The following is a 47,979-nucleotide window of genomic DNA, read 5'->3' on the forward strand; positions in this document are numbered from 1 at the left end:
AAACCAGCCTAGAGGTTCGTGGTTGGCTTGCCAACTGCAGGGCTACCGAAAGCCCGCCCTGTACTGCGAAGCAGTCAGGGTCGGGTAGTTTACGAAGGAATCTGAGTAAAGGGGCAGCTAAGGTACGCTTAAGAAGACAAGAAGTTACCCCCGCCTGAGTCAAAACTCAGGGGAGAACATGGGCAGGCTTTTTCCCCTAATCCCCCAATTCGGGATCCGGTCGTACCCGCACCCCCATCTGGCGCAGCAGGCGTAAAGAGTTTTCTGGCCCATCGATCATCTGCTGCTCGTTGATCCAGTAGGTGGCAATGCCCAGGTCTTCTAGAAATCGCACATAGGGATCCGGCGGTGGCCCATCGAAAACGGCGGCCTTCTGAACGGAAAAGCCCTGCTCGATCCAGGGGCCAAGGGCAAAGCGCTCGTAGTAGAGCAACTGTCCCACCACTTCCTGCAAAGCCTCTGCCGCATCCTTGTGGTGCAGGAGCTTCACTTCGGCCAAAAGCAGGTGCCCGTCCGCCACGGCCAAAAAGTCAAAGGTATGCTGATCCTCCCGGACTTCCAATCCTGCCAGGCGGAACCAGCGGCGAAACTGGTGCAAGATCTCGTTGTGGCGCTCGCTGCGCTCCAACTGACGGCGACGGCGGCGTTCTGCCATCAGCGGGTCTGTCCCGGCGCTGTGAGGGATCCCACTGCTGCGGAACTGGGGCGGCTCATCGGGATCCAAAACCACCTTGCCCCCAGCAGGTTGATGCAGGAGGGGCGGCATCTGGGGCAAGAGTTCTGTGGATCCCCACTCCACCTCTGGCTGCTGAGCCCAGGTAAGCAGGTGTCGATTCAAGGGGTGCTCAGGGTGGGTGTCGAACAACAGGCGCAGTTGAGACTGGCTAAACTGAAAATCCAGACGAAATTGCTCGATGGAGAGGCTGCTCCGCCCCTTTTGCAAAGTTTCTTGGCCAAAGTAAAGCATCACCAAGAGCGGGTAAATCGGCAGCGGACGATGGGAGGGAATGAGCATCGCCCACATGTCATCCGTCCAGTGGGGGAGCAGGATCTCGGCCTGTTTGCCTTTGCCCACCACCTGCAACATTTTGGGGTGTCCCGGCTGCCAGCCACAGGGGTGATCGTCAAAGCCGCAAGTCTGTCGCCCTTGATCCACGCTCAAGGGGTAGCGCCCGTCATAAAGGCGGAAAGGACAGAGATCCCGGTCTTCGGCCAAAAAGCGCTCGTCTTGCCACAGGTGGGCCGCCAAGGCATGACAGCCGATCCCTTCCTGGCTGTTGCAGGCTTTGAGCCAGCGCCGTTCCGCCAGTTTCCCGCCCACTTTGCTCGGGGCCAGGGGCCGGATCAAACCGTTTTCCCCCTGGTTGAACAGAGGCCACACCAAAGGCTCGCCGGTTTCGGGTAGGGTCGGTAAAAGAGGGTGGGTTTTGCTGTAAAACGGGTCGCAAATGCGCTGGGCCACTTGCTGCAAGGGTAATCCGCGAGGGGATCCCACCCAAGGCAGCAGGGATCCCGATCCGGCCTGAGCGCGGTGATACTGGATGGCCAGGGCCACCTCCAGCCCTATGGGACGCAGTTCCGGCGTGAGCTGCCGGTAGCGCTGCAGCAGCCGGGAAGCCTGCACAAACAGGTCGTAGCGCCGAACGGGAACTGCGTCAGCCATAGTGTTGCAGGAAAAGCTCCCCACTGCCTTGGGCAAGAGCTGGCACAGACAAGCACCATGGCCTCAAGAAATGAGACCTTGGCAACTGTCTCTGCAGACCCTGACCTTGCCGAGGATATCGGGCCGACACCCCCTCCTCTTGGCACCAGGTCAGTTGTCAGTGTAGTAGAGAAACTCTAGGGCGAGAAGATGCTGCCCCTCGCTTGCAGGCTGTGGGAAAAATGCGCAGCAGGCCCTAACGCCACGGCCACCCAGGAAAGGGAAAGGGGCGCTCTGTCTCTGCATCACGGTCGTACTCCGTAGGTCGGCCTGTATCCCCCTGAATCACCAAGCTGCCCACATAGTCGGCCTCTCGATAGACGCGGGCAATTTGATGGTGGATTTGGGCCATGTCTTCAGCAGAGACCACGCCATTGTCGGTGGCTTTGTAGAACTGGACCGTGACCCGAATGGGAAAGCGGGGATCCCGCTCGATGTCGAGGTTGTTGACCTCGGTGAAGGGGCCTTCCACCGGCCCATGTCCAATGACAGCGGCTTCTACATTGCTGAGGCCGGCCAGGTCGGCTGCGGGTCCGAAAAACTTGACAGAGATATCCTCAACTTCCCTTCGCGGCGGCTGCCGCTGATGAAGAGGCACTTGGATCACCATCACCAGGTTCAGGGCTTCTTCTGCTACTTCCGCCGAATGGGGATCTCTGGGGGTTGGGTCGGCGGCTTGCTCAGCCCGAAAATCGCTGAGGCGCTGCCCGGTGAGGCTGGCCCGTTCACCATTTTGGTTGAAGAAAAGGCGCTGGCCCCAAATAGCCCCGCCCACCCTATCTTCGGTGCGGTTCTCGATCACCGTAATGCTGGTGCCCTCGCGGGTGGCCAAAATGGCCAGTACGGCTGGGTTACCGGGATGTGATTGGTAGTTGAACAGCACTGGGTTGAATTGAGCGGATCCCCCGGCAGGGATGGGCAAAAAGGCAGCTTGGGCGCTCACCAACACATGGCTATCCCGTGGGGCCAGCAGAGAGTTGCGGTTGCCGGCCCAGGAGCCAGGATCGTGCAAGTAGCGGCGCAGATTCCCCAGCAGCTCTCGCAACGACACGGGTTGCAGGGGTTTTCCTTTTTCGTTGCCCACCAGCACCTGCAGGCTGTCGAGGGGCAGGTCGGCAGACAGATCGGCAAAGTTGGGGTAGCGGATCACCGGCATCAGGCTCAGCTCGTAGCGGCCCGTTCTGGGGTTGAGCTGTTGTACCTGGATGGTCATGTCGCTGATGTTGGGGCCAAGGGCGGATCCCTTGTGGCGTCCGGTATCTTCCCAGGTGATGTTGACGATATCCAGCCCATACTGCTTTGCCAAGGCTCGCGCTTGCGGATCCCAGGTCATGGAGATCGTCTGGTCAATCACCTGCCTGTAGGCCAAGTACTCTGCCCACTCTGAAGGCGAGGGGGAAGAAAGGGACTGGTGGAGGGGAAAATCCATAGGGGTTGCCTGCGAGGTGGACACCATCAGTGTAGGGACGAGGGCTGCTCCGGCCAGGGAAATGCCCACCCAGCTCAGTGAACTCAGCAGCCAGGGGATGGGGGCGCGCATAGCAATATTCCTGAGGATTGGAAATTGGGGGACTATACCCTGACAATAGCTCCCAAAAGGGGAGAGGACGTGGCGGTTTCGCTTTTGGCAACCCCATGCTTTTGCCGGGATCCCAGGCTGCCTGGGCTACGATAAAAAGCTGTAGCACCCTTTCGAATCATTCCAGATCATGGCCAGTATTCGCCGGGATCCCGAGGTCAACGCTTCTGTAACTTCAACTTCTCCAGAGCCTCAGGCGCAGGTTCAGCCCTTGCCGCTGCATGTTATGTTCCGCCTGGGCCTGTTTCAGATGGGCTTGGGAATGATGTCGCTGCTCACTCTGGGAGTGCTGAACCGCGTCATGATCGACACGGATCTGCTGGCCATCCCGGCAACGGTGGTGGGGGGATCCCTGGCCATGCACCAGTTGGTCTCCCCGGCTCGGGTTTGGTTTGGGCAGCTCTCGGATGCCAAGCCCCTGTTTGGCCTGCATCGCACCGGCTATGTGCGTCTGGGATCGGTGCTGTTTGCGGTCTGCATCTTCCTGGGGGTGCAGGTGGTGTGGGGTTTGGGGGATAGCTTTGCGGCTACGGGCTGGTCTGGAGCCACCTATGGCTGGATAGGCTTGGCCTGTTTGATGTTTGCCCTTTATGGTCTCTGCCTCAGCGCCTGCTCCACGCCTTTTGCGGCTCTGCTGGTGGATGTGTCAGAGGAGGACAACCGCTCTAAGTTGGTGGGGATCGTCTGGTCTATGTTGATGGTGGGGATTGCCGGCGGGGCCATTGGCTCGGCAGTTCTGCTGCGGGGCTTGGATCCGGACAACCTGCAGAGCACCATTAATCGCCTCTTCATCATCATTCCAGCCGTGGTGATCCTGCTGGGGGTGGTTGCCACCTGGGGGGTGGAAAAGCGCTATTCCCGCTACGGATCCCGTTCCACCCTGGCCGGACGGGAAGACCAAATCACCCTTGGCACGGCCATCAAGGTGCTGACCGCCAGCCGCCAAACCCTGATCTTTTTCGGCTTCTTGGTGTTGATGACCATGGGCCTGTTTATCCAACAGCCGATCCTAGAACCCTACGGCGGCGAGGTGTTTGGCATGACGGTGGCCCAGAGCACCCAGCTCAATGCCTTTTGGAGCCTGGGTATTTTGGCAGGGATTGTGCTGACCGGATTTTTCATTGTGCCCAAGCTGGGCAAACAGACAACGGCCCGTCTGGGCTGTCTGCTGGTGGCCATCTCTTTTGGGCTGACCATTGCATCAGGGTTTACAGGCAATTCACGGCTGTTGCAACTGTGCATGATCCTGTTTGGTTTGGCTTCTGGGATCACCACCAATGGCGCCATTACCCTCATGTTGGATTTGACGGCAGCGGAGACGGCAGGCACCTTTATCGGGGCTTGGGGACTGGCCCAGGCCATGTCCCAGGCGGTTTCCACCTTGCTCGGCGGGGCTTTGCTCGATCTGGGGCGCATTCTCTTCCCCACTTCTTCAGTGCTTGCCTATGCCACCGTCTTTGGGGTGGAGGCAGCGGTGATGTTGCTGGCCGTGTATTTGCTGGGACGGGTGAGCGTGGCCGAGTTTCGCGAAAAGACCAACCGTGCGCTCACCCAGGTCATGGCTCTGGAGTTGGAGGGCTAGCAACGCAGAGCTGGCTCGTAGTGGGGGCAGCCCTGACAGGGCCCGCTGGGGTTGACGGCACAACGCAGCAAGGGCGAGTGAGCATTAAACCGACAGGAGGGATCCCCCAGGAACCTTCCCACTTCCTGAGGTGGGGTGACCGAACGCACCAGGGCGCGGATCCCACACAGGTGGTATTTGCCTTGCCGGAGCCGGTAGGAATGACGCTTTTCCAGAACCAGGTAGTGCTGCTCTGCCAGTTGGACGTAGGTGCCCGGATGGGGACTGCTCTCCCAAGGGCATTCTTCCACCACCTCTCCCGAATCCGCGTCGATCCACTGAATGGGCAAGGTCGGGTTGATGGAAGACATAAGGCGCAAACGGAGCCAGTTTAGGGCAGCAGACTACAAAATGATGGACTGGGCTTGACTTGTGATTAACAAATTGTGCAACTTTTTCCGGCAACACTGAGTATGGCTGGTACAAATGTTCTCTCTTGTGTGACCTGGAGCCTGCTAATCTACAGAACTTCTACAAAGTTAAGTTAGAAAAAGCTGTACTCAGTGTAATGGATTTTCTGCGGCGGGCGGAGAACGGGATAGGTTGGGCCTGCGGCGGCGAAAAGATGGATGCTTCGACTAGCTATTGGAATGGGCTTGGCGGGCCAGTTGGGTGAGAAAAGCCAGAGGATGACGGTTTTGGAGCTGCTGCCTAACCCGCTCTTGCAGGATTTCCTCTTGCCAGGGATCCCCGGAAGACAGCCACTCTAGGTAGCTGAGCCCCGCCACCCGCGTCAGGTAGGCCCCTGTCACCGCCTGCAGGGGGATCCCCATCACCATCAAGGGGCTGGCCTTGAGCAGAGAGCCCAAAGCCTGAGTGGCCAGCTCCAGCCCCCCCAGTTGCACCACCATTTGCGCCAAACTCTGGGCGATTTGCTGGGCCCGGCGTAAGGTAATGCGTCGGTCAAACACCTGGTGCAGTTCCCCAATCATGCGTGCCTGAATGGCCACTCCTGCCAGCACATCCAAAGCAGGAAGAGGGGTTGCCGCCAGGGCAGCAGCGGTGGCCCACTGCATCCGTTCCACGATCTGACGACCCTGCTGGCGACGTTCTTCTTGGAGGGCCTGCTGGACGGCTTCGCTGAGAGTTCGGGTTTGCAACAAGGCATTGGCCAAGCGCAGGTGGGATCCCTTCTGCTGCAGCAGGTGAGCCATTTGTTGAATGAGGGCCTCTGTCTCGGGGGGCTGCGGCTCCCAAGTTTCCCACACAGAGCCATCTTCGGAGTAGTAGCGAACCTTGAGGGGCTCCGGATCAGCGGCGATGGCCACCACCTGTTCGGCAGGGATAACACCGGCGGTGCGTCGGCGCAAATGGGCCAAGATGGTCTCTACATCCTCCGGCAGCATCTGATCGGTTTTGTTGAGGGCCAGGATGGCGGATTTGCCCAGCCGGGCCAACTCCAGCATTTCGGCATATTCCGAAGCCAGCAGGTCTCCGGCCACCACCAAGATCAGCAGATCCGCCTTCTGGGCCAGGGCGCGGGCTTCCGCTTCACCTGCTCCCCCAATCGTCAGCAGCCCAGGTGTGTCGGTAAGGGAAATGGGGCCGTTCCAGCCCTCCAATTGGTAGGTGTGGATGGATCCCTGCTGGGTGGTGCCCAGGGTGGGGGCTGTTTCGCCCACTGGTCGGCCCATCAAGGCATTGATCAACGAGGTCTTGCCGGCGGAACTGGTGCCGAACACCACCAGATGCAATTCCTCCTGGTTAAGCCGCTGATTGATCTCTTGCAGCTTGGCACGCAGGGCACGGCGACTGATGTCATTCTGCAGCTTCTGGATCAGGCGATCGGCATCTTCCAGATCGGCTTGCACCTGATTCCGCGTTAACTTAACCCGCCGCAGCGGTTGTGTCCGCTGACTTGGAGCACTTTGCCGTCGGCGAGCCTGCTGCCACCAATGGCGCGCTGCCAGACCTGCTGCTGCTGTCCCCCCAAGGATGGCGCCCACCACCAGATCCGCAAGAGGCTCGGAGTGGGGAGCCACGAAGCTGTAGATCCCGCCAACCCACTGCAGATATTGGCTCAGGGCCGCCAAACCCAGCCCTGCCCATAACCACACCCAAGTGGAGCGCGACAACACCATCCCAACCCACAGCCTGCCCAAATCTTCAAATCAAGCAACCCAAAATTGCTGAGCCATCCGAGTCGCTTCTCCAGCATAGGGCTTGCTGTAGCTGAGCATACAGTTTTGTCGAGAGCTTTTTTGTCGAGAGCTTTGCTGAGAAGTAGCTGAGCAAGAGACCAGAGAAGGGAGCGGGGAGTCAAAAACACCCTCAGCTCAACCGGCCAAATGAGCCAGGGATCCCCAACAAAAGCCTAAGTCCCTCTCCCAGAATCCCTGGCGGATCCAGTGGTGCCGGCAAAAATTGGCCGCCGCGATAGTCCAATAGCTGCACCAGCAGCAAGTAGCCCACCCCCAGAGTAATGGCCAGGATTCCTGTAACAATGGCTACCCACTTCGGCCTTTCCACGCCGGGCCTCCTCGGTCAACCGCCGAACTTGACTTTATCCTATGATGCCCGAAACCCCTAGCGAGGCGGGATCAAGACGGTGTCGATGACGTGGATGATGCCGTTGGAAGCTTGAATATCCGCGGCGATCACGTTGGCGTTGTTGATGCGAATCCGTCCGCCCTCAAGAAGCGTGACGGTGACGGGGGATCCCTGCAAAGTCGTTACCTGCTGGCCGGATCTGAGGGCACTGGAAGGAGCCAAGCCAGGAACCACGTGGTAAGTGAGAATGCGCACCAGCTCTGCCCGGTTCTCAGGTCGCAGCAAAGATTCCACCGTGCCAGGGGGCAAAGCGGCAAAAGCAGCATTGGTGGGAGCGAATACCGTGAAGGGACCTTCCCGCTGCAAAGTCCCCACCAAGCCCGCTGCCTGCAGGGCCGTCACCAAGGTACTGAAGTCGGGGTTGGCGGCGGCAACGGCGACGAGGTTGGGCAGCGGCGTAGGGCTGGGAGAGAGAGTTGGGGTAGGCGTCGGCGGGGCAATGGCCGTATCGCTGCTGGAACTGGCACAGCCTACCAAGGCTAAGCAAGCAGCCGCCGTCAGCCCAAGGGTGAGGGCTTTGTAGTTCATAACAAAAGTTAATACTCTAAAACATCTGTCATCATCTTAGGGGTAGCAGCCGCTCTCGCACGGTTAGCTGTAGAGCAGAGCAGGGATCGCCTTCGCGCAGAAGTGGCTGCGATAAAGTTCGGTATCCTGGGGGTGTGATTGCTGGAGAGGAGAAAGGCCATGAACGGGATCCCGTCGTGGTTGCGGCAACTCCGCCGCTGGCTGCCCTGGGTTGCTCTGCTTCTCGTTCTGGTCTTGATCGGCTACTGGGTGGGTCCTCGGCCCAGACCCTACCCCCAAGAGCCGGAGCTGCCCACCCTGGCCCCTCTGCCGCAGCACCCCCGTATCCGGGTGGTGTTCAACCAAAGCCGCGAGAGCACCTATCGGGATCCCTATCGCCAGATCCGCCGCTACGGCTACAACCTGGAAGAGTTGATCATTTCCCAGATTCGCTCCGCTCGGCAGTCGGTGGATATTGCCGTGCAGGAGCTGAACCTACCCCTGATTGCCCAGGCTCTGGTGGAGCGGCGGCAGGCGGGGATCCCTGTGCGTTTTATTACTGAAAACACCTACGTGCGAGCCTGGCACCAGCTCACCCCTGCCGAAGTGCGGGCGCTGGACGAGCGCAGCCGTCGCAAGTTCGAGGAGTACCGCAACCTGGTGGATGTGAACCGCGATGGACGGTTTTCGGCTGAGGAGGTCGCCACGCGGGATGTGTACGCCTTGCTGGATGGAGGCCAGGTGCCCTGGCTGGATGATACCGCCGATGGCTCCAAGGGCAGCGGCCTGATGCACCACAAATTTGTGGTGATCGACGGGCAGAAAGTCTTGACCGGATCGGCCAATTTCACGCTCTCTGATATTCACGGGGACTTTGATGCGCCTGGCAGTGTCGGCAATGCCAACCATCTGCTGCTGCTGGACAGCCCGGAGCTGGCCCGCCTCTACACCGAGGAATTCGATCTCATGTGGGGCGATGGTCCTGGCGGCCTGCCCGATAGCCGCTTCGGCGTGCAGAAGCTCAAGCGTCCCCTGGAAACGGTGTACCTTGGCGATGCCATTGTGGGGGTTCACTTTTCTCCTGCCAGCCGCTCCTTGCCCTATGAAGCCACCTCCAACGGCATCATCGCCGCCGCCCTGGCCCAAGCCCGGCGACAGGTGGATCTGGCTCTGTTCGTCTTTACGGATCCGGGCATTGCCAACCAGCTCAGGCAACTGCGCCAGGAGCGTAACGTGGAGATCCGCGGGGTGTTCGATCCCGGCTTTGCCTTCCGCGACTACAGCCGCACCCTGGAGATGTGGGGGCTGTTGCTCCCCGACGAAAAGTGCCAGGTGGAGGCGGCGCGCCTGCCCTGGACGCTGCCGGCCCAGTCTGTAGGCATACCCAACCTCGCCCCCGGCGATAAGCTGCACCATAAGTTTGCCATCATCGATCCCGGCACTCCTCAGGCCACGGTGATCACCGGATCCAACAACTGGTCGGTCTCGGCCAACCACCTCAACGACGAAAACTTCCTGATCATCCGCAATAGCCGAGTGGTGGATCACTTTGTGCGGGAGTTCGACCGGCTCATTGCCGATGCCCGCTTTGGCCCCAGCCGCCGCCTGCAACAACAGGCAGAAGAGGGATCCCGTCGCTGCCCCAACCCCGTCCCCGTTGCCGCTTCCTTGCCTGAACCGGAGCCGGAGCTGCTGGAAGTCGAGGTCGTTCTTCCTCCTGAGGCGGGATCCCCTTCCCCGTCGGTTGCTTTTCCGGTGGCGTCTCCTGGGGGATCCCCTCGCGTTAACCTGAATACGGCCACGGCGGCGGAGCTGGAACAGTTGCCCGGCATTGGCCCCGCCCTGGCGCAGCGCATTATCGAGGCCCGCCCCTTCTCCTCTTTGGAGGATCTGCAACGGGTCAATGGCATTGGCCCAGCCCGGATTGAGCAACTGCGGGATCGGGTAACCTGGTAGGAGTTAGCCCCCTCTTGGTCAGGTTGAGGGCGCGGAGTGCTTTCGGAAGTTCATCCCAGAGCAGCTCCTAAAGGGCCTCTCCCCTCGAATAAACCCCAAATTAAACCCCAAATATAGTCATTTCAGTTCAAACCAGGACACTGCACCCACGCCTAAAATGTTGGTCGCATCAGCGTTGCAGAGCAATAATGCAGGGGGCCAAAAGGCTTTTCAAGGACTCCGTCCCGCTGGCGCGATCAATGGCCCAGGTGTCTCACCCTAATCTGAAACGACTATAAATCAGGGATGCATAAGTCTATTCAGAAAGCTCCAGAAACGCTCCCATGCGGCGAAACTTTTGGTAGCGCTCCTCGCGCAATTCTCGCCCGCTCAGGCTAGAAAGTTCCTTGAGATGCCTGAGAAGAGCCTCTTTGAGGGTTTGAGCAGCTTCCAAGGGCGCGCGGTGGGCGCCGCCAACCGGCTCTGGCAGGATCTCGTCGATCACCTCCAGTTGCAGCAGGTCTTGGGCGGTAATGCGCAGGGCTGCCGCCGCTTGGGGAGCCTTCTTGGCATCCTTCCAGAGAATAGCCGCGCAGCCTTCCGGCGAGATCACGGAGTAGACGGCGTGCTCGAACATCAGGATGCGGTTGCCCACCCCAATGGCCAAGGCTCCGCCCGATCCCCCTTCGCCGATGACAGTGCAGATGATGGGGATCTCCAGCCGGAAAAGGGTCTGCAGGTTGGTGGCAATGGCCTCTCCTTGGCCCTCGGCTTCCGCCTTAACGCCTGGGTAAGCCCCCGGCGTATCGATGAAGGTGAGCAGGGGCAGGCCGAAGCGGTGGGCATGTTCCATTAGCCGCAGGGCTTTGCGGTAGCCGGCAGGATTGGGCATCCCAAAGTTGCGGTGGATGTTGTCTTTGGTGTCGCGACCCTTTTGGTGGCCGAGGATCATCACCGGCTGATCCCCCAGCTTGGCCAACCCGCCCACAATGGCTGGATCGTCCTGGCCGTGGCGATCCCCGTGCAGCTCAAACCAGTCGTCACAGATGGTCTGTACGTAATCCAGGGTGGTGGGGCGGCGGGGGTGACGGGCCACCTGGAGCCGTTCTACTGGCGTGAGCTGGCTGAAGATCTCGCGGCGCAGCTCTTCGGCTTTGGCTTCCAATTGGCGAATCTGCTCAGAAGCATCGATGTCGTTTTCTTCTGCCAAGGCCCGAATTTCTTGAATTCGTTGCTCCAGGGCGGCAACAGGCTGCTCAAACTCCAGCAGCAGGCGGTCGGTGGACTTGGTCATGACCGGTTGGCTAAATTTCGGGAGCGTGCTGTGACCGGCAGAGGCTGCACAGATTTCGGGGTCAGGCTTTGATCTTCTCACATGTAGATCCCGTAGGCTAGAGGGAGCAATCCCCCTACTGCCCAAGAGGGATCCCTTGTCTGCTTCTGTCTCTTCTCCCCCTTCACCCCTTCCCCCCTGGCTGCGCTGGGGGGTGGTGGGATCCGTCGTCCTGGCCATTGCAGGGGGCGCCTTTTGGCACTACGGGCGGCCCGAGCGGCAAATCCGGGCCCACACCCAGAGATTGCTGCGGGCGGTGGAGCAGCGCAACTGGGATCAGGTGGAGATGTTGGTATCTGAGGCCTATAGCGATGGTTGGGGCCTGAACAAGCAGCGGGCGCTGGCCTACAGCCGCGAGATCTTCGGCCAATTTTTTCGCTTGCGCCTCCAACCCCAAGCGCTGCAGGTGCAGCTCGACCTAGGGGATCCCAGTCGCCAAGGACGGGCCACCCTCTGGTTTGTTATCGAGGGCTCCGGCGGCCCCTTGGCCAACCTGACGCGAGATCAGGTGAACGCCTTGGAGCAACCCTTCCAATTGAATTGGCAGCGACGGGGTGGGGATCCCTTTCGCTGGGAGCTAACCCGCGTGGAGAATCCAGAGCTGCAACTGCCCCTTCTCCCTTCTCAAGAACAGGCAGGCCAGAGATGAGGGTCGAACACCAACAGGGGGAGCTGACCTTCAACTGGCGGGATCCACTGCACAATACCCCTTTGGCGGGCCTGAGCTGCATAGCGGCTGGGGAGGGCTGCAACTGGGAGGATGTCAGGCGGCGCAGGCTGCCGAGTGAGGGCGTTTCCCAGGTATTGGCCAAGTCGGATGGGCCGGGCCTGCCCTAGGTCAGACTCCAGTGGACTGACCTCCCCACAGCTCTTGCAGATAAGCCTGGCAGCGGCGCAGCAGTTGCCGACTCTCTTCAAAACTGATCTGCTCCAAGGCTTCGGAGTAGGAGCACCAGCGGTAGGCGGCCACCTCCTCTGGTTGCACCTGTAGCTCAGGGGGAGGAAATTGGGGCGGCAGCAAGGCCACGTAGTAGGTAACGGTTTTGGCCACTCGGTTCCCCTCTGGATCCGTAAAGGTGTAGGCTTCCTGCAGCGTCAAAGGGTCAGACTGGCCGGGCAGGGTCAGAAGCTGGTAGTCGGTCAAGCCGGTTTCCTCTCGCAATTCTCGCTGCGCCGCCTCCAGGTCGCTTTCGGAGCTATCCTTGTGCCCTTTTGGGAAAGCCCAATGCCCCTTCTGGTGCTGGATGAGCAGATACAAATGCGAAGAGCCCAGTCTGGGAGCTTCCTGGGCGGGTGGGTGGGGCAGGATGGGGATCACCCCATAGGCAGCATCTATCAGCATTGGGGAGCTAATCTCCAAAGAGTTTGATGGCTGGCGGCTTAGGAGCGAAGACCTCGTTGGGATCCACCTGCGGGCGCTCTACCCCCTGCAGGGGCGAGAGGGGGCGACCGGTGTCGAATTGGAAGAGATAGATGGGCAACTGGCCATTCCCCAGAGGCAAAAGAGCTAAAGTATCGATTTGGGTCAGGGCGTTGCGGCTGGTGGGTCGGGTTAGGTTGAAAGCAACGATTCGGTCTTCCAAGGAATTGTCCGGGCTGGAGCGCCGGCCCAGGCCAATGCTGAACTGCTGGTTGCCCTGCTCATCCACTCCCAAGGCCCGCACATCTCCCAACTCCGCTTGAGGAGCGCTCCCCGGCAGGCCGGCTACCACCGGCGGCGCATCCACCGGCGGCTGCGAAGGCAAAAAGCGCAACTCCCCACCTTCCGGTAGGATTTGGTAGTCCTGATAGTCGTGCTGGATGGAAAGGGATCCCCTGAACACGCGGCGGTTCAGGCCCTCCAGGGTCCAAAAGCCATAGCCCAAATTGATGCGGGTGCTCTCCGGCAGCCAGTAGCGCTCCCCTCCCTCGGGAGCTGGCACCGCCGTAAACCCCATCAGGACATAGGCCTGCCCCCACACCCCCGACAAAAACAGCAACACCTGCCGCGGCAGCCCCGACTGCGGATCCAGCCACAGCTCCCGCAACTGGCCTTCCTGAATGGGCTCTAGGCGCAAGTGCTGGACAGGGGATCCAGCCAAATCCACCCGTTCTGAGGAGAGGACGCGGTAGCGGCTGGGATCCGCCTTCAAGTAAAAGCTCACCGAGGGCAAGAGGGCTTCCGGTCGGCTCACATACACCGAGTACAGCTGCAGCAGATCCGACTGGTTCACCACTTCCAATTGGCGCGAATCCAAGAGGCGGATGCGATCCCCTTCGGCTACCCAAGCCTGCCAACTGCCGTCGCGGCGGTAGAGCACATCCAACGTGGCTGTGAAGGTTTGGGATCCCTCTACCCGCACCTGCTGGCGATATTGCAAGTTGGGCAAAGGGGGCAATTGCTCTAGAGCGGCGTTGTAGCGCTCCAGCCAAGCTTGGGGATCCTGCTTAGGGCTGGCAAGAGAAGAGGGAGCCGATTGGGCCACGGCTGGATCCCCTGACGGCAGACCGACCAGTCCCGTTGCCAGGAACACCACCCCGCCGAGATAGCCCCAGCCTCGAAGGGATCCCTGCCACTTCCTAAATTGGGAGGGTTCAGGGAACATCAGCTCACCTCGCAACACCGCTCTTGCTGCCCTTCTTGCCACTGCTTCTGCCGGGATCGGAGCGCTTCCCACGACCGTGAGTAACCCTTTGGAAGGGATCCCTACTCTCTGCCCGCCGATTGAGTACGCCTATGTACGCCTATTCAATGGAAATGGATTGGGGGCCGTCGGAGCGACCGGAAGGCGGGGGCTCCTCCACCCTCAGCCCCTGGGACTCCAGCCAACTGCGCAGCGGATCTTGCTTCACATCCAAACGCAGCAGGCCGCTGAGAAAACCGCCACAGAACGGAACAGGATTGCTCAGAAAGGTCTTCCAGACCTCATTCATCTCCATAGCCGCAACACCAACCACCCCCCCAATCCTAGCAAGGCCGGCAGGTGGGGATCCCCTCCCTTGGCTAGACGGCAATCAACTTCTCTCGGTTTATGTTCTGCAGCACACTAAAAATGCTGTTGCCAATGCGCTGGAACTCTTTACTGCTTTTGTCGGCAAAGTGCAATACCCAAGGAAGCCTACAGGCTTGAAAACCACTGGCGGGATGAAGCTGGGAGAGATGGTAAGTTTGTATAGCCAGAACTTCCAAAGGAGTGTTGCCGTGTTCATGGACAACTCGCAGCGGTCTTGCGCTGCCAATTGGCACCGAGGACTTCTTAATGGGCTGGCTTGTTACGAGCATAAATGACCTTCGTTCATGGTCAAAAATGACAGTGCCCATTGCAGCGTCTCTATAGCTTCCTTTTTCCTCTCTTCCCATTCTGACTGTGCCACTTTTGCGCACTCCAACAATATCCGCAGCAATCTTTTCTTTTCTTAGTTCCTCAATTGTTTTATCAAATTCGCCTCTTTGAACTAAGCCATCCCTCATCAAAAGAACCTTTCTAGGGTAGCGATGAAATTTGTTGTAGAATCTATTGACGAGCTTGGACACGGTTTGATAAATTGCCTCGCCGGAAAAAGTTTCTCCTCTTTGTATATCGGGCAACTCCCAGCCTAAGCTTTGACCATTGGCCAGTACCGCGAAGGCAGAGGTTCCGTAGTAAAGCTCTCGATTCGTCCCCACATCAAAACCAATGGTAAGCTCGGAGCACTCAGGATGATCGAGGGGTTCAAGCAACACGGGTTGCCACGCAGCTTTACACAGAAGTCCTAGTACGACATTTAGAGCTTTGTAGGGGTCAGCTCCAGGAATCATAAACTGAGTTGCTATTCCTGCTCGAAGTGCTTGCAAGCGGATCTTTTGCTTGTGCTCATTAGGCGACAAGGGCATGACAACCAGAACGGTTTTGATCCCTTTGTCGGCCCAGCTTTGCCAAAACCTCTGTTGAGCAAGGTCGCCTTCAGGCAAATCTTGACGGGTTGCGTAAAAGTCTATTTCAACTCTTGCTCCGCTCTTTTTAGCTACTTCAAGTAGGCACTTGCGAACCTCAGTAGGATACTCACGTTTATTATCGTCAAGATTTAGAAGTCCAAACTTTGTCTCGCCAACTCTTGCACATCCTTGGTACCTAACTCTCGCGGGGTTTTGGACTTGTCTATGACCAAACCCCAATAGCCTTGGCCTTGGCATAATGTATCCTTCTGCTTTTAGGGGATCAGCCTGAAAGTCAGAAATATTGTAGACATTTTCTATAATAGTTTTTGCGGTCTCTTTAGACTCTTTCAATCTCTCTTCTAAACTTTTTCTGATGTGCTCGCTAACCAAGGAGCTAACTTTTTTGCCAGTCCATCTTTGATCTTCTATACTTGCTAGCATCTCCAAAGTTAAAACAGGCGACAGTCTCCGCGATAGATGAAGGATAGGCTCTGCCTTTTGTCTGAAATTGCGTTCTCTCGAGACCACTTGAACCACCAGAGAGCCATCAACTTCTTCTGGAGTTGCTCCGTACTTCTGTACATGATAATCCGCTAAGCTAGTGTTTAGCTCCGCTAACCATACTTCCCTTGGCGACTGATTGGAAATAATGCCTCGATACTCCCAAGTTGGGTATTTATTATTTTTTGTCCTGTATGTGTTTCGTACAATTTCAATTGAGACATCTGGGTAATTTTCCAGCCACTCATGCAGCGTCCATGGGCTGTAGAAATGGTATCGGATGTCGATCTCTAGATAGAGCTTCTTATCTTGTCTAATAACAACGTCTAGCTCTCTTCCTCTGTGAACCTCCCACCCATCTCCGCAAAGTGGTTTTACTCCTTCCGAGTCCTCAATCCGTTCTACTCCTTCCAGACCCGTAACCCACCAGATCAATCCTCCTCCTGTTGATCGCTCAATCTCTGTTCTTTTGTACTTAGATCTTAGACTCCAATCTAGTTTCTTGCGCTCGAAAGTTTCTAGAGCCTGTCTCTCTGTAGGGTCTGTACAATCTAGAGCCTTAGAACCAAGCTCTTCCAACTCCCATTCCTCTGTTTTGAGTTTACTGGCCGGAACTTTTTCTCGGGTTATGATGCGATTTCCCAGACGAACAGCCATTACACCTAGCTGATTACAAATCTTGGAGAGAGCCCTCTGCTCCTCTCCTAGATCTGGAAGAGGGTTTGGCCTGCAACTATACTCATAGAAGGTGAGCTCTTCTTGAGTTAGCTCCTTGACGAAGAAGCGATTAAGAGTAACCTCAACTTTCTTCTGGAGTAAATTCATTGGCAGACTCTAGTTTCAAGTTTCTCTCTAGGATCTCTAGGATAAGCTCTAATTCTCCTGCTCTTCACGAGGGATCTCCAAACAACCCTGGCGGAGCCAAATCTCTGCTGATCGCCTCCGCCTGAAACCGACCGCTCATGCCCACCACCTGCCACTCGGCGCTGCGATTTCCCTGGCGGAAGCGCAGCCGTCGGGCTCGCAAGGGCACCACTTCTACGACTTCTACCGGAAAGTGTTGGTATTCGCCCAAGTACTCCCGGTAATCCGGGGGTAAGTTTGAATGACTGTGGATTTGAATCCAAAACACCCGTCCCGCTTCGTTGCCATAGGCGCGGATCTGCTCTTGACCTCGGTATTGCTCCACCCCCCGCAAGCGCTGTCGCCCCACCGGCATGGGCTGTGCCCATTCGGGCAAGGGATCCCCTAAGCTCACGGCCCACCCTGGCCCACCTAGCCCCAACCAACACAACAACAGCAGTCCCCAAACCCAAGGCCATCTGCGCGGCGTGCTGTTCCCGGTTTTCAAGGCTCGACCGAACATGGCAAGTTTTTCTCCGCAATTGAACCCAACGTTAACGTTTGGGATGGTTCAAAACAACTTTGTCTCAACGCACGCGAAAGCCGATCCGCCCGCCCTCAACATCGAAGGCAACGTCGATATTGAAAAACAGCGGCATGCCCAACAGTTGCACCCCCTGGTTGCCGTTGACGAAAATCCGATCTCGACTGGGCGTAATGGGAAAGCCAACCCGAATGCGGTAGTCAAAAGCCCCCTCCAGCACAGCTCGCCATTCAGCGCCGGGGGGCAAGGTCGAGGTGGAGAAAGGAGCTGCCCCCAACAGCCTGACATTGAGAAAAATGTCGGAAGAACCACTGTCAAAAACGGTGGGGCTGAGGGCATTTTGAATGGAAGTGTTGCTAATGCTGTAGGCCACTTGCAAAGCCTCATCCCGCCAGATGGGTGTGCCATCGGGAAAGCTTCCCACCTGGGGAAACTGCCGGAAATTGAAGCCGGCGGTGTTGGCAGCCGTTAGGCCAACCGTGAACAGGCCCTGGGTGGAGTTGAAGCCCCCCGTTTGGATCATGTACCCAGAGCGAAAATTGCCCGGAAGACGGGTGAGCGGGCTAAACAGCTCCCGGTTGGGGCTGCGCTCATCCAAGGACGTGCCTAGGATCCCGGCGAAGGGCCGCCCTTCTCCAAACAAGTTCTCTGAACAACTGGCCACCAGGGCGTCCACACAGGTGATCCGGTCGATCAACTGAATTGTTACCGGCTCTCGACTGGGGATCCCTCCTATGCTGAAGGGGGCGCGGGCCAACACGCCGATAAATTGCGTGCCATCTCCAAACGTCACGGTGGAAGGGATCCCCGTCCGCTCCAGGCCAAAGCGACCTGCTGCTGTCGCTATGATGCGCAAACCTGCCGAGCCGGTATCCAGTAACACCTCAGCTCCGCTCCCGGCCACCCCCACTGTCAGGCCCAGGAGCTTGAAGCGGCTGTTGCCCAGGGTACGCACCGGCATGGGAATCGACTCGGTTCCCGGTTGAGGTGGGAGAGGGATCAACGCAGGGGGGGAAGCTGCAGATTCCCCCTGGCCAGAACAGCCGGCACCGAGCAGCAGCAAGGTCAAGATCCCAACCAGGGCGATCACCATTCCCCAAGGGCTGTGCCAAGCCCACCCAGACCGTGGCTCATCCTTTGGGCCCGACCTCGCCTGCATTGAATACCCACACTGAATTAAAAGGAGCCTAGCCCGGTTGCAACCGGTAAACAGCACGCTCAAACCTGGGGGATTTGGATCCCGGCCAAGGACAGTGTACACAAAGCTGGCTGAGGGAGAGTGCGCAATAGCGCTGTCAACTGTGGAGTTGTGGGGCTGGATGGGCTGCAGCCTACAGCATTAGCTCCGCCTGCCAATCGACCACTTTTTGGAAGCGAAAAGCGCCTGCCAGGGCTCCCCAAACCTGTCGGTGGGTGATGGGATCCATCCCTCGGTCATGGCTGCAAAACTCGCTCTCGCTCAGGTGCAAGGTGGTCTGCAGATAAGTGGTTTGGCCGTTGCGCACCACGCAACACCGGCACCCCGGCTCTGTCACGCCGACAAAGAGGGATCCCTGCCTCTTCACCTGCACATCACACCCCTCTAGATAGGCCAGATCGGCAGCCCTCAGTTGACTCAGTTGGTCTGCCCTTTCCCGAGCACAGCCCCGCCACCGCTGCGGCTCCAAAGGGCGATAGTTGCGAATCAGGATCCCAGCGCTTGCCTGAGTCAATTCCACCACCGCCTGCCGATAGGGATCCTCCAAATGGCCGCTGTAGGCTTGCTCCACATAAAAGCCGATCCCGCCCAAAACGTGGGCCGGCAAGGGGCGATAGGCCACCCGGATCTGGGCGAAAAACGGTGGATTTTCCCAGGCTTGCTCTTGGTTGCTGAAGTCTCCTGCCAGCCAACGCGCCATCTGCAGCAGCTCTGGGGAAGGAGTGCGATCCAACCCAATAGGCATAAGCGGGCATCCAGAACTTCTGTAAAAGGTGTGTACCGAAAATCTTAGGGAATCAAGTGTTAAATTATGTATCCTTTATGAGAATGTTCGCTCTGACACTGAAATGGCTCCCTTCCAAGCCGCAAAGCCGCGATTGAGGCTGACATCTTTCTTCACATTGTAAAGCTAGGTCAAGAAACGTTCTCTTTTGTAAAAAACTGCCGCTACGAAAGATAGGGAGCATTGGCCGGGATCCCAGATGGGAAACAGATTGAAAACCGATCTAAGCCTTTTTGCGCGAGGTAAAGCCGATTTACATTTTTTGATTTCATCGCTTCTTGCCTTCGCGGTAGAAAAAGACTGGAAACAAGGCGAGCCAACTTCTTCTCGTCTGCCAGTTGAGGTTGCCAGCAGCGGCTGAGGCTTCTTGTCCAAGTCCGATCCCTTGGATGAAGGCCTGGATCTGGGAGCGAGCTTCGCTTGCTCATCTTGGTTCTATCGGCTTTGATCCCGTCGGCGGTTCTGTGAGTTAAACAGCACCTCTCGGCACTGGGGATCCAAGCGGTGTTGCATTCCTGGCCGGCAGGTGCTCTCTTGTCCGCTGCAGGGAATGTGGATTCATAACCTCTTTTACTTTCGCTAGGGAGATTCAAAACCATGAACGATGTATTTGGCAAAGTTGTTGCCCAAGCTGACTCCAAAGGCGCTTTTTTGGGAGAGAACGAGTTTGCCGCTCTCCAGCAGGTAATTGCTGAGGGGAACAAGCGTTTGGATGCTGTGAACCGCCTCACCAGCAATGCCTCCAAGATCGTGACCGATGCCATCCGTCAGTTGTTTGCCGAGGAGCCCAATTTGAACGCTCCCGGTGGCCCTGCCTACCCCAGTCGTAACGTAGCCGCCTGTATGCGGGACATGGACATTATTCTCCGCTACATCACCTACGCCGTGGCAGCCGGAGATGCCAGTGTGCTGAACGAGCGCTGCTTGAACGGCCTGCGGGAAACCTATCAAGCCTTGGGCACCCCCGGTAGCTCGGTGGCCAACGGCATCCAAAAGATGAAAAAGGCTGCGGTGGCGGTGGTAAACGACCCCAACGGCATCACCCGGGGGGACTGCAGCGCTCTGATTGCCGAAATCGAATCCTACTTCGATCGCGCTGCCGCTGCTGTGGTTTGATCCCCTTTGGGCTGAAGTTTCTGTTGTGTTCGGATCCAGTTATGAAGACCCTCTCTCAAATCTGAGGCAACTCAGGCTAGCAGGGGATCCCTAGAAAAGCAACTTTTTTTGCAGCGATTTTGCAGTTGAGACTTTGCAGCTTTGGCCTTGTTCTTTGCATTGAGCTTGAGTTAAGTAAAGGAGCGTTTTGAATCATGCAAACCCCAATTGTTGACGCCATCGCCACTGCCGACAGCCAAGGGCGCTACCTGAGCAACAGCGAATTGCAGGCCATCAATGGCCGTTTTCAGCGGGCTGCCGCCAGCATGGAAGCCGCCCGAGTTCTGAGCAGCCGTGCCGACGAGCTGGTGCGCGGTGCCACCGAAGCCGTTTACGCCAAGTTCCCCTACACCACCCAACCCGGTGGGCAGTGCCACACCCAAGCTGGCAAGGACAAGTGCGCCCGTGACGTGCGCCACTACCTGCGCTACATCACCTACTGCTTGGTAGCCGGTGGCACCGGTCCTCTGGACGAGTATCAGTTGGCCGGGATCCGCGAGATCAACGCCGCTTTTGAACTCTCCCCCAGTTGGTTCATCGAAGCCCTGCGCTACATCAAAGCCAACCACGGCCTGACCGGGCAAGCGGCCACCGAAGCCAACACCTACATCGACTACGCCATCAACGCGCTCAGCTAAACCCTTGGCTTGGGATCCCTCTAAAAGGGCGACGCCGGCTAGCCAGTTGGCTCATCCTATAAACCAGGGGGGATGGCGAGGGAAAGTTGTTGAGGGCAACGGTGGTGAGCCTGCTACGTTGCGGAGAGATACGTTTGACCACGTGGGTTTGCGGATCAGTCTCCCCAATAGGAAGGCGCCACTGTTGCTCTTCTGCAGCTTGGGGCTGCCGATTTTTGATTTCTAATTTTAGTTTTCGATTTCTACAGTCGTTTCAGGCTAGGGTGAGACGCCTGGGCTATTGATCGCGCCAGCGGGACGGAGTCCTTGAAAAGCCTTTTGGCCCCCTGCATTATTGCTCCGCAACGCCGACGCGACGACGCAACCAACACTTTAGGTGTGGGTGCAATGTCCTAGCTTGAATCGAAATGACCCTAAACGCAAGCTTGTTCTCAATCTGTGTCCATTCAGTTCAATCGGGGGAATTAGCATGAGTGCAATTACAGCGGCAAGCCGGATGGGGATCCGGGGCATTACGGAGACCACCCCACTGGAGTTGCGCCCCAACGCCAGCCAGGATCAGCTCAATGCGGTGCTGCGGGCCATCTACCGTCAGGTGCTGGGCAACGACCATTTGTTTGGGGCCGATAGGAAGGAGCTAGCCAGTGCGGAATCGCTGCTGCGCCAGGGCAGCCTGACGGTGCGGGAGTTTGTGCGATGGATCGCCAAGTCCGAAGCCTACAAAAAGCGGTTTTTCTACCCCAACTCGCAAACCCGGGCCATCGAGCTCAATTTCAAGCATCTGCTGGGACGCGCTCCCACCAGCCCCAAAGACATCGCCCGCCATTTGGACATCTACCAATCTGGCGGCCACAGCGCGGAGATCGATTCCTACATCGACAGCCCAGAATACCTAGAAGCTTTTGGAGACAACATCGTCCCCTACCCGCGTGGGTTTGAATACCGCAAGGCTCATTCCACCCGCGACTTTACCAATCTCTTCGCTCTCTACGGGGGCTACGCCAACAACGATCGCTCCCAAGGGCCCAGACCCCGTCTGATGATGCCTTTGGCCACCGGGTTTACCCCGGCCATTCGCCGCATTGGGGTGCGGGGCCTGCTGCCGCCCAGCCCCATTTCCAAACACCTGGGGCCGCCAACGGGCCAGTCGGATCGCATGTTCTGTGTGGAAGTGACCCGACTGCTGAATCCGCCTTCGGCGCTGGCCACTTCCAGCCGAGTGCGCAAATCCAACCAGCAGATTTTCGTCTCTGCCGATCAACTGTCGGCAACAATGCAGCGGTTGCTCAAGTCGGGCGCCAAGATCGTCAGTGTCCGCAGCGCTTAATCCCTTCTCGGTGTCCTCTCCGTTGTTGATTCCATGACCACTGCTGTTCCTCTGGATCCCAATCCGTCGGTGGATCTCACCCCGGCTGGACAAATCGCCAAGCTGCGCCACGGGGATCCGGGGGAACGCTACTATGCCGCTTGGTGGCTGGGACGCATGCGCATCGTCGAAGGGATCCCGGCCCTGATCGAGGCCCTGGCCGATGAAACGGATCGCACCGCTCAAGGGGGATATCCGCTGCGGCGCAATGCTGCTCGTGCTTTGGGTAAACTGGGATCCCTCGCCGGGATCCCTCCCCTGAAGGCGGCTTTGTCTTGCTCTGATGGCCAAGTGGTGGCAGCGGCTGCCCAGGCGCTGGTTGAGATTGCCTTTGCCAACAACCTCAACAGGGATCCCGACGAAGTGGAAAAGCTGGGATCCGCTTTGCTGGAAGGGCTGCGCTTTGTGGAGCAAGGACTGCAGACGGAAGCCCAAGCCGCCCTAGAGGCCATTATCGAGGCTCTTGGACAACTGCAGGTGGCTGCTGCCCTGGAGCCAATTCGTCCTTACCTAGAGCACACTTCCATTCGCTTGCAATGTGCGGCGGCGCGGGCCTGCTATCGTCTCACCGGGGATCCGGCCTTTGCCCAGCCTCTGCTGTCGGTGTTGGATCACGACAACATCCATCTGCGGCGGGCTGCCCTTTTGGATTTGGGGGCCAGTGGCTATTTGCCGGCAGCACAGGCCATTGCGGCGGCGGCGGTGGAGGTCAACCTGAAGCTTCTTGCCCTCAAACAGTTGGTGGAGATCAACCTGGAACAACATCAAAGGATCCCCGGTGCTGAGCTGCAGCAGGTGCTGCGGCTGATCGACGAGCTGCTGTGAGCGGTGGTGCTTCTGGGCCCTTGCTGTTCACATTAGCGGGACGGAGTCCTTTGCAACTGACCTATCAAGGCATTGCCCATGAGTTTGTGCATCCCTCTGCAGCGATTCAAAGCCGTCAGAATCTGTCCGCTCGGCACCAGGGTTGGTCTCCGTGGCTGTAGCACTGCCTCAGTCTTTCCCCCTCACCTATCGAGGTATTGCCCTCGATCCTGGAGCAAGGGCAACAGCAAGGATCCCTGAGGTGCAAGGGAGCCCGGCAGCGGCTGTCTCCTCTCGGAAGCACTTCATGACCTTGGTCGAGGAAACCCATCGGCGGAACCTGCTGCACCGGCTGCAGGAGCGCATCCGTTCTGCTCAAGCCCGTGGGGATGAGCATCTGTTGCAGCAACTGGAACAGGAACGGCAACTGTTGGCCTGACAAGCTCGCTGCCTGCCCAAGGGATCCAGCTAATGCCCGACAATTGCCCAGAAGGGTTCGATATTCCCGATAATGGGAAGCGGCTCCTGGGATTCAAAGAGGGATCCGGGATCAGTTTGTTGTGTTGTTGAGGCAGTGGTTGGGGTGCAGGACACAAGGTAATGGAGGAGTCTGCCACTCAGGAAGAGATCCCTGGGGGATCTCCTTCAGCAGGGCCATCCCGTTCGTTGATGTCGGTGGCGGGCTTGGTGGCCGGGGCGACCTTGCTCAGTAAGGGCATAGGCTTTATTCGCCAAGCTTTGATTGCAGCAGTGTATGGCTCGGGGCCGGAGTACAGCGCCTTCGGGGTAGCCTACATCCTGCCCGGTTTTCTGTTGATTCTGCTGGGAGGGATCAACGGCCCTTTTCACAGCGCCATCGTCAGTGTCCTCAAAAAGCAGCGGGATCGGGACAGGGAGGATGCGGCTGCCTGGCTGGAATCCATTTCCACCTTGGTAGGCTGCCTGCTCCTGCTGGTCAGCTTGGGCCTTTGGTGGGGAGCGGACTGGGTGGTGCGCCTGAATGCGCCGGGAGCCAGCCCCGAAGTCCATGCTCTGGCCGCTGCGCAACTGCGGATCATGGCCCCTTTGGCCTTGCTCTCGGGGTGGATTGGCATCGGCTTTGGAGCGCTGAATGCTGCCGAACACTACGCCTTGCCTGCCCTTAGCCCGCTGATCTCCAGCTTGGCGGTGATCGGGATCCTGGTCACGCTGGGATGGACGGGGATCCCAACTTTGCTGGCCTGGGGCGTGCTCATCGGGGCCATTGCCCAATGGTTGGCCCAAGTTCCGCTCCAGATGCGGTTAGGGCTGGGGCGACCGCGCCTGCGCTTTGAGTGGGGATCCCCGCAGGTACGGGCGGTGGGCTTGCTGATGTTGCCGGCGGTGATCTCCTCCGGGATGATCCACATCAATGTTTATGTGGATCTGTTTTTTGCCTCTTTCGTACCTGGGGATCGCACCATCGGCAACTTGGGATATGCCCAGCTTCTGGTACAAACGCCGCTGGGGATCCTCTCCAACATGGTGCTGGTGCCCTTGATGCCTCTCTATGCCCAGTTGGCAGGGGATGGATCCCGTTGGCCGGAGCTGCGCCAGCGTATCCGCCAAGGGCTGATGCTTACGGCAATTGTGACCCTGCCCCTGTCGATGCTGTTGGTGGCTTTGGCCGAGCCCATTGTCCAAGTGGCCTACCAGCGGGGGCGCTTTACGCCGGAGGTGACACAAGAGGTGGCAGCCCTGCTCATGGCCTATGGTCTGGGGATGACCGGTTACCTGCTGCGGGATGTGCTGGTGCGGATCTTCTATGCCCTGGAGGATGGGGCTACGCCTCTGCGCATCAGCAGCATGGCCATTGGCCTGAATGCCCTACTGGACTTTCTATTTTTGCAGGCTTTTGGAGCGCCGGGCATTGCCCTGGCCACGGCGGGGGTTAATCTGGTGGCGCTGATCGGTTTGGGAATCCGGCTGCACCGGCACCTGCCAGGGATCCCTTGGCAGGAGATGGGACAAGCCCTGCTGCCGTTGCTGGGGAGCACCGTCCTGGCCGGGGGACTGAGCCATTGGCTGTGGACCCAACTGCGCTCCTACGAGATTGTGGGGTCTCCCCTGCTCACCGCCATCATTTGGGCCGGGCTGGCCGCGGGTTTAGGTCTAAGCTTGTTCGCCGCCGGAGCTCTCTACCTGCGGATCCCAGAAGTGGAGTGGGCAGCAGCCCGACTGCGGAAACGGGTAGGACGCTGGGGGAGCCAGTGGGCAAGCCGGAACTAGCTGATGGCTTCCAGGTAATCTCGCACGCGGTTGCGTCGCTTCGGCTGACGCAGCTTCTGCAGGGCTTTGGCCTCAATTTGCCGCACCCGCTCTCGCGACAGATCCAAGGCGCGACCGATTTCCGCCAGCGAATAGGTGCGCCCATCCCCCAAGCCGAAACGCATGCGGATCACATCCCGCTCGCGGCTGGTCAGATCCGAGAGCAACTGCTGTAGATCGCGATGCAGGGCTTCCCGCATCATGGTCTCTTCTGGAGAAATGTCGTCAGTTTCCAGCAAATCCCCCAGTTCGGTGTCCTTGTCTTTGCCCACCTTGGTTTCCAGAGAAACCGAGCGGGGCACCCGTACCAACAGCTCGCGTACTTGAGGCGGCGTCATCTCCAACTCGGAGGCGATGTCTTCGATGGTGGGGGTGCGGCCCTTTTCCTGGGAGAGCTTGCGCTGCGCTTTTTTGATCTTGTTCAGCTTCTCGGTGATGTGAACGGGCAGGCGGATGGTGCGGCTTTGGGTGGCAATGGCACGGGTAATGCCCTGCCGGATCCACCAGTAGGCGTAGGTGCTGAAGCGGTATCCCTTTTTCGGGTCGAACTTTTCCACCGCTCGCTCCAGGCCCAGCGTACCCTCTTGGATCAGATCTAGCAGCTCCAAGCCGCGGTTTTGGTACTTTTTCGCCACCGACACCACCAGGCGCAGGTTGGCCTTGATCATGTGTTCTTTGGCACGCTTGCCAATCCGCTGAATCTGCTGCAGCTTTTCAGGGGTCAGTTGCGCCCACTCGGGGTACTGGTTGGCCTTAGCCACCCATTCCGCAAGAGTGGGATCCCGTCCCAACTCTTTCTGCAAACGCAGACGCAAATCCAAGAGCTTCATGTAGTCTTGGACTTTTTGGGCCAGGGCCACCTCTTCATCGCGCCCCAACAGAGGAACACGACCGATCTCTTGTAAATAGAGGCGCACCAGATCGGTGGAGCGGCGGGTTGGCTCCTCTTCCAGAAACTCGCCATCGGCCAGATCCACCTCTGCTTCTTCGGCAGCCTCGAGGAGATCGGCGGGGCCATCCAACAAAATGTCGTTGAGTTCAGGTTCGTAGTTAGACATGTAGGGTGTTGCTGATGTAGCGACAGGGGTAGGCAGTTCAGTGGGCTGAGAGAGGAATGGTCAGTGATGTGGAGCAAGTTAAGCTTAAGTGTTCCCCAGCGGTAACTTCGCGCCTGCTCAACGCCTTACAGCAGTCAGAGGAAATCATACATTGACCTCTTCCTCAACCCGACCTCCTGCCCATGCCCCATAGGGAAAGGCTGAAGTAGTAGCGGAGGGGTCACACGGAGAGCGTGAGCCCCTTATCATAACTTAATTATAGTTGCATTTCTCAGCCCAGAGACATGAGAGCCAGCGTAGGATCCCCCCAGTTCAACCGTCACCGCCACTGCGAAAAAGCGCATTGCCCTCAGGGTGAACCCAGCAGCTCGTCTTTGGGGGAAGTAACCCATCCATCCTAGAGGGTCTAAACTTCAAAGGTAGCGTGTAAATTGCTTTGCCTATTCCAATCTGTTCGATTCTATTCGATGAACTGTTCCCATTCACCTATCCCACCCAGCTGTGGGGGAGCCAGACTCCCCGAACAGGTCAACCCCCTTCCTCTGGGCGGACTGGGCTCTGCTCAGGCACTTGGGTTGGCCATAGCCCCGCTGACGGGGGAAAAGGTTTCAACCTTGGCGTTGACGACTCTATTGGCCATCGGTCTATTCTTTTTCCTGCGAGCTTCGGGCAAAGATCGCGTTGAGACTCGCGTCTATCTCAGCAGTCGCAGCCTGGAGGAAATGGGATCCGCTCTACGGGAGCACTTGGAAAGGCGTGGCTATCGTCTCCAGTCCGCCGATGCCGAGGGGATCGCCACCTTTGCAGGGCAGGGTCAGGCTAGCGTGGGGCTGGCCCTTTTTTTGACGGGGCTGGCGGGGACGGGACTGGCCTGTTTGGCCTTGGTGCTGCAGACCCTTGAGCCGGGGTGGGGAGCTTGGCCCTGGATGGTGGTGCTGGCTTCTCCTTGGGCGGGTTGGTACTACCGGCAGCGCAACCAACGCCCGGAACAAATCCGCCTGAAACTGCAGGAAGCCGACGAGGACTCCGTCCCGCTCCCCTTCTGTGGACAGCACGGTTCCCCCACAGCACCAACGCGAACGGCCCCTGGATCCCATCTGTGGGTGGAGGGGCATCGGGATGAGCTGGATGGGCTGGCTGCAGCCCTGAGGTTGCAAGAACGGGATCCCGACAGGGGTAGGGGAGTCTAAGGCCAATCGGGAAAGAGAGGCGCTGGGATCAAAGACAGTTGATCCCCAACGGCAGGGTCGGGGATCCCATTGGGAGCGGGCTCTTTTTTGGAGTTCTTTTGGGCGAGGCGGCTTTTCCCTTGGTTTCTCAAGCCCAGGCCGATGCGGCTGTGTTTTTCCACCAAGGCCAGCACCTGTTCGGCTCGCTGGATTACCGGCTGCGGCAGGCCAGCCATGCGCCCCACCTCAATGCCATAGGAGCGATCTGCCCCCCCAGGCTGTACCTGGTGCAGGAAGACAATGCGATCCGGCAGCTCTTTGACCACCACCTGAAAGTTGGCCACGTTGGGCAGCAAGGTCTCCAGTTGGTTGAGCTCGTGGTAGTGGGTGGCAAAGACCGTACGGGCGCGCACCTGAGTGGCCAGGTATTCCGCCACCGCCCAGGCAATGGAAAGGCCATCGAAGGTAGCGGTGCCTCGGCCAATCTCGTCCAGCAGCACCAAGGAGCGCTCGCCGGCGTGGTTGAGGATGTTGGCGGTCTCGTTCATTTCCACCATGAAGGTGGACTGGCCGGTAGCCAGATCGTCCACAGCGCCAATGCGGGTAAATACGCGGTCGCAGAGGCCCAACTCTGCCCGCCGCGCGGGGACAAAGCTGCCCATCTGGGCCAGGATTTGGATGAGCCCAATTTGCCGCAGGTAAGTGGACTTGCCGGACATGTTGGGCCCGGTGAGGACGATCAAATCGGGGCCGTGGGGGGATCCCAGTTGCACCGAATTGGGCACGAAGAGGCCCTGGGGCAGGGATTTTTCCACCACCGGGTGGCGACCCTCCTCGATGATCAGCCGGCGGTCTTCGGTGATTACGGGACGGGTGTATCCCTGCTGCACGGCCACTTCCGCCAGGCCAAACAGGGCATCGACAGCAGCCAGGGTCTGGGCCACTTGGCGGATGGCTTCGGCCCGGGATCCTGCCTCTTGGCGCAACTGCACAAACAGCTCGTATTCCCGCTGGTTGATGTCGGTCTGGGCGGTGAGAATGCGGGCCTCTTTTTCTTTCAGCTCAGGGGTAATGAAGCGCTCTTCGTTAGTCAGGGTTTGCTTGCGGATGTACTCTTTGGGGACTTGGTGGGCCTTGGCGCGGCTGATGCTGAGGTAGTAGCCGAAGGCCTTGTTGAAGCCCACCTTGAGAGTGGGGATCCCGGTGCGGTCGCGCTCGCTTTTTTCCAACTGGGCAACCCACTGGCGGTCTTGCTCCACCTGCTGCCGCAGCCTGTCCAGCTCGGGATCCACGCCGGCTCGGATGAGGCCCCCCTCGGTGAGCACAGGGGGAGGGGAGGGCAGGAGGGTGTGCTCGATGCGTTGGCCCAGCTCAACCAGGGCGGGATCCACCTGTTGCAGGCTTTGCAAGAGGGGAGTCTTGGCTTCCTCCACCAGCTCGGCCAACTGGGGCAGTTTGCCCAAGGAGGATCCCAGGGCCACCAGCTCGCGCGGGTTGGCGGTGCCCGATCCGACGCGGTTGGCCAGCCGCTCCAGGTCGTACAGAGAGTCCAGAAGGGATCCCAGGCGGGCCCGCAGAGAAGGGTTTTCCAAAAGCTCTTGGATGGTGTCTTGGCGAAGGCGAATTTGCTCCGAATCCCGCAAAGGCTGCAGCAACCAGCGCCGCAAAGTGCGCCCCCCCATGGCTGTACGGCTGTGATCCAGCACCCAGAGCAGGGATCCCACAAAAGCCCCCTCTCGGATGGTCTGGGTGAGCTCCAAGTTACGCCGGGTTTGGGCATCCAAGATGAGGTAGTCCGTGAGCTGGTAGGTGCGCGGGGGAGGCAGGAGCGGGTGGCCTCCCTGGGGAGAAGGCTGCAGCAGGGTCTTTGGTGCTACGCACCGCTGAGGCGAATGGGTTTCTTCTAAGTAGTGCAAAAGCCCTCCCGCTGCTCGCACCGCCAGAGGCAATCCCTCACAGCCCAATCCTTCCAGAGAGCGCAGGCCGTAGGTTTGCATGAGGTTCTCCCGCGCCACCGCCAGTTCAAAAGGTTCGGCTGGGCGCAGGGTATAGGCGTATTGGTTGGGGAGACCCAGGGGCTTCTGGGGATCCCCTGGACGGATGAGGCCTAGTCCCAGCCCCTCCTCGGTGGGCAGCAAAACCTCTGCCGGCTGCAGCCGGGCCAGTTCCTGCTCCAGTTGCTCTTGCCCCTCGCTCTGACACACCCAGAACTCGCCGGTGGAGATATCCGCATAGGCTAGGCCCCAGCGGCAGGGAGCCTGCTTCGATCCTTTGAGCCGCACGACGGCTGCCAGGTAGTTGTTTTGCCGCGCCTGCAGCAGCTCCTCTTCGAGGACGGTGCCAGGGGTGATGACCCGCGTCACTTCCCGCCGCACCAAGCCCTTGGCCTGATCTGCCGGCTCCATCTGGTCGCAGACGGCCAGGGCATAGCCTTTGGCCACCAACTGGGCAGCGTAGCGGTCGAAAGCATGGTAAGGGATCCCGCACATGGGCACCCGCCCTATGGCCCCTGCTTCCCGCCCGGTGAGCACCAGCTCCAGCTCCCGCGACACCCGCTGGGCGTCCTGGAAGAACATCTCGTAGAAATCCCCCAGGCGGTAGAGCAAGATGGCGTGGGGATACTGCCGCTTCAGCTCCACATAGTGCTGCATCATGGGGGTGAGCAGGGCGGGATCCACCTCTAAGGCATCCCAAGTAGGCTCGGCGGAAGAACTCATGGCATCAAAACGTGGGCAAGCAATGGGCTGAAGGTTCGGAGTCTAGCCAACTCGGGCCGACCAGCTTGGGCCATTCTAGATCCAGGTCTAGATGAAGTTTGAGACGTTTCCCCAGCCCTTCTCCCCTGATTCCCATTTCGCGGTTGGTTGCCATGACCTCGCCCAGGGTAGTTGGATCCCCCCTGAGGTAAGTCTGAATGGCTGGGCAGAGGCGCTGCCCGGTCTTGTCCAAAAGCCCTGAAGCGCAAGAGGGAGAAATTTAGGCACAAGCTATTGAAACTGACTTGCAACATCCAAGAAGCCTTGCTATTCTAGCGACTACGTTTTGTTGAGTTTGACTTTCAATAAAGCTCGGGAGGGAGGCCTGGCCAACTTGGCTGAGTTTTCCATCCCGCCCTTGCGGGCGGAGGGGGTTTCTTGGCCTCAGAAGGCTCTCTTCCTGGGCAAAGCTCGAGAGGTTTTCCCGGTGCTGGTCGATCGCGAGTGTCCGTATACAGAGGTTGAGGGGGGCAGAGGCTGGGGGCAAAGAAAGCGGCTGCTCTCGCCAATCGGTTTGACATGTTTGCTATTGAGTTTCATTTTCCTAGTACTTTTGGTCTCGATTGCTTTGGGATCCGTTCCCATGACTTTCCCAGAACTCTGGCAAGCCCTGTGGGGGCAGGGGGATCCCATTCGGCAGACGATTGTTTGGCAGTTGCGGCTGCCGCGGGCGCTCTTGGCCCAGTTGCTGGGGGCGGCTCTGGGGATGGCAGGGGCCCTGTTGCAGGGGATGCTGGGCAATGGGCTGGCGGATCCCTACCTGCTGGGCATTTCGGCGGGGGCGGGCCTGGCGGCGGTGGGGTTGCTCACCTTGGGAGAGTGGACGGCTTGGGTGCCCCTGGCCGCTTGGGTGGGCGGGGTGCTGACTACCGTGTTGGTGTACGGGTTGGCGCGTACTCCCTCGGGACTGGCGGTGGAGCGGCTGATCTTGGCGGGGGTGGCCGTCAGCGCCCTGTTTGGGGCCATTAGCTCCACCTTGTTGTTGATGGCAGATGACCGGGTGCAGGTGGCTCTCACCTGGTTGATCGGCAGCTTGAGCGGGCGGGGCTGGCCAGAGGTGCAGGTGGCCGGGGCGTATATCCTGGTCGGCTTGGGATTGGGATGGGGGCAGGCGCGGGCTTTAAACCTGCTGAGCTTGGGGGAAGAGATGGCGGTGAGCTTGGGGATCCCTCTGGCGCGGACGCGGGTGGTGATTGGTCTGGTGGCGGCTTGGCTAGCGGCAACCGCTGTCAGTGTGGGGGGGTTGATCGGCTTTGTCGGTTTGGTGGTGCCCCACATGGTGCGGCAGGGGGTGGGATCCGATTACCGCTGGCTGTTGCCCCTTTCTGCCTTGGCGGGGGCGACCCTGCTGAGCGGCGCCGATATCCTGAGCCGTTTGGGCCCGATAGAGCTGCCGGTGGGGATTGTCACCGCTGTGATGGGGGCTCCCTTTTTCGGCTGGCTGCTGTGGCAGCAGGGGGCAGGGCGATGAGAGAGCCCATCCTGCAGGTCGAGGATTTGAGCGGGGGCTACGGATCCCGGACGGTGGTGCGACAGGTGAGCTTCAGCGTGCAACAGGGGGAATGGCTGAGCATTGTCGGCCCCAATGGTTCCGGCAAATCGACGGTGCTGCGGCTGTTGAGTCGGGTTCTGATTCCCCAAGCTGGGCGCGTGTACTTGGGCGGTCGGGATCTGCACGCTCAACTCACTCCAAAGCAGGTGGCCCGGCAGTTGGCTCTTTTGCCGCAGCAGCAGCGGCTCCCGGCAGGGCTAACGGTGCGGCAATTGGTGAGTCTGGGGCGTTCTCCCCACCAGCCCTGGTGGGCGTGGCAGTTGATGCGGGCCGATTGGCAGCGGGTGGAGTGGGCTCTAGAGCAGACGGGACTGGGATCCCTGGCGCTGCGGCGGGTGGAAACCCTCTCGGGGGGAGAGCGGCAACGGGCTTTTCTGGCGCTGGCTTTGGTGCAGGAGCCGCAGGTGTTGCTGTTGGATGAGCCCACCACCTTTTTGGATCTGCGCCACCAACTGGAGCTGCTGGAGCTGTTGCAACGGCTGAAGCAGGAGCAGGGCCTGACGGTAGTTACGGTGCTGCACGACCTGAATTTGGCCATTCGCTACAGCGAGCAGATTGCCCTGCTGGGATCCGGCCAGATGCAGGCCCTGGGGTCTCCCTTGGCGGTGTTGACCCCCAGCCGGGTGCGACAGGTGTTTGGCCTGGAGGTGGAGTGGATCTCGACTCCGGTAGGGCCACAGCTTTGCCCCCTGCGCAGCACAGCTCCAGCGGCAGCAAGGCTCCTCTCCCTGCCGGTGTCAGGGTGCTGAGGGAGGGTTTGTCCGGTTTTGCAGTGAATTTTCCCTGTTGTGGATTTCGAGGAGCATGAGAGGTTATGCGCGTGAACGGTCGTTGGTGGCGGGTGGTGAGTTTGGGGTTGAGTTTGGGAGTGGGCTGGGGATCCCTGGCCCAGGCGCAACCCGCGGCTCGGATCCCTGAGACTCCTTTGCTGGCCCAGGCCACCCCTCGGGGAGCCACCACCATCCAGGAGCAGATTCGCGAGCTAGAAGCCCAGATCGAAGCTGCCCGCCGGCGGGGGGATCAGGCGGAGGTGGAGCGGCTGCAAGCGGATCTGCAAGTGCTGCGGCAGGGCACCCCCGTCTTCAACCTGCAGCAGGTTACGGTCACCGGCACCCGCACCGAGCGCACCCTGGCCGACTCCCCGGCCACCATCACCGTCATCGACCGGGAGCGCCTGCGGCAGGAGCTTATCCAGAACATCCAGGATCTGGTGCGCTACGAGCCGGGGGTGAGCGTGCGGCGAAATGTCCGCTATGGCCTGCAGGACTTCAACATCCGCGGCCTCGACGCCAACCGGGTGCTGATCCAGGTGGACGGGATCCGGCAGCCGGAGCGGTTTTCCTTCGGCCCCTTCAACATCGGGCGGGACACCTTTGAGCTGGAGACCCTGAAGACGGTGGAGATCATCCGCGGCCCCGCTTCCACCCTCTACGGCAGCGATGCCTTGGGGGGCGTGGTAACCTACACTACTCTAGACCCGGCGGATCTGCTGGGGGAACGGGACAGCCATGTGGGCCTCTCCAGCCAGTACGACAGCAAAAACCAAGGCTTTGTCAACACCCTCAGCTTGGCGGGCCGGCAGGGGAACTTGGAAGCCCTGCTCATCTACACCCGCCGCGACGCCAGGGAGCCGGATATCAAAGCGGATCCCAGCTTTAAAGATCGACAAACGGTGGATGGGGACAACGTTTTGGCCAAGCTGGTTTACCGCTTCAGCCCCTTGGAAAGCCTCACCCTGACCGGCGAGTACTTCAACAGCCGCACCACCACCACGTTCTCGCGGCGCAACCTGGATCCCGGCATCAGCTTATTTAGGGAAACCATCGACACCGAGCGCAGCCGCCTCAGTTTGGAGTATCGCTACGCCAACCCTGAGAATCCCGCTTTTGAGTTGGCCACCGCCCAGATTTACTACCAGCCCGCCCGCACCCGCGAGCCCAGCGTGGAAGAGCGCACCATCACCGTGCAGGGCCGACCCGTACCTGTGCGGCGAGATACCTTCAACGAGCTGGTCAGCAACATTTTAGGAGCCAGCCTGCAGGCCCAAAGCCGCTTCCAAACCGGGGATCTCTCCCACCGCCTGGTGTATGGCATGGAGATTTCCACCACCCGCAACGAACGACCCCGCAACCGTTTTCAGACCAACCTGCAAACCGGAGCGGTAACCCAAAACATTCCCCCAGACACCTTTCCCACCAAAGATTTTCCCGACTCGGACACCGTCCGTTTTGGGCTGTATGTGCAGGATGAGATCGATTTCGGCGGCGGCAACTTGACGTTGATCCCCGGCATCCGCTACGACACCTACAACCTCACCCCCAGTCCCGATGAAGCTTTCCTCAAAAGTGGGTCAGAAGCGGCCAGCCTCTTTGCCGATGCCGTTTCCCCCAAGCTGGGCCTGGTGTGGAGGATAAACCCCAACCTTACCTTTACGGCCCAGTACAACACCGGCTTTCGGGCCCCCCAATACAACGAGATCAACAGCGGCTTCACCAACTTGGTCAGCCCCTTCTTTCGCTATCGCACCCTTTCCAATCCCAACTTGCGACCGGAAACCAGCCAAGGCTTTGAAGTGGGGTTGCGGGGGATCTACCCCCAGGCCAGCTTTAGCTTGGCCGCCTACTACAACACCTACAACGACTTTATCGAGGCTTTCCGGGAGGTGGGATCCGAGCCTTCACCCCCCGGCCCGCCAGGGAGCCCGCCACCTCCACCGGTGACTCTCTTTCAGAGCCAGAACGTCAGTCGGGCCCGCATCTATGGTGTAGAAGCCACCGGGCAGTACTTCTTCAGCCCCGATTTGACCGGCTGGAGCCTCAATGGCAGCTTTGCCTGGGCGGTGGGGGACAACCTCACCGAAAACAAACCCCTCCTTTCCATTGAGCCACTGACGGCAGTACTGGGACTGCACTACGACGATCCCAGCCAGATCTGGGGAGCCAGGTTGGTGGCCACGCTGGTGGCGGATCCCCGCGACCCGCAACGGGAGGTAGTGCAACCGAACCCCAACGCTCCACCTCAAATTCCGTTTGTGCCCAAGGGCTACACCGTGGTGGATCTGCTGGGCTACTACAACCTGGACGACAACTGGCAATTGAATTTCGGGGTGTTCAATCTCTTTGATGAAAAGTATTTTCTCTACTCCGAAACCCGCTCTCTCTTTGTCGGCCCTGAAGTGGAACGGCGGGCCCAGCCGGGACGGCATGCTGCGCTCAGTTTTTCCACCCGGTTTTAGGGGCCAAGACCTGAGGCCGTGTTTACTCTGGATCCTGCTCTAACCGATGCTTGCCGAGCCACCTGCCCGCACCCCCAAGGGATCCCTCTCTCTTCTTCGGAAGTCCTGTCCCCAGCTTTTGTGGCGACTGCAGGGGTGGTATTGGCAGCAGGCGGGCATGGCCTGGGAGGCGGGGCTGGCTTGGTTGGCGTTGTGGCTTTGGGCTGGCGCAAGAGAGAGCGGCTGGCTGGAGTGTGCCGAGGAGCTGCTGCAAGAGGCTTGGGTGGCCGGCTATAGCTGGGCTGCCCTCTGGACAGCTTGCCAGGAGGGGGAAGATCCGCCGGGGACCGTCCTCCACCTGCGAGCCAGGGATCCCCGACCGCTGCGCCGGGAGGGGTTGATTTCCCTCCTCTTGCACCTGATGGCGCTGCTGGGGCTGGCTTGGTGGGGATCCCGGCCTTTATCAGACGCAGAACTTCGGATCCCAGTCACGCTTTTGCTGGAGGATCCCGAGCCACAGTTGCTCGAACCGGATTCAGAATCCATAGAATCTCTCCCACCAGAGCCAACAGCAGAGCCGCCCGGCCCGGCCCCGGAATCGCCCCCTGCAGACGATCTATCCCCACCGGAGCCTGTGCCCCAAGAGATCGAGATGCCAGCCATCCCGGAGGCTGAATCTTTGCTGGCCCTGCAAACTCCGACCCCTACGCCTCCACCGACCCCTACACCCATTCCCACGGCAAAGCCAGAACCCACCCCTACTCCTCCACTGACCCCATTACCGACAGCCACCCCGCAACCCACTCCTCCGCCACAACAGCCCACCCCAACTCCGGCGGTTACCCCCACCTCTACAGCGACTCCACTCACCTCCGCCCCGGTTACCTCAAGCACCCCTCTGCCCCGCTTTACCCCCTTGATCCAAGGGATCCGTTCCAGCGTAAAGACTGCCGCCGCTCCGCCTTCCCCCGGCAGCGAGAGCAGATTGGGGCCAAGGGATCCTGAAACTGGGACACCTGGCGGTATAGGTGCAGCCCAACCCCATTCCTCTGCCCCAACACCTGCCACCCCCAGTTCCTCCCCACCGACAGTGGCTGCCAACCCCCAGCCGGACATCCTGGCCCGCCCGATCCCCGGTCGCAATCCTCCGCCCCCCTACCCTCCTCAAGCTCGCCGTCTCGGCCAACAGGGGCAGGTGCTGCTGCGGGCCAAGGTCAATGCCCAGGGGCAGGTGCAGCAGGTGGAGATCGCCTCTTCCAGTGGGTTTCCCGCCCTGGATAGGGCAGCGCAGGAGGCGGTGCAGCGGTGGGAATTCAGCCCGGCCTTGAGAAACAACGCCCCCATCGAGTCTTGGGTGGTGGTGCCCATCCAGTTCACCCTCAATTGATTGCTGTTTGGGAATTGTTTTGGAGATTGTCTATGCTGTCTCGTCTTTCTCGCCGTCAACTGTTCGCCTTTGGTCTGGCCAGCGTGGGGGCCTGGGGAATGGGGCGTTTGGCCCAAGCCCAAGGTCGGATCCCTCAGAAGCCACTCCTGTCAGCGAGACAGAGTCCTTTTCGTCGGGTAGCCAGCCTCACCACCTTGACTGCCGATATCCTCTATCGCTTGGCCCCCGATAGGTTGGTGGGGATCCCTGCCGGTCGTTTGTTGGAGGAGGATCCCCGCTTCCAAGGCTTGACCCGCCTGGGGCTGGGCAACCAACCCAACCTGGAGCAGCTTGTGGCCCTACAACCGGACTGGGTGGTGGGGGCCAGTGGCTTTCACGAGGCTCTGGCAGAACGGCTGCAGGAGCTGGGGATCCCCACCTACCTCACCCGCGTGGACAGTTGGGCTGCTTTGGAAGAGACGATTGCCACCCTGGCTGCTGCTTTGGGGGCGGATCCCGATCCCTTGCTGCGGCAGTATGGATCCCTTTTGCCCCAGGAACTGCCCCGCGTTCGACCCAAAACCTTGCTCTTGGTGGGCACCCAGCCGATTCTTTCTCCCAACCGGCAAAGCTGGGCCGGGGATCTGCTGGAACGCTTTGGCGCGGACAATCTCACCGCTACCTTGCAAAGCCAAGGGCCTTTTCGGGGCTACGTCACCCTTTCGGCAGAGCGCATCCTGGAAGCCAACCCAGAAGTTCTGCTGGTGGTCAACCCGGAGGCGGCGGATCCCTTGGCGTTTTTCCGTTCCCGCCCCTTTTGGAATCGGTTGCAAGCCGTCCAAACTGGGAAAGTTTATGGATTTGACTACTACGGCTTGGTCAATCCCGGTAGCTTGGAGAAAATTAGAGTTGCCTGCGAGCAGTTAGCCCGCATTTTTTGAACGGACTTGGAGTGTCTGATACATTTACGCTGAACACTGCTGAACATCACTGTTCAACTATGCAGCGATAGCATTCTGTTTGTTTCCAACCAGAATGGCGGTATCCCGCAAAGCTTTGAGTAGAATACCCAAAGCGCAGTTTCCGTGTCGTCTTACTACCAATTTTCTGCTTTGCTTTGGCTACCATGTTGGCAGACTCGAAAGTAAACAGAAAGATCAACTGGTAGTAATCCGTACTGAACATATTATACATTATTTTCAGTATAGTTGAGCTTATTATTGACTAGAGTCATGCTCTAGTCCAAGCTATAGCGGGTCAGGCGCTGCACTTGCTCGGGAGCAAGGCCAAGCTCTTGGGCAATCTGAGCCGACACCTGGTCTGGATCCAGTTGTGGAAATTCAAATTCCAGCTTGCGCAGGTGGGGATTGGTGGTAGTCACCTCCACCTTGGTGTAGCCACGGGAGCGGCGGATCTCCGCCTGAATGGAAAGAATATCCAGAGCCAAGGTGGCTTGTTGCTGGCTGCGAATCGCCAAAGGTTGCTCTAGCCGGCGAGGACGGCTCAGCGCTTGGCCCGTCACCCACTCTCCCCCCGCCACAAAAAGAAGCCCTGCCAAGGGCAGCACCAGCCAAAAATCAAACCCTAGATCTTGCCACCGATGGATTTTGGGCCACCCCACCGTTGTTCTCTCCCTTGCAGAGGGCTATTTCCGTGATCCATCCTAGCCTGGGCAGTGGGAACTGGCCGTCTTGGTCAACGGCGCACAGGACGATGCGAATTTTGCTGGTGGAGGACGACCCGGAACAGTTGGAGCCTTTACAGGCTGCCCTGTCCAAGTGCGGCCACGTGGTTGACTGTGCCAAGGAAGGGGAGATGGCTGCCTGGCTGATGGAGGAGAAAGCCTATGATCTCCTGATTTTGGATTGGATGCTGCCGGGGCCAAGCGGGATCCAGCTCTGTCGGCAATACCGCCAATCGGGGGGATGTGCGCCGGTGCTGATGTTAACTGCCAAAGACGCAACATCGGATGTGGTGCAGGGGTTGGATGCGGGGGCAGACGACTATTTGGTCAAGCCGGTGGATCTGGTGGAGCTGCTGGCATGGGTGCGGGCTTTGGGACGCCGTTCCCCCCAATGGCAAGGAGACAGCCTCAGCCTGGGATCCCTGCACTTGCACTTGGCCAGCCTGACCCTAGAGCGGCAGGGGAGGCAGGTACAGCTTTCGGGCAAGGAGTTTCAATTGATGGAATACCTGATGCGCCATCCCAACCAGGTGCTCAGTCGGGGCCAGATCGAGCAGGCGGTGTGGGAATGGGGCTGTGAGCCGGAGAGCAATGCCGTGGCTGCGTTGGTGCGGCGGTTGCGGCTACGGTTAAAAGAGGTGGAGGCCCAAGATTGGCTGGAATCGGTGTATGGCCAGGGGTACCGGCTGCGCATAGCCTCTCCAGAAGAGAACCCATGAAAGCAGTTTCTAGGGGGTGGCGATGGAGGTGAAAAGAGCTGAACACAAGCATTCTCTCCCATGGCTGGGCTGGAACTGGGTTTCCCTGGCACACCCCCTTCAGCCGCACCTGGGGCAGAAGGCTGCGACAAGAGGGACGGGATCCCTGGTGTTTCACCACAGCCGCCGTCGCTTGGCCCGCAGCTTTGCCGGGGTCATGGGGGGGATCCTGCTGGTGTTTGCCGCCGTCTTCTACCGCTTGGAAGTGGAGAACCAGTTGCAGGCTTTTGACGAGGAGCTGCAGGTTCAGGCCGGGATCATGGCGGCAGCCATTAAGTACGAGCTGCGCCAGGGGCAGTGGCGGTTGGTGTTGAACGAGGTGCCCTTTTTGGGGGGGAAAACCCAACCCCTCGACCATCACTTGGCCTATGTGCGCTGGTTCGATCCTGCTCCCGGCACCGGAAGGGAAAGCTTGGGATCCCTGCGCCAGTACACGGGATCCCGGCCTCCTCTGGAGCTGTTTGACTTGGATGGCCCGCCTCACCATCTCCAACTGGGTTTCCAAACGGTGGAAGGAGAGAGCGGCTTACTGTTGCGCCAGCTCACGCTGCCGGTGCAGCAGGAGGAAAAGCTACTGGGCTACTTGCAACTGGCGGTGCCCCTGGAACCGCTGCAACTTACCCTGGGTCGCTTGCGCTGGGGGTTGGGGATCGGGATCCCGCTGACGCTGGCGTTGATCGGCGGGGCCGGCTGGATCTTGGGGGGGCTGGCGATGCAGCCGATTCGTCGCTCCTACGAGCAGTTGCAACGCTTCACTGCCGATGCTTCCCACGAGTTGCGCGCCCCCCTGGCCGCCCTGATGAGCAATGCTCAAATGGCTCTGCTGGCCCCGGAACAAGCTCAACCTCGCCTGGAAAAGGTGGTGAGCGGTGCCCGCCGCCTCAGCGTGCTGATCGATACCTTGCTGCAGTTGGCCCGCCAGCAGGGATCCCTGCCCCTGGAGGATCTGCCGCTTCTGAATTTGCGAGCGCTGTTGCAGGAGCTGAGCGAGCAATACCGCCCCCAAGCTGAGGCCCTTGGCCTTCACTGGCAATGCCACCTGCCTGAGACGGATCTTTCTGGGGGTTGGCTTGTGCGGGGGAACGCTGCCCTGCTGCGGCAGGCCATCGAGAACCTACTGCGCAATGCCCTGCAGTACACCCCTGCAGGCGGCACAGTGCAGGTGAGCCTGGAAAGCCAGCGCCAGCGCGCTTACCTCCACGTCAAGGATACAGGCATTGGCATTCCCCCCGAGCATCTGCCCCATCTGTTTGAGCGGTTTTACCGGGTGGATGAAACCCGTGCTCGCCATACGGGTGGGTTCGGTCTGGGCCTGGCCTTGGCCCAGCAGATCGTCACCGCCCATCGGGGATCCCTGCGAGTGGCCAGCCAAGTGGGAGAGGGATCGATATTTACGGTAGAGCTGCCCTTGTCATCTTCACGTCATTTTTCTCCGCCATTCTCAAGATGAGCCGCGATAACCCAAACCGGCTTGTCCTGTCGATTGGAGTCTATGACCAATGACGATTCGTTCCTCTTTTGCTCGCGCTCTGGGTTGTTCTCTGCCGATTTTGGTTCTGCTCACCCCCCTGGTGCTGGGATCCCCGGCGCAAGCCCAGCGGGGCAGACGCTCTGCTCCTAAAGCCACAGCTCCCCTTCAGGTACAGCCAACTTGGCAGCGCCCGTGGGATCTTGAGCGAGCCAGCCGCGATCTGGCTAAGGCGCAGCGACACCTGGCCGAAGCCAGCTTCCTCTCTCAGCGGGGGTCTTCCCCAGAGGCTGCCCGCCTTTTGGAACACGGCCAGGAGAGTTTCACCAACGCCCAAGCCTCAATTGAGGCAGGGAATTTCTTCGCCGCCCGCGAGCAGGCCAAAGCAGCGGAAAACTTAGCCAAAGCAGCCAAAGTTCTCTACGAAGCGGAGCTGGGTTTCATGGGCCGCCCTGGCCGTTCCTTCTTCGAGGCCCCTTTCCGGGCTCAGGAGTACCTCAGCCGGCTGCAAGCGGAGATGGCCTTCGCCAACATCAACTCCGGCAGCGTCTCTGACCTGCAGAATCAAGTGCAGAACCTGTTGGGCGACGTAAGTACGGATCCCAGCAGCTACACCTTCGCCGACTACAGCCGTAGCAAAGCTGCCCGCTACTCCGCCCGCGCTGCCCTACACCTGTTGGCGGCTGAGCGCCTCGGGGGGATGACTACCCTGACCAGGCGCTGATCTGGCCTACCCGGAACTGGGGATAGAAGGGATCCCTGCTGGCTGAGTCTTCGGGGTTAACCCCTCTACCTTCTCTTGCCCCTGCTGCAGTTGGGTTAAAGTGAAAGCCCCCAGAGCGGGGGCTGTTCTTCTCGAATACTGACTGATCGCGTCTTTACATCTCCCTTGGTGTACCTGCGTTTCCTGCACCTGCGCCACTTTCGCAACTACCGGGAGCAAGGGATCCCCTTCGACGCGCCCAAAACCATCCTGGTGGGGGAGAACGCCCAGGGTAAGACCAACCTGCTGGAAGCGGTGGAGCTGTTGGCCACCTTGCGCTCGCGGCGGGCCGCTCGGGATCGGGAGCTGGTGCATCAAGAAGAACAGCAGGCGCGGATTGCCGCCACGGTGGAACGGCTGGGGGTGGCCCACGAGCTGGTGATGGAGCTGCGCAGCAGCGGCAGGCGATCCCTGAAGGTGGACGGGCAGGTGCTGCGCCGCCAGGCGGACTTTTTGGGACAGGTGAATGCCGTGGTGTTCTCCAGCCTGGATCTGGAGCTGGTGCGGGGCGCTCCGGAGACGCGGCGCCATTGGTTGGACGGGGTGTTGCTGCAACTGGAGCCGGTTTATCTCGGCCTGGTGGAGCAATATCGCCAGATCCTCAGGCAGCGCAACGCCCTTTTGAAGCAGGATCCCAAGGACTCTGTCCCGCTAACGCAAGCGGCTGCTGGCGTTCAGTTCTCGCAGATGGCCTTCTGGGATGCCCAACTGGCCACCACCGGTAGCCGAATTATGCGCCGCCGCGCCCGGCTGCTGCAACGGCTGGAGCCTTTGGCTGCTCACTGGCACCGGGTCATTAGCGGTGGACGGGAAACCCTGACCCTTACCTATCGACCCCAAGTGCCCCTGCCGGATCCCCAGGCCAGCCCCGAAGTGATCCAAGCCCAGTTTTTGGCCGAGATCCGCGCCAAAGCCGCCGCCGAACACTCCCTGGGCAGCTCTCTGGTGGGCCCCCATCGGGATGAAGTGGAGCTGTGCATTAACGGAGTTGCCGCCCGCGCCTATGGATCCCAAGGCCAGCAGCGCACTCTGGTTTTGGCTCTGAAATTGGCGGAGCTGGAGCTGATCGAGCAGGTGGTCAGGGATCCGCCCTTGCTGCTGTTGGACGATGTGCTGGCAGAGCTGGATCTGCACCGGCAAAACCAACTCTTGGAAGCCATTCAGGAGCGCGTGCAAACCTTGGTTACCACCACCCACCTGGGATCCTTTGACGCCGGCTGGCTCAAAGCCGCCCAAATCCTTCAGGTGCAGGGGGGACAGCTTTTTCCCGACAAAACAGGGGGTGGGATCCCGTAGGGCAGGCCGGAGCTCTGGCAGTGAGGGAAACCCTATCTGGGAGAGGGGCTGGGGGTGGTCGCGTCAGCGGCGCCGAGCGCTTGAGCTCTACAGCCGAGCGCGATCCAGGCTGCGGTATTGAATCGCTTCGGCAATGTGGGTGGGGGCAATGGCCTCCGCGCCCTCGAGATCGGCGATGGTGCGGGCCACCTTGAGGATGCGGTCGCTCCCCCGCGCAGACAGGCCCAGCTTTTGGATGGCGTTCTCCAAAAGGGTGCGACAGGGATCCGACAGGGCACACCACTGCCGCAGGTGGCGGGATTGCATCTGGGCGTTGCAGTGGATCCCAGGCTCGTTTTGAAAGCGCTGCCGCTGTCGTTGTCGTGCCCGCTCCACCCGCCGCTGCACCGCTTGGGAAGATTCGCCGCCCTGGGCGCGGACAATTTCTTCCGGCTTAAGGCGGTTGACCCGCACCTGCAGGTCGATGCGATCCAGCAGCGGGCCGGAGAGCTTGGACCAGTAGCGCTCCCGCTGTTGCGGCGTACAGGTGCAGGGGTGAACGGGATCCCCGTAGAAGCCGCAGGGACAGGGGTTGGTGGAGGCCACCAGGGTGGTTTGGGCGGGAAACTCCAGGGAAACGCGGGCGCGGGAGATGGTGACTTTGCCATCTTCCAGGGGTTGGCGCAGCACCTCCAGCACCTCCCGCCGGAATTCCGTCAGCTCATCCAGGTAGAGGATGCCATGGTGGGCCAGCGAGATTTCCCCGGGCTTGGGGTAGGGGCCGCCACCCACCAGCGCCACTGCCGAAGCCGAATGGTGGGGAGCGCGAAAGGGCCGCTGGGTGATCAGGGGGGTCTGGCGTCCCAGGTGCAGGTTTTGCCGCAACAGGCCGGCTGCCGAGTAGATGCGGGTGATCTCCAACATCTCTTCCCACTGCAGCTGGGGCAGAATGCCGGGCAGTCGCCGCGCCAGCATGGTCTTGCCCGCTCCCGGGCTGCCCACCAGCAACAGGTTGTGCCCGCCGGCTGCCGCGATCTCCAGAGCCCGCCGGGCATGTTCTTGCCCCTTCACATCGGCCAAATCCAGCAGGGGTTCCGTTTCGGTTGGCAACATCTGTTCTGGCTGGATCCGCACCGGCTCAACTCCCTCTGGGTTTTGCAGCCAGCCCACCACCGCCGCCAAGGAGGGCAGCCCATACACTTGGATCCCTTGCACCACCGCTCCTTCCGGCCCATTTTCCTGGGGTACCACCAGGCGGCGGATCCCCATCTCGGCAGCGCTGGCGGCAATAGGCAGAACCCCGGCCACCGGGCGTAGGGTGCCGTCTAGGGCCAATTCCCCCACCATCAGGGTGTTGGCCAGCGCTTCCCCCTCGATCACCCCGGAGGCCGCCAAGATCCCGATGGCAATGGGCAGATCGAAGCTGGGGCCCTCTTTGCGCAGATCGGCAGGGGCCAAGTTGACGATGATCCGCCGCTGGGGTAAAGCAAAGCCGGAGTTCTTGATCGCCGCCCGCACTCGCTCTTTGGCCTCCTGAACGGCAGTATCGGGCAGTCCCACCAAGGTGATCTGGGGCAAGCCACCGCCCACATCCACCTCCACCGTAACCTGCACGGCCCGGAGTCCCAGCAGAGCGGCAGCAGTGACTTGGGCAAACAATGCAGTCACCTCCCTCGGATAGTTCTTTTACCCTTTGCACAAGTGGCCGCAGGCCTATTCTGTCCCAACACGTATCCTGGCCGAAATTGGGATCCCCACGCTGCCGGCTGCATTTGCCCAAGGAGAATGTCACAATCATCTCAGGTTTTTCCTGCCCCAAAGGAGGCACGTCGGTTTTCGCAGTCGCAGTCTTTAATGAATGCGGGATCCCGGATCCGAGCTTGCCGAATGGCTCAGGCTTGGGTTGGCTGTTGCTGCCGCCTTTGCGCAGCACAGCAGCGGTGAGGCTATGTTCTGACCAGGATGGGAACCCCCAGGGGGGGATAGCAGGGATCCGGATCCCTCTGATCGCAGCCTGCACCTCCAACCCAGATTTCCCCAGCCATTTGCCCTTTGGCAGAGGTCAAAAGGCGGGCACACCCCTCTGCCGACAAGCCAACAGAGGGACGACCCCATCTCTAGGAGGCTGATGCCGGTGGTCTTTCCTGCTGCTGAACCCCCTTTCGAGCGTTTCTCTGGCTCTGGGAAAAAGCGCGCCCTAACCTGGAATGAACTGGAGGAGCAGGTGCAGCAGTTTGCCCAGCGCTACCGGGGGCAGGTGGTCCAGCTCAGCCCGCCAGAGCTGGCGGTGGCGCTGCAGGAGTTGTCGGAGCTGACGCAGGCGCTCGCCCTGGCAGCCCATCTTGCCGAGGGTTGCGAGAGCAGCAGCCTTCCAACAGCGATCCCGGCTGAGGCCGAACCAGAGATGGCCTGGACGAAGGCAGACCCCAGCTGGAGGGATCTGGAGCGGGTCATCTCCCTGCAGAGCCAGCTGTTGTTTTTCCCCCTGGAACTGCAATCCCTGACCGCCGTTCCCCTCGGCGAACCCGCAGCTGAGACGCCGCAGGAGCGAGAGGATCGGCCCTCGGATCCCTTGGCCGCTGCTTGTGCCGAGCCGGAGCTGCGCCCCTTTCGCCAGTTTTTGTGTCGCCTCCTGCAGCAGCGGGGTCACCAACAACCGGAGCCTCTGGAGTGCCTGCTCCACCAACAGTACCCAACAGGAAGGTTAGCTTGGCGGCAGTTGTGGCAAGTGACCCTGAACTCGCCTGCCGCGCTCCCAGATCACACCCTTGTCCAGCTAGGAACTCCGTCCCACTGGCGCGAACAGAGCTTACCAACCCACGCCAGCGCCGAAATCCGTTGGGCTGCCTATCAGCGGCTGGGCCAACACCTGGAGGCCCATGCAGATCTGGGTGGGTTTATCCTCAGCACCCTGATCCGCGACCACCTGTGGGAGGCCCAATGGCGGGGCTATGACTCTGCTGCCGAGCTGTATCTGGCCCGCCAGGGCCTGACTCAGACCTTTTTGGAGAACCTATTGGAAGGGATCCGCGATCGGTTTGACCTGTTCCAGCACTATTACCGCCTCAAAAGCAGAACAATGGGACGTTCCATTCGCATCTGCGATCTGCATGCGCCCTGGGGGGATCCCGTGCCGCCCCTGACCTCTGCTGAGGCCACCTCTCTAATCTGGGCAGCCCTGCAGGACTTCTGCCCCGAGTGTGCGGCCCAGGCCAAACCCTGGCTGCTAGAAGTCGGCTCGGCAATCGAGGCAGACAAGCCCAATCGCGCAGCGGGCGCAGCCTTTCGCCCCGGCGAAACGGAGTTCTCGCCCAGGTCGGGAGAAACGGGATCCGGCGGGAGCGAGCTCCTGTTGAAGGTTCTTGCTATCATCAGCCAGCGGCTCCGGCCTGAGGATCCCCAAGTTTGGCTGGATCTGGAGGAGATGCAGGGGAGTTCCGCACTGCTGCCGCGAGCGTGGGGGGTGCAGGCTCACACCGTCTTTTTGCAGCAAATACTCCTGGATCACCTGGTTGCCTCAGCAGTGGGATCCCCTCGCATGGGCAGGCCTGCTCTTTACGACCCAGAGGGGCAAACTGCTCCGCAGCGCTGGCGGGAACGCTCCGGCAGCCTCCAGTTGGCCCAGGCCCTGTTGATACACCATTTGGAAGCCCAGTTGCAGGCGGTGTTTTACCAGAGCTTGATCAGTCGGCTGGAGCTGATTCTCTATCGGTCGGGGCTCCCCGCATGGGAAAATGTGGCAACCTATCCTCTTTGGGTGAGCGAAGAGTGGTTGAAGCTGTGTCAAGAGCTGTGCGGAGATGCGGTGGAACTGTTGCCGGAACACCAGTTTTACTGGGTGGGGATGCCGGAGCTGTTTCTCCACCCCTTTAGTGCCTATCAGGCTAGCCTTGCCAGCCTGGTGGCCTTGGCCTGTCACCGCCGCTATCACAGTTCTCCGCGCAACTTTCTGCCCCACTACCTCCGTTGGTTGGCCAGCCGGCCCGGATCCCTGACTTTGGAAGAAACCACCCAGCTGCTGCAGGCAGATCTGAGCGACCCAGGGGGAGTGTTGCAGGCGCTGGAGGAGCTGGAGCATTGGATCGAGACGCTAGAAAAGCTGCTGGAAGAAAATCCAGATCACTGAACCAACGATGACCCACCCTTGTTCTCTTGGACATAGGCGTGCTCTGCGGCGGGAAGAACTCTGGAACCCTGTACCCGACTCCTGCGAACCCACCCCAGCGGAGCCAGCCGTTAAAGCGCGTCCCTTCCTAAAATGGGCAGGGGGAAAAGGGCAACTGCTCAGCCAATACGAACCCTTTTTCCCTCGCGCCTGGAACACCTATCACGAGCCCTTTTTGGGGGGTGGAGCGGTCTTTTTTCATCTGGCCCAAGGGATCCCATCGGGTTCTCGACACTTTGTTTTGTCGGATATCAACCCTGAGCTGGTGAATGTGTATCGCTGCGTGCGGGATCACGTGGAGGAGCTTATCGCCCTGCTCAGCCACCACCAAGCCCACCACAGCCGGGATTATTACTACACCATCCGCGCGGCTCGATTTGAAGATCCGGCGCAACGGGCTGCCCGCCTGCTGTACTTGAACAAAACCTGTTTCAACGGCCTCTACCGGGAGAACTCGCGGGGAGAGTTCAATGTTCCTTTGGGCCGTTACCGCAATCCCCGCATTTGCGACGCGGAGAACCTACGGGCTGTGGCACGGGTTTTACAAGGCGTGGAGATCGCGGTGCAGCCGTTTTGGCAGGTGCTAGAACGGGCCGAACCCGGAGATTTCGTCTATTTGGATCCCCCTTACTATCCCCTTTCTGCCAGCAGTAGCTTCACAGCCTACAGCCGGTTTGCCTTCGGCGAAGCGGAACAGATCCGCCTGCAAGAAGTGTTTGGAACATTGGCCGACCGAGGCGTGCAGGTGCTGCTCTCCAATTCCGATTGCCCCTTTGTGCGGGAACTGTACCGGGATTACCCCATCCAGACCATCTCTGCCAGCCGTGCCATCAACGCCCAGGGCCACAAACGCGGTCCCATCACCGAGGTCTTGGTGCTGAGCCATCCCAGCCTGGCCACCGCCTGCAGTGGGCCGGAAGGGATCCCGTTTTGCCCCGGAACCGTCTAGGGTAAATGAGCAGGTCGAGATCCAAGGCGGGATCTCGAGCTTGGACACACTATTGCTCCGCAACGCTGACGCGACGAGACAACGGGAACAACAGCGCATGGATCCACGAGAAATTGAGGCATTGGTACGGGCTGCCCTACCCGGCGCAAGGGTGCAGGTGGAAGACACTGTCGGCGATGGCCATCATTTCCAGGCCATCGTGGTGGCGGAACAATTCCAGGGCTTGCCCCTGATCAAACAGCACCGGCTGGTGAATGAGGCCCTGAAAGCTTACCTGCAGGATGGCCGCCTACATGCTTTAGCCCTGCGCACCTTTACCCCCGCCCAGTGGGAGCAACTCCAGGGGCTGGATTCTGGTTCATCAGCCAATTGAGCCAAGAGGAGCATTCCCAGTCGGGCTGTGCATCGCCTCAACTCCTCTCTCCCTTTGAGAAAGGGGCTGAAGCTGTCGCAAACGGGAATCTTGACATCCTCCCCGGCCTGAAGGCCGGAGATTCCTACCACGCTGCGCATGGATGGCTCCTTGCGCAGTCGTCTCGGCGGGTTCCTGCTTCCGAC

At 59.8% G+C, this 47,979-nt stretch carries 42 protein-coding genes and 1 pseudogene; 24 read left to right on the plus strand and 19 right to left on the minus strand.

Translation table 11 applies throughout. The features are described from left to right. Positions 1 to 196 precede the first annotated feature (196 nt). Both ACVWXW_RS11330 and ACVWXW_RS11335 read right to left on the minus strand, forming a co-directional pair. Complete coding sequence (locus ACVWXW_RS11330; protein ID WP_011434306.1) at positions 197 to 1,663, minus strand: hypothetical protein; 1,467 nt, start codon at positions 1,661 to 1,663, stop codon at positions 197 to 199. A 235-nt stretch (positions 1,664 to 1,898) separates the two neighbouring features. After that, positions 1,899 to 3,242, minus strand: coding sequence for a hypothetical protein (locus tag ACVWXW_RS11335; RefSeq protein ID WP_457403887.1), 1,344 nt, complete (start codon positions 3,240 to 3,242; stop codon positions 1,899 to 1,901). A 169-nt stretch (positions 3,243 to 3,411) separates the two neighbouring features. On the opposite strand from ACVWXW_RS11335, the gene ACVWXW_RS11340 reads away from it, so the two are divergent. After that, entirely contained in the window at positions 3,412 to 4,863 is a 1,452-nt protein-coding gene (locus ACVWXW_RS11340; RefSeq protein ID WP_457403888.1) for a BCD family MFS transporter, read from the plus strand. Here the strand turns inward: ACVWXW_RS11340 and ACVWXW_RS11345 are convergent. The 4 genes from ACVWXW_RS11345 to ACVWXW_RS11360 all read right to left on the minus strand — a co-directional run bounded on the left by ACVWXW_RS11345 (position 4,860) and on the right by ACVWXW_RS11360 (position 7,980). Beyond that, entirely contained in the window at positions 4,860 to 5,213 is a 354-nt protein-coding gene (locus ACVWXW_RS11345) for a DUF6464 family protein (protein WP_414522365.1), read from the minus strand. The genes ACVWXW_RS11340 and ACVWXW_RS11345 overlap by 4 nt on opposite strands. A 267-nt stretch (positions 5,214 to 5,480) precedes the next feature. Continuing rightward, positions 5,481 to 6,983 carry a DUF697 domain-containing protein gene (locus tag ACVWXW_RS11350; RefSeq protein WP_457403890.1) on the minus strand — a complete coding sequence of 501 codons (1,503 nt, stop codon included), beginning with the start codon at positions 6,981 to 6,983 and terminating at the stop codon, positions 5,481 to 5,483. A 190-nt stretch (positions 6,984 to 7,173) separates the two neighbouring features. Further along, on the minus strand, positions 7,174 to 7,371 hold the full coding sequence (locus ACVWXW_RS11355; protein WP_414356846.1) for a hypothetical protein: 198 nt from the start codon (positions 7,369 to 7,371) through the stop codon (positions 7,174 to 7,176). A 57-nt stretch (positions 7,372 to 7,428) separates the two neighbouring features. Then, positions 7,429 to 7,980, minus strand: coding sequence for a fasciclin domain-containing protein (locus tag ACVWXW_RS11360; RefSeq protein ID WP_011434299.1), 552 nt, complete (start codon positions 7,978 to 7,980; stop codon positions 7,429 to 7,431). 159 nt (positions 7,981 to 8,139) lie between these two features. On the opposite strand from ACVWXW_RS11360, the gene ACVWXW_RS11365 reads away from it, so the two are divergent. Continuing rightward, positions 8,140 to 9,915 (plus strand): phospholipase D-like domain-containing protein, encoded by a 1,776-nt coding sequence (locus ACVWXW_RS11365; protein ID WP_457403892.1) that lies wholly within the window; start codon positions 8,140 to 8,142, stop codon positions 9,913 to 9,915. Between the two features lie 295 nt (positions 9,916 to 10,210). Here ACVWXW_RS11365 and ACVWXW_RS11370 read toward each other — a convergent pair whose 3' ends face one another. Next, entirely contained in the window at positions 10,211 to 11,188 is a 978-nt protein-coding gene (locus tag ACVWXW_RS11370; RefSeq protein ID WP_414399575.1) for an acetyl-CoA carboxylase carboxyltransferase subunit alpha, read from the minus strand. Positions 11,189 to 11,324: 136 nt separating this feature from the next. Between ACVWXW_RS11370 and ACVWXW_RS11375 the strand changes: the two genes are divergently transcribed. Continuing rightward, positions 11,325 to 11,876: a hypothetical protein gene (locus ACVWXW_RS11375; protein ID WP_414383228.1), complete on the plus strand. Its 552-nt coding sequence runs from the start codon at positions 11,325 to 11,327 to the stop codon at positions 11,874 to 11,876. After that, entirely contained in the window at positions 11,873 to 12,064 is a 192-nt protein-coding gene (locus tag ACVWXW_RS11380; RefSeq protein ID WP_457403893.1) for a hypothetical protein, read from the plus strand. The genes ACVWXW_RS11375 and ACVWXW_RS11380 overlap by 4 nt, the downstream gene beginning before the upstream one ends. A gap of 1 nt (position 12,065) precedes the next feature. On the opposite strand, the gene ACVWXW_RS11385 is transcribed toward ACVWXW_RS11380, so the two are convergent. From ACVWXW_RS11385 to ACVWXW_RS11415, 7 genes are all read right to left on the minus strand, one after another. Then, positions 12,066 to 12,569: a bis(5'-nucleosyl)-tetraphosphatase gene (locus ACVWXW_RS11385; RefSeq protein ID WP_457403895.1), complete on the minus strand. Its 504-nt coding sequence runs from the start codon at positions 12,567 to 12,569 to the stop codon at positions 12,066 to 12,068. Positions 12,570 to 12,576: 7 nt separating this feature from the next. Further along, a complete protein-coding gene (locus ACVWXW_RS11390) occupies positions 12,577 to 13,884 on the minus strand; it encodes a hypothetical protein (protein ID WP_457403896.1) in 1,308 nt (435 codons plus the stop codon). 67 nt (positions 13,885 to 13,951) lie between these two features. Continuing rightward, a complete protein-coding gene (locus tag ACVWXW_RS11395; RefSeq protein ID WP_238376814.1) occupies positions 13,952 to 14,164 on the minus strand; it encodes a hypothetical protein in 213 nt (70 codons plus the stop codon). 46 nt (positions 14,165 to 14,210) lie between these two features. Continuing rightward, positions 14,211 to 16,451 carry an argonaute PAZ domain-containing protein gene (locus tag ACVWXW_RS11400; RefSeq protein ID WP_457403897.1) on the minus strand — a complete coding sequence of 747 codons (2,241 nt, stop codon included), beginning with the start codon at positions 16,449 to 16,451 and terminating at the stop codon, positions 14,211 to 14,213. Positions 16,452 to 16,515: 64 nt separating this feature from the next. Further along, on the minus strand, positions 16,516 to 16,992 hold the full coding sequence (locus ACVWXW_RS11405; RefSeq protein WP_457403898.1) for a hypothetical protein: 477 nt from the start codon (positions 16,990 to 16,992) through the stop codon (positions 16,516 to 16,518). A 64-nt stretch (positions 16,993 to 17,056) separates the two neighbouring features. Then, the gene (locus tag ACVWXW_RS11410; RefSeq protein WP_457403899.1) at positions 17,057 to 18,106 is read right to left on the minus strand and encodes a hypothetical protein; all 1,050 of its coding nucleotides are present in this window, start codon (positions 18,104 to 18,106) and stop codon (positions 17,057 to 17,059) included. Between the two features lie 238 nt (positions 18,107 to 18,344). Then, complete coding sequence (locus tag ACVWXW_RS11415; protein ID WP_457403900.1) at positions 18,345 to 18,956, minus strand: CpcT/CpeT family chromophore lyase; 612 nt, start codon at positions 18,954 to 18,956, stop codon at positions 18,345 to 18,347. Positions 18,957 to 19,194: 238 nt separating this feature from the next. On the opposite strand from ACVWXW_RS11415, the gene ACVWXW_RS11420 reads away from it, so the two are divergent. From ACVWXW_RS11420 to murJ, 7 genes are all read left to right on the plus strand, one after another. Beyond that, positions 19,195 to 19,356: a hypothetical protein gene (locus ACVWXW_RS11420; RefSeq protein WP_187147243.1), complete on the plus strand. Its 162-nt coding sequence runs from the start codon at positions 19,195 to 19,197 to the stop codon at positions 19,354 to 19,356. Positions 19,357 to 19,592: 236 nt separating this feature from the next. After that, complete coding sequence (locus ACVWXW_RS11425; protein ID WP_011434282.1) at positions 19,593 to 20,111, plus strand: globin family protein; 519 nt, start codon at positions 19,593 to 19,595, stop codon at positions 20,109 to 20,111. Between the two features lie 194 nt (positions 20,112 to 20,305). Further along, complete coding sequence (locus ACVWXW_RS11430) at positions 20,306 to 20,788, plus strand: globin family protein (RefSeq protein WP_011434281.1); 483 nt, start codon at positions 20,306 to 20,308, stop codon at positions 20,786 to 20,788. Between the two features lie 469 nt (positions 20,789 to 21,257). Then, positions 21,258 to 22,115 carry a phycobilisome rod-core linker polypeptide gene (locus ACVWXW_RS11435; RefSeq protein WP_414332161.1) on the plus strand — a complete coding sequence of 286 codons (858 nt, stop codon included), beginning with the start codon at positions 21,258 to 21,260 and terminating at the stop codon, positions 22,113 to 22,115. 33 nt (positions 22,116 to 22,148) lie between these two features. After that, complete coding sequence (locus tag ACVWXW_RS11440; RefSeq protein WP_457403901.1) at positions 22,149 to 22,979, plus strand: HEAT repeat domain-containing protein; 831 nt, start codon at positions 22,149 to 22,151, stop codon at positions 22,977 to 22,979. Between the two features lie 151 nt (positions 22,980 to 23,130). Then, a complete protein-coding gene (locus ACVWXW_RS11445) occupies positions 23,131 to 23,397 on the plus strand; it encodes a hypothetical protein (protein WP_457403902.1) in 267 nt (88 codons plus the stop codon). A 161-nt stretch (positions 23,398 to 23,558) separates the two neighbouring features. After that, positions 23,559 to 25,205 (plus strand): murein biosynthesis integral membrane protein MurJ, encoded by a 1,647-nt coding sequence (murJ, locus tag ACVWXW_RS11450; RefSeq protein WP_457403903.1) that lies wholly within the window; start codon positions 23,559 to 23,561, stop codon positions 25,203 to 25,205. Here murJ and sigC read toward each other — a convergent pair. Then, positions 25,202 to 26,302 (minus strand): RNA polymerase sigma factor SigC, encoded by a 1,101-nt coding sequence (sigC, locus tag ACVWXW_RS11455; protein ID WP_011434275.1) that lies wholly within the window; start codon positions 26,300 to 26,302, stop codon positions 25,202 to 25,204. The genes murJ and sigC overlap by 4 nt on opposite strands. A gap of 575 nt (positions 26,303 to 26,877) precedes the next feature. On the opposite strand from sigC, the gene ACVWXW_RS11460 reads away from it, so the two are divergent. Further along, positions 26,878 to 27,492 carry a cofactor assembly of complex C subunit B gene (locus ACVWXW_RS11460; RefSeq protein WP_457403904.1) on the plus strand — a complete coding sequence of 205 codons (615 nt, stop codon included), beginning with the start codon at positions 26,878 to 26,880 and terminating at the stop codon, positions 27,490 to 27,492. Here ACVWXW_RS11460 and mutS read toward each other — a convergent pair. Further along, entirely contained in the window at positions 27,489 to 30,188 is a 2,700-nt protein-coding gene (gene mutS / locus ACVWXW_RS11465; RefSeq protein ID WP_457403906.1) for a DNA mismatch repair protein MutS, read from the minus strand. The genes ACVWXW_RS11460 and mutS overlap by 4 nt on opposite strands. 466 nt (positions 30,189 to 30,654) lie before the next feature. On the opposite strand from mutS, the gene ACVWXW_RS11470 reads away from it, so the two are divergent. The 5 genes from ACVWXW_RS11470 to ACVWXW_RS11490 all read left to right on the plus strand — a co-directional run bounded on the left by ACVWXW_RS11470 (position 30,655) and on the right by ACVWXW_RS11490 (position 37,300). Next, positions 30,655 to 31,698, plus strand: a complete 1,044-nt coding sequence (locus tag ACVWXW_RS11470; protein WP_414355556.1) for a FecCD family ABC transporter permease — start codon at positions 30,655 to 30,657, stop codon at positions 31,696 to 31,698. Further along, on the plus strand, positions 31,695 to 32,528 hold the full coding sequence (locus ACVWXW_RS11475; RefSeq protein ID WP_457403907.1) for an ABC transporter ATP-binding protein: 834 nt from the start codon (positions 31,695 to 31,697) through the stop codon (positions 32,526 to 32,528). The genes ACVWXW_RS11470 and ACVWXW_RS11475 overlap by 4 nt, the downstream gene beginning before the upstream one ends. A 65-nt stretch (positions 32,529 to 32,593) precedes the next feature. Next, a complete protein-coding gene (locus ACVWXW_RS11480) occupies positions 32,594 to 35,014 on the plus strand; it encodes a TonB-dependent hemoglobin/transferrin/lactoferrin family receptor (RefSeq protein WP_457403909.1) in 2,421 nt (806 codons plus the stop codon). Positions 35,015 to 35,060: 46 nt separating this feature from the next. Next, on the plus strand, positions 35,061 to 36,380 hold the full coding sequence (locus ACVWXW_RS11485) for an energy transducer TonB (protein ID WP_414408478.1): 1,320 nt from the start codon (positions 35,061 to 35,063) through the stop codon (positions 36,378 to 36,380). A 32-nt stretch (positions 36,381 to 36,412) separates the two neighbouring features. Continuing rightward, positions 36,413 to 37,300 (plus strand): ABC transporter substrate-binding protein, encoded by an 888-nt coding sequence (locus ACVWXW_RS11490; protein WP_457403910.1) that lies wholly within the window; start codon positions 36,413 to 36,415, stop codon positions 37,298 to 37,300. A 57-nt stretch (positions 37,301 to 37,357) separates the two neighbouring features. Here ACVWXW_RS11490 and ACVWXW_RS11495 read toward each other — a convergent pair. After that, positions 37,358 to 37,541, minus strand: a pseudogene (locus ACVWXW_RS11495) (hypothetical protein); the annotation flags it as partial. 55 nt (positions 37,542 to 37,596) lie between these two features. After that, entirely contained in the window at positions 37,597 to 37,980 is a 384-nt protein-coding gene (locus ACVWXW_RS11500) for a hypothetical protein (protein ID WP_011434266.1), read from the minus strand. A gap of 92 nt (positions 37,981 to 38,072) precedes the next feature. On the opposite strand from ACVWXW_RS11500, the gene rppA reads away from it, so the two are divergent. From rppA to recF, 4 genes are all read left to right on the plus strand, one after another. Further along, entirely contained in the window at positions 38,073 to 38,762 is a 690-nt protein-coding gene (gene rppA / locus ACVWXW_RS11505; RefSeq protein ID WP_457403911.1) for a two-component system response regulator RppA, read from the plus strand. Between the two features lie 22 nt (positions 38,763 to 38,784). After that, the gene (locus tag ACVWXW_RS11510) at positions 38,785 to 40,251 is read left to right on the plus strand and encodes a sensor histidine kinase (protein WP_414374970.1); all 1,467 of its coding nucleotides are present in this window, start codon (positions 38,785 to 38,787) and stop codon (positions 40,249 to 40,251) included. A gap of 49 nt (positions 40,252 to 40,300) precedes the next feature. Then, positions 40,301 to 40,993 carry a DNA-binding protein gene (locus ACVWXW_RS11515; RefSeq protein ID WP_457403913.1) on the plus strand — a complete coding sequence of 231 codons (693 nt, stop codon included), beginning with the start codon at positions 40,301 to 40,303 and terminating at the stop codon, positions 40,991 to 40,993. A 168-nt stretch (positions 40,994 to 41,161) separates the two neighbouring features. After that, positions 41,162 to 42,328, plus strand: a complete 1,167-nt coding sequence (gene recF, locus ACVWXW_RS11520) for a DNA replication/repair protein RecF (RefSeq protein WP_457403914.1) — start codon at positions 41,162 to 41,164, stop codon at positions 42,326 to 42,328. 87 nt (positions 42,329 to 42,415) lie between these two features. On the opposite strand, the gene ACVWXW_RS11525 is transcribed toward recF, so the two are convergent. Next, positions 42,416 to 43,966: a YifB family Mg chelatase-like AAA ATPase gene (locus ACVWXW_RS11525; protein WP_457403919.1), complete on the minus strand. Its 1,551-nt coding sequence runs from the start codon at positions 43,964 to 43,966 to the stop codon at positions 42,416 to 42,418. Between the two features lie 469 nt (positions 43,967 to 44,435). On the opposite strand from ACVWXW_RS11525, the gene ACVWXW_RS11530 reads away from it, so the two are divergent. The 3 genes from ACVWXW_RS11530 to ACVWXW_RS11540 all read left to right on the plus strand — a co-directional run bounded on the left by ACVWXW_RS11530 (position 44,436) and on the right by ACVWXW_RS11540 (position 47,794). Then, positions 44,436 to 46,433, plus strand: coding sequence for a peptidase M3 (locus ACVWXW_RS11530; RefSeq protein ID WP_457403916.1), 1,998 nt, complete (start codon positions 44,436 to 44,438; stop codon positions 46,431 to 46,433). Positions 46,434 to 46,440: 7 nt separating this feature from the next. Further along, complete coding sequence (locus ACVWXW_RS11535; RefSeq protein ID WP_457403918.1) at positions 46,441 to 47,421, plus strand: DNA adenine methylase; 981 nt, start codon at positions 46,441 to 46,443, stop codon at positions 47,419 to 47,421. 97 nt (positions 47,422 to 47,518) lie between these two features. Beyond that, positions 47,519 to 47,794, plus strand: a complete 276-nt coding sequence (locus tag ACVWXW_RS11540; protein ID WP_011434256.1) for a BolA family protein — start codon at positions 47,519 to 47,521, stop codon at positions 47,792 to 47,794. The last annotated feature ends 185 nt before the right edge of the window (positions 47,795 to 47,979 follow it).

The sequence above is a fragment of the Thermostichus sp. MS-CIW-30 genome (assembly GCF_054058015.1).

Coding starts and splice junctions, on each gene's coding strand:
- ACVWXW_RS11335 (WP_457403887.1), bottom strand. CDS start 3,242: ATGCGCGCCCCCATCCCCTGGCTGCTGAGTTCACTGAGCTGGGTGGGC.
- ACVWXW_RS11485 (WP_414408478.1), top strand. CDS start 35,061: ATGCTTGCCGAGCCACCTGCCCGCACCCCCAAGGGATCCCTCTCTCTT.
- ACVWXW_RS11540 (WP_011434256.1), top strand. CDS start 47,519: ATGGATCCACGAGAAATTGAGGCATTGGTACGGGCTGCCCTACCCGGC.
- rppA (WP_457403911.1), top strand. CDS start 38,073: ATGCGAATTTTGCTGGTGGAGGACGACCCGGAACAGTTGGAGCCTTTA.
- ACVWXW_RS11370 (WP_414399575.1), bottom strand. CDS start 11,188: ATGACCAAGTCCACCGACCGCCTGCTGCTGGAGTTTGAGCAGCCTGTT.
- ACVWXW_RS11385 (WP_457403895.1), bottom strand. CDS start 12,569: ATGCTGATAGATGCTGCCTATGGGGTGATCCCCATCCTGCCCCACCCA.
- ACVWXW_RS11415 (WP_457403900.1), bottom strand. CDS start 18,956: ATGCCTATTGGGTTGGATCGCACTCCTTCCCCAGAGCTGCTGCAGATG.
- ACVWXW_RS11330 (WP_011434306.1), bottom strand. CDS start 1,663: ATGGCTGACGCAGTTCCCGTTCGGCGCTACGACCTGTTTGTGCAGGCT.
- ACVWXW_RS11480 (WP_457403909.1), top strand. CDS start 32,594: ATGCGCGTGAACGGTCGTTGGTGGCGGGTGGTGAGTTTGGGGTTGAGT.
- ACVWXW_RS11515 (WP_457403913.1), top strand. CDS start 40,301: ATGACGATTCGTTCCTCTTTTGCTCGCGCTCTGGGTTGTTCTCTGCCG.
- ACVWXW_RS11425 (WP_011434282.1), top strand. CDS start 19,593: ATGAACGATGTATTTGGCAAAGTTGTTGCCCAAGCTGACTCCAAAGGC.
- sigC (WP_011434275.1), bottom strand. CDS start 26,302: ATGTCTAACTACGAACCTGAACTCAACGACATTTTGTTGGATGGCCCC.
- murJ (WP_457403903.1), top strand. CDS start 23,559: ATGGAGGAGTCTGCCACTCAGGAAGAGATCCCTGGGGGATCTCCTTCA.
- ACVWXW_RS11405 (WP_457403898.1), bottom strand. CDS start 16,992: ATGTTCGGTCGAGCCTTGAAAACCGGGAACAGCACGCCGCGCAGATGG.
- ACVWXW_RS11410 (WP_457403899.1), bottom strand. CDS start 18,106: ATGGTGATCGCCCTGGTTGGGATCTTGACCTTGCTGCTGCTCGGTGCC.
- ACVWXW_RS11535 (WP_457403918.1), top strand. CDS start 46,441: ATGACCCACCCTTGTTCTCTTGGACATAGGCGTGCTCTGCGGCGGGAA.
- ACVWXW_RS11350 (WP_457403890.1), bottom strand. CDS start 6,983: ATGGTGTTGTCGCGCTCCACTTGGGTGTGGTTATGGGCAGGGCTGGGT.
- ACVWXW_RS11360 (WP_011434299.1), bottom strand. CDS start 7,980: ATGAACTACAAAGCCCTCACCCTTGGGCTGACGGCGGCTGCTTGCTTA.
- ACVWXW_RS11475 (WP_457403907.1), top strand. CDS start 31,695: ATGAGAGAGCCCATCCTGCAGGTCGAGGATTTGAGCGGGGGCTACGGA.
- ACVWXW_RS11530 (WP_457403916.1), top strand. CDS start 44,436: ATGCCGGTGGTCTTTCCTGCTGCTGAACCCCCTTTCGAGCGTTTCTCT.
- ACVWXW_RS11490 (WP_457403910.1), top strand. CDS start 36,413: ATGCTGTCTCGTCTTTCTCGCCGTCAACTGTTCGCCTTTGGTCTGGCC.
- ACVWXW_RS11430 (WP_011434281.1), top strand. CDS start 20,306: ATGCAAACCCCAATTGTTGACGCCATCGCCACTGCCGACAGCCAAGGG.
- ACVWXW_RS11510 (WP_414374970.1), top strand. CDS start 38,785: ATGGAGGTGAAAAGAGCTGAACACAAGCATTCTCTCCCATGGCTGGGC.
- ACVWXW_RS11420 (WP_187147243.1), top strand. CDS start 19,195: ATGGGAAACAGATTGAAAACCGATCTAAGCCTTTTTGCGCGAGGTAAA.
- ACVWXW_RS11435 (WP_414332161.1), top strand. CDS start 21,258: ATGAGTGCAATTACAGCGGCAAGCCGGATGGGGATCCGGGGCATTACG.
- ACVWXW_RS11345 (WP_414522365.1), bottom strand. CDS start 5,213: ATGTCTTCCATCAACCCGACCTTGCCCATTCAGTGGATCGACGCGGAT.
- ACVWXW_RS11340 (WP_457403888.1), top strand. CDS start 3,412: ATGGCCAGTATTCGCCGGGATCCCGAGGTCAACGCTTCTGTAACTTCA.
- ACVWXW_RS11380 (WP_457403893.1), top strand. CDS start 11,873: ATGAGGGTCGAACACCAACAGGGGGAGCTGACCTTCAACTGGCGGGAT.
- ACVWXW_RS11440 (WP_457403901.1), top strand. CDS start 22,149: ATGACCACTGCTGTTCCTCTGGATCCCAATCCGTCGGTGGATCTCACC.
- mutS (WP_457403906.1), bottom strand. CDS start 30,188: ATGAGTTCTTCCGCCGAGCCTACTTGGGATGCCTTAGAGGTGGATCCC.
- ACVWXW_RS11400 (WP_457403897.1), bottom strand. CDS start 16,451: ATGAATTTACTCCAGAAGAAAGTTGAGGTTACTCTTAATCGCTTCTTC.
- ACVWXW_RS11365 (WP_457403892.1), top strand. CDS start 8,140: ATGAACGGGATCCCGTCGTGGTTGCGGCAACTCCGCCGCTGGCTGCCC.